The organism is Klebsiella sp. H-Nf2 (assembly GCF_002806645.1).
GTDB lineage: Bacteria > Pseudomonadota > Gammaproteobacteria > Enterobacterales > Enterobacteriaceae > Klebsiella > Klebsiella variicola.
In genome coordinates this window covers 57,672-107,411 of record NZ_PIBL01000014.1, presented here as the reverse complement: position 1 = coordinate 107,411, position 49,740 = coordinate 57,672, and the positions used below count along the sequence as shown (strand labels likewise).

Sequence of the window (49,740 nt, the reverse complement as noted above, 5' to 3'; positions counted from 1 at the left end):
CCGGGGTGAGGGCAATAGAGCGCACCCTATCCCCGCTGCCCGGCGCCTTAGCCCGATGCGCCGTTGTTTTGTCGGGTGGCGCTTCGCTTACCCGACCTACGGTCCGTGCGGCCTGCCGTTAATTTATTCACCAGTCTTGCTGAAACTGCCGGTGTTGCGGCCTCAACATCGCTGAGACGTTCCCGGCAGGCCGGGGCAGCCCGCATGGATGCGGGCTGAGGGCCGTGTTTTGCACGGACGCTGCCCCGGCCCGACCCGAAGCCTGCAGGGATAAGTCGAAGGCACCACGCAGTGGCGATGTTGCTGGCCGGAGCCCGGGGGTACAGGGGGCGGCGGCGACTGGCCGCCCCCTGTGCGCTCCCTGCGCCATGAGTGACATAACGCAGACGATTAACCGGGAGCGCAATGTGCGCTGAAGCCACAGATAACATAAGGGGCTCCCCGGCGGTGCTTTCCCTCACCCTGGCCCTCTCCCAGAGGGAGAGGGAACTGTCCAGCTGGCGTTTAGGCCCGGCAAGCGTACTGCCAGGTAACGTTATCCGTTGCTACTCCCCTACTTCGCCAGGCTGGCAAAGCGAGCAAAGACCGCATCAAAAATCGCCAGCCCTTGCGCCACCTGCTCAGCAGTAATGGTGCACGGCGGCACCACGTGAATGCGGTTCTCCACCACAAAGGCCAACAGCCCGGCCTCGGTTAAGGCCCCTTTGATCGCGGCCATGTCGGCGGCGGTCAGCGGCGTTTTTTGTTCACGGCTGCTCACCAGCTCCAGCGCCTGGAACAGGCCGCGACCACGCACCTCGCCGATAATGGCGTGCTTCTCCGCCAGCGCCTCGAGACCGGGGCGCAGCACCTCGTTGCCGATATAGGCCGCGTTCTCAACCACCTTCTCCTCTTTCATCGCGTCGATGGTGGCGACAATCGCCGCCATCGCCAGCGGATGGCCGGAGTAGGTCAGCCCCCCGGCAAAAAAGTGGTCGTCAAAATAGCGGGCAATCGGTTCGCTAATCAGTACCCCGCCCGCCGGCACGTAGCCCGCGTTAACCCCTTTGGCAAAGGTCACCAGATCCGGCACCACGCCATCCTGTTCGAAGGCGAACCAGCTGCCGGTACGGCCAAAGCCGGCCATCACCTCATCGAGGATCAGCACGATGCCAAACTCGTCGGCCAGGGCGCGCACACCCTGCATATAGCCTGCCGGCGGCACGAGGATCCCGGCGGTGCCGGGGATGGACTCCAGCAGGATCGCCGCGATGGCCGTCGGCCCCTCGCATTCAATGATCCGCCGCAGATGCGCCAGCGCGCGCTGGCACTCCTCTTCCTCAGTCGCGGCGTTGAACTCGCTGCGGTAAAGGTAGGGGTTGAAGAAGTGAACATGGCCGCGGGAGAACTCATTCGGCACCCGGCGCCAGTCGCCGGTAGCGGCGATCGCGCTGCCGGTGTTGCCATGGTAGGAACGATAGGCCGACAGCACCTTGTCGCGCCCGGTATAGAGCCGCGCCATGCGAATCGCGTTCTCATTGGCATCCGCCCCGGCGTTGGTGAAGAACACCTTGCTGAAGCCCGCCGGCGCCAGGTCGACGATGCGCTTCGCTGCTTCGCCGCGGGCAAGGTTGGCGGTGGCGGGCGCGATGGTGACCAGGGTCTCCAGCTGCGCCTTCATGGCCGCCAGTACCCGGGGGTGCTGATAACCAATGTTGACGTTCACCAGCTGGCTGCTGAAATCGAGCCAGGTATTCCCCTCGTAATCCCATAGCTCGCAGCCTTGCGCCCCGGCAATCACCAGCGGATGGAGATTGCCCTGCATCGACCATGAATGAAACACATAAGCGCGATCCAGCTGCCGAACTTCATCATTGCTTACCGCGACCTCGTTCTGTAGTGCCAGCTTCATACCCTGCCCTCTCTCATGTCGTTGTGATTGGCTTCATCATTGGCCGCGGCAGCGCAAAACGGATAGAGCCAGTGCGTGAAAAACGATGTGACACGGTGTCACATCCGCATCCGCCGTCTGGCCCTGTGCCTTGCCGTCCGGCGTTTTTATAGTGGAGGGACAACCGCACAGGAGAATGACATGGCAACGAGCAACGTAGTGTTTATCACCGGGGCGACCTCGGGTTTTGGCGAAGCGGCAGCGCAGGTGTTTGCCGACGCGGGCTGGTCGCTGGTGCTGAGCGGGCGCCGCTATCCGCGACTGAAGGCCTTGCAGGACAGACTCGCCGCTCAGGTGCCGGTGCATATTATTGAGCTTGACGTTCGTGACAGCGAGGCGGTGGCTGCCGCCGTGGCGTCGCTCCCCGCCCCCTTCGCCGATGTCACCACCCTGATCAACAACGCCGGGCTGGCGCTGTCGCCGCTGCCGGCGCAGGAGGTGGCGCTGGAGGACTGGAAAACGATGATCGACACCAACGTCACCGGTCTGGTGACGATGACCCACGCCCTGCTGCCGACGCTGATCCGCCATGGCGCCGGGGCGAGTATTATCAATATCGGCTCGATTGCCGGACAGTGGCCCTATCCCGGCAGCCATGTGTATGGCGCCAGCAAGGCGTTTGTGAAGCAGTTCAGCTATAACCTGCGCTGCGATCTGCTTGGCACCGGCGTGCGGGTCACCGATCTGGCGCCGGGGATTGCCGAGACCGAATTTACCCTGGTGCGTACCAAAGGCGACCAGGCGGCATCGGATAAGCTCTATCGCGGCACCACGCCGCTGAGCGCGCGCGATATCGCCGAGCAGATGTTTTATATCGCCACGTTACCGGCGCATATGAACATTAACCGGGTGGAGGTGATGCCGGTCCGTCAGGCGTGGCAGCCGTTCGCCATTGACCGGGATTAGGCGGGCGCGTGGTTTTTCCCCTGCCGGCGATACCGGCAGGGGATGCAAGCCGGACTAACGGCTGCTTTGCAGAAACTGCCTGACGCGTTCGGAGTCAGGCTGAGTGAAGAACTTCTCCGGCGGCGCCTTCTCAATCAGCAGCCCCTTCTCCAGAAACACCACCTCGTTGGACACCTGGCGGGCAAAATCCATCTCGTGCGTCACCACCACCATAGTGTAGCCCTCGGCGGCGAGGGCTTTCATTACCCCCAACACCTCATTAACCAGCTCCGGATCCAGCGCCGACGTCGGTTCATCGAAGAGAATAACTTCGGGCGACATCGCCAGTGAACGAGCGATCGCCACCCGCTGCTTCTGCCCGCCGGAGAGGGTGATCGGGTAAACATCGGCTTTGTGCGCCATGCCAACCTTCTCCAGTTGCTGCATGGCAATGGCCTTCGCCTCGTCTCGTTTCATGCCCTTAACGTGCAGCAGCGCCTCGCTGACGTTTTGCTGAACGGTCAGATGCGGCCACAGGTTAAAACTCTGAAAGACCATCCCCACCCGCTCGCGGATTTTGGCCAGCTGGCGGTGCGACATCGCCCGGCCGCGCTGCTCATCAATCCCCAGTCGCTGACCGCCGATATGAATTTCACCGCGGTCCGGCTGTTCCAGCCAGTTCATACAGCGCAGCAGTGTGGATTTTCCCGACCCGGACGAGCCGAGAATACTCACCACGGTCCCCTTCTCCACCGTCAGGTTAATATCCCGCAGGACTTCCACATTATCGAACTGTTTGGAGACGTTTTTGACGCTTACGGCAATAGACTCAGGCATGGCTCATTCCTCTTTTGGCTCCCCAGGCGGTCAGGCGCTTAATCAGCAGCTCCAGCAGAATGCTGATCGCCCAGTAAAGCCCAATGGCGACGATAAAGGCGTTAAACGGAATAAAATAGGTCGCCTGGACGCTGTTGGCGGCGGCGGTGATCTCCTGAACGGTAATAATGCTCAGGAAAGCGGTGTCCTTCAGGCAAATAATCAGCTGATTGCCGATCAGCGGTAAGGCGGAAGAGATGATATTGGGTAAAATAATCCGCCGAAAAATGGCATAGCGCGAAAAGCCCTGAGCAATCGCCGCTTCAATATATCCGCCGGAAAATACCCGCCGCTGGCTGCGCAATATTTCAAAAAAATAGGCGCCATGATAAATAATCAGGGCCAGTAAACCGGCGGTCCACGGCTCCATGCTAATACCGAGCTGCGGCAGCCCGTAATACAGAAGATAAGCGAGGATCAAAAAAGGGATCGCACGCATCAGGCTGACGAAAGCAATAATAATCCGGTTAATCACTTTCTTTTGATATTCGCTAAAATAACACAGCGCAATACCGATAATCAGCGCCGCCAGGGCGGCGGTAATAAACAGTTCGAGGGTCGCGAATAACCCGGCAATAAAGCTATCGCGAACCGACCAGATAACGCCCCACTGATTCATAATGCCTCCCGTTCCTAGCGCGCCAGACGCCTGGCTTTACGTTCCGCGATACCCTGCAGCTTCAACAAACAGCCGATGATCACCACATACAGCAGGCCGGCGGCGAGGATCGGCGACAGCGGCTCGTAGGTGACCGAGGAGATACGGTTGGTGACCCGGGTGAGATCCACCACGCCAATCACGGCGATGGCCGGGCTACCTTTGATCAAAAAGGACATCTCATTGACCAGCGCCGGCAGGCTCTCGATCCACATCTGCGGCAGCATGATGTAGCGGAAGTAGGTCCAGCGGCGCATTCCCACCGACTCCGCCGCCTCCCGCTGTTCGCGCGGAAAGGTGCGGAAAGCGTTGCGCCAGATCTCAGCGTTAAACGCCGAGGTGTTAAGCGTCAGCGCCACAATCGCGGCCACGTTCTTGTCGAGGTTAATGCCCATCGTGGGCAGCGAAAGAAACAGAAACAGCACCAGCGTCACCAGCGGCGTCGCGCGGGCCAGACTGATATAGACCACCAGCAGCTGGTCGATCACCGGCAGGCGCAGCATCCGCACCAGGGCGATCAGCAGGCCCGCCACCACCCCGAAGGCGATAGCGATGGCCGAAATCCAGAGGGTCGTCCATGCGCCTTCGATTAATAACTGCCAGGAAATTGCATCCATGAGGCCCTCCTTCTCAGCAACAGGCGGCGGTCGCCCGCCGCGGAATATTACAGTCCGGCGAGTTTGTGAAACTGTTCCGGGCTGGTGATCGCCTCGGTCGGCAGGTTGTCATAGGTTTCGCCAAACCATTTTTTCTGCAGCTCGGCGAGCTTGCCGGTCTCCTTCATGTGGTTCATAAACTTGGTCATATAGGCCAGCAGCTGCGGCGAATTTTTCGGGATCGGCCACGCCATATACCCCGGTCCGGAGACGGCCAGCCCTTTGGCGAAGACCTTCGGTTTGGCTTTCGCCAGGTCGTTTACCGAGATCACCACGTTAATCACGTAATCCAGTCGCTTATTCGCCAGGTCGGCGTAGGCTTCCGGATAGGAGGGATACTCCACCACCGGTCCCAGCTTGCCGCCGGTCTTCTCCAGCATCGCCTTCAGCTCCGGCAAACGCGCCAGCAGCGCGCTCCCGGCCTGTAACCCCACTTTTTTGCCGCTGAGATCGGCTATCGTATTTAACGAAGTATCGCCAGCGCGTTTGACGAAATAGTGCTGCGCGGAGGCCCACGGTGGGGTGAAATCAAAAACCTTCAGCCGCTCATCGGTAATCACCGCCCCGGTTAAGGCCATATCGTATTGCCCGGTGGAGACGGCCGCTAATAATCCGGTCCACGGTAATATGCTCTGGTCGACATGGAATTTGGCGTACTTACGTAATTCCTCAAGCATATCTTTGTTAAAGCCATCGGCCTGGCCATTATTCATAAAGTTAAACGGCGCATAATCATCTTCCGTCGCCACTTTCAGGGTGCCGGATTTTTCTATTTCCGGAAGATCGGCCGCGACGGCGTGATAAGAAAAAGCGACCGTTAATACAGCGCTCAGACACATTGATGCCAATGATTTTTTCATTATTTTCACCCCTGATGGATTGGCCAGACGGGTTCATTCCAGAACGCGAAAAGGTTTCTGCAAAATAGTGGCCGGAGACGTTCCGGTCCACGGCGGCTGAATACGTTTTTAATGTGGGAGCGTTTTTCAATTCCGTATAGAGCCAGATGGGCTACATCGCTGTGTCAGATGGCGGCAGGGTGGTATGGAATTTGCTGAGTGTAACGGGTGGTCGCTATGCGTTATTGCCAGAGGAGCTCCGTATGATCCGTCACCTGTTACACGTTGATTTTCAGCCTGGCCGCGGTTTGCAGGAGCAGGTGCGAGAGACGCTGGTGAATGCCATTCTCAGCGGGATCTTCGCCGCCGACACCCCGCTGCCCTCCTGTCGCCAGCTGGCCAGCCAGCTTCGCGTCTCGCGCAACACCACCGCGCTGGTGTTTGAAAGTCTGGTCAACGAGGGCTACCTGATTAGCCGCCCACGAAGCGGTTACTACCTGCATCCCGACTATCATGAAGCTTCACCTGCCGCCGTCGAGAGTGCACCGCAGCGCGAAGCCGCTGCACCACGCTGGGGCGACCGGCTGCAGATGACCCCCAGCCAGCAGGAGTCGATCCTCAAACCGGCGGGCTGGATGCACTACCGCTACCCGTTTATCTACGGCCAGCCCGATACCCGGCAGTTCCCGCTGGCCACCTGGCGCTCGGCGGCGAACTGGCTGCACGGCGGAGTGCGCGACCCGGCATGGGTCATCGACCATATTGACCAGGATGTGCCGATGCTGATCGAGCAGATCCGTACCCGGGTGCTGCCCAAGCGCGGCATTGTCGCCGCGCCGGATGAAATTCTCATCACCCTTGGCTCGCAAAATGCGCTCTACCTGCTGACCCGACTGCTGCTCTCTTCCACCACCCGCATTGGCGTCGAAAACCCCTGCTTTCGCGAAGCCATCAACACCTTTCTGCTCGCCGACGCCGAGGTGGTGCCGCACCCGGTGGATGAAGAGGGGATCGTGCTTAATGAGCGTTCCTGCGATTACTACTATGTCACTCCAGGTCATCAGGTGCCCACCGGAGTGACCATGAGCAGTGCGCGGCGTCGCCAGCTGCTGGAGCATGCCGCCCGCCATGACGCGATCATTATTGAAGATGATTATGACTCGGAGAGTAACTTTACCCTCAACCCGCTGCCGGCGCTGAAGGCCAGCGATCGCAGCGGCCGGGTGGTGTATGTCAGCAGCCTGTCAAAAGCGCTGTCGCCGGGGCTGCGGCTGGGGTTTATGGTCGCCGACCCGGACCTGATCGACGAGGCGCGCGCCCTGCGCCGGCTGGTCTATCGCCATCCGCCGACCAACATTCAGTACCAGATGGCCCACTTCCTTGCCCAGGGCCATTATGAAACCCATCTGCGGCGCTACCACTACGACTCCGCCCAGCGCTGGGAGCGCCTACATGCCGCCCTGCAGCGCTATCTGCCGTCGTGTCGCGCGCTGGCGGGGAGCGAACATGCTAACGCCTTCTGGCTGCAGACCCCGGCGCAGATCAACACCCAGCAGCTCACCTGGCGCGCCGCCCACGCCGGCGTGCTGATTGAGCCCGGGGCGCGCCATTTTCTCAGCGCCGCGCCGCCGGATAACTATTTTCGCATGGGATTCCACGCCATTAACCCTGACGCCATCGCCCAGGGGGTGGAAGTCCTGCGCGGCCAGCTGGAGCAGATGGGTTAGCGGTATTGTTCATACTCAACGGCGTCGCGCACGCTGAGCAGCGCCGGGCGCAGGCTGTCGAAAGGCACCGATCCGAGCGCGATGCGCAGCGCCTGCGGGATCGTGGCGGAGACGCAGAACGGCTCGGCGGTCGACACCGAAATACGGCGTTCCATCAGCGCATTCGCCAGTCGATCGGCCCGGCTCTCTTCACCCAGAGGCAGCCAGACGAAGTACGAATCGGGATGAGTCACGACGGGAAGCCCACAAAGCACCTCGCGGGCCACCTGCTGCCGCTGTCGCGCATCCTGTCGTTTCTGCGTTTCAAAGCGTGCCACCGTGCCATCTTCAATCCAGGCGCAGATCAGCGAACTTATCAGCGTCGGCGTATTCCACGTCGTGGCCCGGATGGCGCGCTCGATCTCCGGGCGATAGCGCGGCGGAGAAATCACCACGCCCACGCGCAGCCCGGTGGCGATATTTTTTGAAAATCCGGTGACATACACCGTTCTTTCCGGCGCATAGCTGACCACCGGCGGCGGCGGATGGCTCACCAGCCGGGCGTAGGCGGCATCTTCAATAATCAGCAGATCGTGCTGGCGCGCGAGATCGGCCAGCGCCTGCCGCTGCCCGGTGTTGAGCACCCAGCCCAGCGGATTGTGCAGCGTCGGCATGGTATACACCGCCCGCACCCGCCGCTGCTGGCACAGCGTATGAAGCGCCTGCAGGTCCGGTCCCTCCGGCCGACAGGGGATCGCCGCCAGCTCCAGATGATACAGCGCCGCCAGAACCTTGAAGCCCGAATAGGTCAGCGCATCCACCGCCACCACATCGCCCGGACGTAACAGCCCCATGACGGTCACTGCCAGCCCGTGCTGTGCGCCGTTGACGATCAGGACATTTTCCGCGTCCGGCGCAAAGTGCTGGCAGCTCAAATGGCGGGCGATAATTTCGCGCTCGGCGAGCCGTCCGGCATGAGGCTGATAGCGCAGATGCGAGTCAATATCGCCCGCCATCGCCAGCTGCCTGAGCGCCTCGCGCAGCGCATCGCCCTGCTCCGGCAGCGAAGGGTAGTTGAAATTGAGATCCACGACATCGGCGGCCACCACCTGCTGATCGACCCCATGCCCCGGCGGCAGCGAGAGGTCGCGCACGAAGGTGCCGCGGCCGGTTTCGCCGCTGACCAACCCCATCTCTTCCAGTTCACGGTAGACGCGCGTGGCGGTGGCCAGCGAGATGCGCTCCCCGGCGGCAAGGGTACGGTGCGTCGGCAGACGGGTGCCTGCGGGCAGCTGCCCGCTGCGGATCGCCTGGGCATATTGGTCGACAACGGCTTTATATCGGGCTTTCATCGTGAAATGTATCTATGACAATAATTTGATTGTATTAGATTGAGCACATTACCATCGCCACAGACGATGCTCAAGCGGGCACAGCACATCTGATAACGCGAGGTTAACGTGGTAGATTCAACAATGGATAAATCGGTGCCCGGTCCCTGGTCCGGATGGCTTCATGGTTTACTGGGGGTGATTATTTTTAGCGGTTCGCTGCCCGCGACGCGGCTGGCGGTGCAGGATATGGATCCGTTCTTATTGACCTTTCTGCGCGCCTCCATCGCCGGGCTGCTTGCCGTCGCGCTGCTGGTCGGCTTTCGCCAGAAACGCCCGCGCCTGGCGCAGCTTGTGCCCTTGATCATCGTCTCATCAGGGGTGGTGATCGGCTTTCCCCTGCTCACGGCGCTGGCCCTGCAGCACATTACCTCGGCGCATTCAATTGTGTTCATTGGCCTGCTGCCGCTGATGACCGCCCTCTTCGGCGTACTGCGCGGCGGCGAACGCCCGCGGCGGGCTTTCTGGATCTTTTCGCTGCTGGGCAGCCTGCTGGTGGTGGGATTCGCCCTGACGCAAAGTGCGGCGGCCTCACTCAGCGGCGATCTGCTGATGCTGGCGGCGGTTATCGCCTGCGGCCTCGGCTATGCGGAAGGGGCAAAGCTGACGCGGGAGCTCGGCGGCTGGCAGGTGATCTGCTGGGCGCTGGTGATAGCCCTGCCGTTGATGCTCCCCGCCTCGCTGATGGTTCAGCCCGCGTCCTGGCATGCCATATCGGCCTCCTCCTGGGCGGCGCTCGGCTATGTGTCGCTGTTCAGCATGCTGATCGGTTTCATCTTCTGGTACAAAGGGCTGGCCGCGGGCGGGATCGCCGCCGTCGGCCAGCTCCAGCTATTGCAGCCATTCTTCGGGCTTGGCCTGTCGGCGGCGCTGTTGCACGAAACCGTCAGCCCCTTGATGCTGGCGGTTACGCTGGGCGTGGTGCTGTGCGTGGTGGGCTCGCGCAAATTTGGCCGCCAGCGGGTTGTCACAGGGAGCGGGAGCCGTGATTGACCGCCCCGTCATCCGCCGTCCCGGGTCGCGGCGGCGTAACCGCCTTACCCGGGCGACAGCATGATAAACGGCTGGAGGACACGTCGCCGGGGAGGACGACCGTCTACACCGGCCGCGCGTACTGAAGCATCACCTGCAACAGCACGTTGGCGCCGGCGGCGACGTGCTCCGGCGAGGCATACTCAATTTCGTTATGGCTGATCCCGTCCTTGCAGGGGATAAAAATCATCCCGGTGGGCGCCAGATAGCTCATATACACTGCGTCATGCCCGGCGCCGGAGACGATCGGCCGCGCCGGATAGCCCAGCCGCTGCGCGGCATCGGCAATGGCCTGCCGGCATTCGGCATCGAACGGCGCCGCCGGATAGTGGCTTACCTGCTTCAGGGCCACCTGCAGACCGCTTTCCCGCTCAACCTCCGCGATAAAGGCCCGCAGCTGGCGATCCATCTCGTCCACCAGCGCATCGCTGAGATTGCGCATATCAATGGAGAAGGTGACCTCCCCGGGCACCACGTTGCGGCTGTTGGGCCACACCTGCACGCTACCGACGGTGCCGCGTCCCTCTTCGCTGCGCCCGGAAATGGCCACCACTTCCTGCATAATGCGCGTCGCCACCTGCAGGGCATCCTGACGCAGGCGCATCGGCGTAGGCCCGGCGTGCGAGGCCTGGCCGGTCACCACGCAGTCGTACCAGCGGATCCCCAGCACGCCCTGCACGATACCGATGGTTTTCGCTTCATCTTCGAGAATCGGCCCCTGCTCAATGTGCGCCTCAAAATAGGCGCCGATGGGATGCTCCCCTGGGATCTGCTCACCGATATAGCCGATCTGCGCCAGCGCCTCGCCGACGCTGACGCCCTCTTTATCCGTGACGGCCCACGTCTCTTCCAGCGGGAAGACGCCGGCAAAGACCCCGGAGCCCATCATCACCGGCACAAAGCGCGACCCCTCTTCGTTGGTCCAGAACACCACCTCAATCGGCGCGTCGGTGTCAATCTGCAGATCGTTGAGCGTGCGCACCACCTCCAGTGCCGCCAGCACGCCGTAGTTGCCGTCAAATTTGCCGCCGGTGGGCTGGGTGTCAATATGGCTGCCGGAGACGATGGGCGGCAGGCTGGGGTTGCGGCCTTCCCGGCGCATAAACACATTGCCGATTTTATCGATGGTGACGCTCATCCCGGCCTCCCGCGCCCAGCCTATTACCTTGTCCCGACCCTGACGGTCGAGGTCGGTGAGGGTCAGACGGCGGCAGCCGCCCTTCGGCGTGGCGCCGATCTGCGCGAGATCCATTAACGACGCCCACAGGCGGTCGCCATTGATGCGCCAGCCGGTGGTGTCGGTCGCGGGGGTAAAAAGTACATCACTGCTCATGGTGGTCTCCTGACATCAAGGTCGCCGCCAGCGTAACCGGCGGTGGGAATGCGCTATCAACGCCTGGTCTTCATCCTGTATGGTTTTTTGCCGCCGATCAGACGGCCAGGGCCTGGGCGTTAGCGTCAATCGCCAGCTCGCGCCAGCGGTGGCAACTCACCGCGTGGCGTTCCGCGACGGATTCCGTCGGCGGCAGACTCTGCTCACAGACCGGGCGACGGTGCGGGCAGCGCTCGGCAAAAGCGCAGCCGGGCGGCAAGCGCGCCAGATCCGGCGGCGCGCCGGGAATGCAGTGCAGGGCATCACCTTTCTTAAGCCCCTCTTTCGGCCGACTGCCCAGCAGCACCTGAGTATAAGGATGACGCGGGTGGCGCAGGATCTCGCTCATCGACGCTTCCTCGACGATCCGCCCGGCGTACATCACCGCCACCCGGTCGGCGATCTCCACCGCGGCGCCGATATCGTGGGTCACAAACACGATCGACAGCCCACGCTGCTTTTGCTGCTCGCGCAGCAGGATCAGGATCTGGATTTGCACCGTGGCGTCGAGGGCGGTGGTCGGCTCATCCGCCAGCAGCAGCTGCGGGTTACAGGAGAGCGCAAGGGCGATCATCGCCCGCTGGCGCATCCCGCCGGACATCTCGTGCGGGTAAGCATCCAGCCGCCGCTCGGGGCTGGGAATGCGCACCTGGCGCAGGGCCTCCAGCGCCCTATCCCGGGCCGCCTGGCGCGACAGCCCTTCATGGCGGCGCAGCCCTTCAATAATCTGTTGCCCGACGGTGTAGACCGGATCGAAGGCCAGCAGCGGCTCCTGAAAAATCATCGCGCAGCGTCCGCCGCGGTAACGCCGCAGCTGGCTGGCGCTCATCGTCAGCACCTCGTCGTCCCCCACCTGCAGGGTGCCGGAGAGCTCACTGCTCCCCGGCGGGTGCAGGCGCATCAGCGCCCGCAGGGTCACGCTCTTGCCGGAACCCGACTCGCCAATCAGCGCCATCACCTCCCCCTTTTGTACGTCAAAGGAGACCCCGTTGACCGCGTTGATGGTCTGTCCGTCGCGGCGAAAGACGACCCGCAGGTCGCGCACATGGACAAAGGCGTTATCCGACATGGCTGACCTCCTTAAGGGGAATGCTTTGATGCCATGGCGAGGCCGGCTGCGCCATCAGGCAGGCGCTCTGGTGCCCCTCCCCGACCGCCTCCAGCCGCGGTTTTACCTCGGCGCAGACCGCCTTCGCATGCGGGCAGCGGGTGTGAAAGCGGCAGCCGCTCGGCGGCGCGATGGGGCTGGGGGGATCGCCGCTCAGCGGTGAGGTCAGGGTGCGGTTTTCCGGGTCCATGGAGGGCATCGAGCTTAACAGCGCCCGGGTATAGGGGTGGGCGGAGGCGGTAAACAGCTGCTCCGCCGGGCCAATCTCCACCACTTCGCCAAGGTACATGACGAGGATCCGATCCGACAGCCAGCGCACCACGTGCAGATCGTGGCTGATGAACACGTAGGTCAGCTCGAGGGTGCGTTTCAGCTCCTGCAGCAGCTGCAGCACCTGGGCCTCCACCGATTTATCCAGCGCTGACACCGCCTCATCGAGGATCACCAGTCGCGGCTTCATCGCCAGCGCGCGGGCGATATTCACCCGCTGCCGCTGGCCGCCGGAGAGCGCATGCGGGTAGCGGTCGGCAAAGCGCGCCGGTTCAAGGCCAACGTGCGCCAGCAGATAGCGGGCATATTCGCTGGCCTCTCTGGCGCTGACGCCGTGGACGCGCTGGCCGAAGGCGATGCTCTCCTCCATGGTCAGGCGCGGATTGAGCGAAGCATAGCTATCCTGAAAGACCATCTGCACCTGGCGACGGTAGGCTTTCAGCGGCAGACGCGACGAGCCGACCCCCTGTCCGTCGAAGATCAGTTCGCCGCTGTCCTGGGTGAGCAACTGCATCAGCAGCCGGGCGGTGGTCGATTTGCCGCAGCCCGACTCGCCGACCACCCCCAGGGTTTCGCCTTTCATCACCGTGAAGCTGATATCGTCCACCGCCTGCACCACCTCCCGGCCTTTGCCGCCGCGAAAGTACTTCAGCAGGTGATTAACCTTCAGCAGCGGCTGCGCCGGCCCGCCAAGGTCGATATTGATAAAGGGTTGCATCGCTTACTCCTTGATCGCCATTGCCGCACGCAAGCGGTCCGCGAGGATATTGAACGAAATGGAGGTGATAAAAATCATCAGGCCCGGCAGGGCGGCCACCCACGGCTGGGTATAGATTGCCGTGCGCAGCGTATTGAGCATCAGCCCCCACTCGGGCTCCGGCGGCCGCACGCCGAGGCCGAGAAACGACAGGCCGGAGGCGAGGATCATGCACACCGAAATCAGCCCGGTGGAGAAGACGAAGATCGGCCCGAGCACGTTGCCCAACACCTGGACGCGGATAATGGTCAACGCGCTGGCGCCAGTGGCCCGGGCGGCGTCGATATAGTCCATATGTCGCACCTGGGCGGTCACGCTCTCGGCAATCCGCGCCACCTGCGGGACAAACACGAGGGTCAGCGACAACAGCGCATTGCCGATGCCCGCCCCCAGCGCTCCCGACAGCGCAATCGCCAGCAGGACGGAGGGAAAGGCATAGAACACATCCACGGTGCGCATAATCACGGTATTGGTTTTGCCGCCCGTATAGCCGGCGATAATCCCGATGGCCCCGCCGATAAAAAAGGCGAACACCACCGGGACAATTCCCATAAACAGCGACAGTCGGGTGCCAAGGATCAGCCGCGACAGCATGTCGCGTCCCAGCTCATCCGAGCCCAGCGGGAAGCCGTCGCTGCCGATGGGTTTCAGGCGCAGGAACATCGACGTTTGATAAGGATCTTTGACGATAAGCCACGGACCGAACAGCGCCAGGGCCAGCAGCAGGAGGATCACCACGCCCACCACCACCCCGCCGGGGTCGCGCAGTAAGCGGCGCAGCACGCCGCGCCAGTAACCTTGCCGGGAAGCGTGGGCCGCTGCGGCCGGGACCGCTTTCGTCGTTGCCGTATCCACCATGGTCAGCTCCTCTTAATACGCGGGTCGAGGGTGGTCTGCAGAATATCCACCAGCAGGTTGAGCAGCACGAAAAACAGCGCCAGCACCCAGATGGTGCCCTGCAGCAGGGGCAGGTCGCGCTGAAAAATGGCGGTATTGAGCAGCAATCCGGTTCCCGGCCAGGAGAAAACGGTCTCCACAAGGATCGATCCGCCCATCAGATAGCCCACCTGCAGCCCCATCACCGCCAGCGCGGTGGGCGCGGCATTTTTCATGACGTGGACAAAGATGCGCGACTCGTTGAGCCCGCGAGCGCGCAGGCCAACGATAAACTCCTGGCTGAGGATATCGGCCACCTGCGAGCGCACGGTGCGGGCGATAATCCCGGTGGGGATCACCGACAAGGTGAGGGCTGGCAGCAGCATGAACTGCAGGTGCGCCCAGTCCCATTGCCAGCCCACCTCGCCTATCGGCCCGCCGCCGGTGGCCGGCAGCAGCGCGAACTTAACGCTGCAGAGGATCACCAGCAGCATCCCCAGCCAGTAGTGCGGCACGCTGACGCCAAATACCGACAACACCGAGGCCAGACGGTCAATGACGCTGTTGCGAAAATAGCCGGCGACAAAGCCGAACAGGCTGCCGAGGACGAAGCCGATCGCCGTCGCCAGCAGCGCCAGGCGCAGGGAGTACGCCACCGCGGTCATCACTTCGTCTATCACCGGGCGGCCGGTGGCGACCGACATACCAAGGTCGCCATGCAGCGCCCGCCACAGCCAGTGGATAAACTGCAGGGGCAGCGGCTTATCAAAGCCGTAAGCCTGCATTAATGTCTGACGCAGCGCCTCCGAGGCGTCCGGCGGCATCACCGACACCAACGGGTCGCCCGGAGCGATCTGCACCAGCATGAAACAGATCACCGCCACCCCAAGCATGGTGGGGATAGCCAGCAGAATGCGGTATAGCAGCGTATTGATCATCGGTCGCCCCTTTCACGATTACTCTTTTTTGCTCACCAGGCTGAGGTCGATAAACCAGCTCTGCGGTTGCACCACCCCGGTCACCGCAGGGGAAATCGCGCGCGGCCCGACGTCGTGGGCGACAAACAGGAACGGCACCTGATCCACCAACGCGGCGTGCAGCTCACCGGCCGCTTTGTTCATCTCCGCCGGGGTAAAGGCGTGCTTGACGGCGGCAGCCAGCTTCTCTGTCTCCGGAGTGGAGAAGTAACCCCAGTTGGTCGCCACCGGCGGAAACGCTTTGGCGGTCGAGAAGCGGATCAGGCCAAAGTAAGGATCGTTAACCGCGGCGCTGACGTTGATCGCATCGATCCCTTTCGCCGAGGGATCCCGGGCACCCAGGCGCCAGTTGGTAAACAGGGTGTTCCATTCGACCACTTTGATATCCACATTGAAGAAGCAGCTCTTCAGGCTCTGCTGGATATACTCGTTCATCGGCAAGGGCTGCATCTGCCCGGAGCCGGAGGCCGAGGTGGCCACCGTGACGTGCAGCGGCTTGCTGGCGCTGTATCCGGCCTCGGTCATTAGCTGGCGGGCGGTGTCCGGGTCATATTTGATCTGGAAGGTGGGTTTGCCATGCCACGGGCTGTCAGCCTCGTAGACCCCGGTGGCCTCGGTCATGTAGCCGCCGAGGTAGCTCTTCAGCTCGGCGCGGTTCAGACACAGGTTGGCCGCTTTGCGCACGCGGATGTCCTGCCACGGCGATCCTTTTTCAAAGGAGAACTGCCAGGGCCACAGGTGCGGCTGGGTATTGGCGTAGAGGTGAAAACCCTGAGACTTGATCTGATCGATGGCGTCCGGCGCCGGGGCTTCAATCCAGTCCACCTGCTTCGACAGCAGCGCCGCGGTACGGGCGTTGGCCTCCGGCAAGGGGATCAGCACCACTTTATCCACCCGGGGAATGCGATCTTTGTTCCAGTAGTCGGGGTTTTTATCGAGGATCAGCTGCTGACGCGGCACCAGTTTCTCCAGTTTGAACGGGCCGCTGCCCACCGCGTGGGCGGCGAAGGCGGTCCACGCCTGTTTGCTGCGCGCGGCGCTATCTCCCGCGCTGGCCGGCACCGCATCATATTGCTTCTGCCACGCCGTCGGCGAGACGATAAACAGGTTGGTGATGTTGTACGGCAGCAGCGCGTCTGGTTCCGAGGTGGTCAGCGCCACAGTGTGGTCGTCAATTTTCTCTGCGCCGGTGAGAGTCGGCATGCGCGACAGGGTGTTGCCGATCTGGCCCGGGGCGTACTGCGGCGCCGCTTTATTCAGCACCTTATCCACGTTCCAGACGATGGCGTCGGCGTTCACCTCCGTCCCATCATGGAACCTGACGCCCGGACGCAGGGTGAAAATCCAGCGGCTGGTGTTCTGCGGATCGATGTGCCACTCGGTCGCCAGCCCCGGCACCAGACCGCTGGGCTTTTCACCTTGCGACAGATCCCACTCCACCAGCGCGTCGTACAGCGGGATGCCGGTAAAGCGGTTGCCCTCATAGCCTTGATCCGGCTGGCCAAGGGTTAACGGAATATCCGCGGCGGTCATGGCGATCCGCAGCGTGGAGGCGTTGGCAGGTAAGGCGGCGCCCGCCAGGGCCAGTGCGCCGCTCACCGCCACGGCGAGACGACCGGCACGCGAAAATAACGTCTTTTTGTGCATCACATGATCCCTGTTAAATAAAGTGTCACGGATTAACAGGCAAAATGCGTACCAGCTCTTACGCGGACGAAAATAGGCCAAAACCGACCGGTAAAATAAGAAGGACTTATATTATCACCATGATAATTATGGGAAAATAATTGCGCCTTATTCCGCCGCACCGCCAGCGGGAAATATGTTGCAGAATTGCACCAGCCGCTATATGGCAAATTTCAAATAATCACGCTGCGTCACTTTTTATTCATCCCCGTCCTCCGCCGCCGCGTATTATCCGTCGGGATCAATCCCTTCTATACTTCAGGGAACACATCGACCGGGAGAGACTATGCCTTTAGCCGATTTTCACCGCTCCGATCCTTTTACCCTCGGTATCGAACTGGAGCTGCAGGTGGTGAACCCGCCGGGTTACGACCTCAGCCAGGATGCCTCGACGCTGATTGCCGACGTTCAGCATCAGTTGACCGTGGGAGAAGCCAAACATGACATCACCGAGAGCATGCTGGAGATCGCCACCGGGGTGTGCCGCGACATCAGCCATGCCCAAACCCAGCTCAGCGCCATCCAGCAGGCGGTTCAGCGCGCGGCGCTGCGCCATCATCTGCAGATCTGCGGCGGCGGTTCGCACCCCTTTCATGCCTGGCAGCGCCAGCAAATCAGCGACAATCCGCGCTATGTCAAAACCGTCGAGCATTTTGGCTATCTGGCGCAGCAGGCCACGGTCTTTGGCCAGCATGTGCACGTCGGCTGCCAGAGCGGCGACGACGCCCTCTATCTGCTGCACGGCCTGTCGCGCTTTGTGCCGCACTTCATCGCCCTTAACGCCGCCTCGCCGTGGTTTGACAGTACCGACAGCCGCTTCGCCTGTTCACGCCTGAACCGCTTCTCCTCCTATCCCGACAACGGTCCGATGCCGTGGGTGGCAGACTGGCAGGGGTTTCGTCGCCTGTTCCGCCAGCTGAGCTACACCAGCATGATCGACAGCATGAAGGATCTGCACTGGGATATTCGCCCCAGCCCGCAGTTTGGTACCGTTGAGGTGCGGGTGATGGATACCCCCCTGACCCTCGCCCAGGCGATCCATATCGCCGGCTTTATTCAGACCCTGGCCTGCTGGTTGTTGACGGAGCGCCCTTTTAAGCACCAGCCTGACGATTATCTGCTGTACCCCTTTAACCGCTATCAGGCGTGCCGCTATGGGCTGGACGGGACCCTCACCGACGTGCACAGCGGAGAGCAGCGCAGCATCCGCCAGGAGATCCTGCAGCTCGCCGACCGGCTGGCCCCCTTCGCCCATCAGCTGAAGGCGACGGCGGCGCTGGAAGCGGTGGTCCGCCAGGCGAAATCGCCGCACAGCGAAGCGCAACAGATGCGCGACTTTATCGCCAACGGCGGTTCGCTTTCCGGCCTGGTGCAAAAACACTGTGAGATTTGGGCGGCATAAGGCAGCGAGGCGGGTATACTCGGCGCAGACCATAGAAAGGACTGCCCATGTTATTACGTTGCCTGCTCCCCCTGGCGCTGCTGCCCCTGGCCGCCGTCGCCAGCGCCGCCTGTACCCTCACCGACCCGACGCTGACCCTGCAGAGCTATCGGGTGGATGCGCAGAAAGAGCGCATTGCGATGTACTGGCAGGATCGGCACGGCAAAGCCTGGGGTTCCCTGCGTTCGCTGCTGGCGGGTATTGATGGCGATGGCCGGGTACAGATGGCGATGAACGGCGGCATTTACGATAAAGCCTACGCGCCGCTGGGGCTGTATATCGAAGACGGCAAACGGCTGACGCCGGTAAACCGTTCCGCCGGCGGCGGGAACTTCTTTATCCGCCCCGGCGGCGTGTTCCTGGTGGCGAACAACCGGGCGAAAATCGTGCCGCTGCCGGCGTACAAACCCTCTCCCGCCATCCGCTATGCGGTGCAGTCCGGCCCAATGCTGATTGAAAATGGCGCTATCAACTGGCGGCTGAAGCCCTCCGCCAGTTCGCGCAAGCTGCGTAACGGGGTGGGTATCGATAAGCAGGGCCGGGTGGTGTTTATGCTCAGCGAGCGCGAGACCAACTTCTATGATTTTGCCTGCTATGCGCAGTCAAAGCTCGGGATACGGCAGATGCTCTATCTCGACGGCACGCTGTCGAAGATGTACCGCAAAGGCGCCAGCGTGCCGTGGCAGTATCATCCGTTCGTGACCATGATAACGGTGGAGAGGAAGTAGCGGGCGCCCGGCACAAAAGCGGCGCCGTGCCCGCCGTCCTTACCCGTTCACCAGCGAAGGACTACCCTTTTCTGCCAAACGCAACGTGAACGGAAAATTCCCCCTCACCCTAACCCTCTCCCACAGGGAGAGGGGACCGCCCGGCAGACGCTGTTGCTCCGGCAGATAAGGCCAAACGCGACGTGAACGGAAAATCCCCCTCACCCTAACCCTCTCCCAAGGGAGAGGGGACCGCCCGGTAGTCGTTGCAGCCTGGGGTATCCCCGTTACCGACCGGTAGCGCCGCGCTTACCCCCGCCGATGTGCCCACTCACGCATACGCTGAAACAGCACATACAGCGACGGGATAAACAGGATGCCGATCATCGTTGCCACCAGCATACCGCTGAATACCGTGGTGCCGATGATCCGCCGGCTCTGCGCCCCGGCGCCGGTGGCGAGCATCATCGGCATGATGCCGATAATAAACGACACCGCGGTCATCATCACCGCGCGGAAGCGGCGGGTGGCTCCCTCGCGCGCGGCGTCAACAATCGACAGCCCCTCCTCGCGCCGGCTGCGGGCGAATTCAACAATCAGAATCGCGTTCTTCGCCGCCAGGGCAATCAGCAGCACCAGCCCTATCTGAACATACACATCGTTGGCATAGCCCGCGGTCCACAGCCAGAGCAGCGCTCCGCCGATGGCGAACAGCACCGAGAGCATGACGCTCGCCGGCAGCGTCCAGCTCTCATACTGCGCCACCAGGAACAGCCACGCCATCGCTACCGCCGCCAGCACGATCCACACCGCCTGATTGCCGGTCTGCTGCTCCTGCCAGGAGATCCCGCTCCAGGCGTAGTCATATCCCGGCGGCAGATGGGCCTGCAAAATCTGCTCCATGGCCGCCATCGCCGTGCGGCTGCTGACCCCCTCGGCCGCTGAACCGCTCACTGAAACGGACGGGAACTGATTGTACTGCTGAATAAACGGCGCCCCCACCGTCGGCGTAATGGTGACCAGATTGCTCAGCCGCACCCGCTCGCCGTCGCGGCTGCGGACGTACAGCTCGCTAATCTGCTCTGCCCGCTCGCGCCACTGCATCTCATTTTGCATCACCACATGATAGACACGATTGTTACGGCTGAAATCGCCGGCGCGCGTGCCGCCGAACGCCGTCTGCAGGCTGCTGAAAATCTGCGCCACCGGCACATCCAGCAGCGCCGCCCGGTCGCGGTCGACCGTCAGGGTCAGCTGCGGCACGTTGCTGCTCCAGGTGGTAAACACCCGGCTCAGCTGAGGATGCTGGTTCGCCAGCTGGAGGATCTCCCGCGTCACCTGCTCCAGCTCCGCCGACGACTGACCGGCCTGCGCCAGGATGCGCAGGTCAAACCCCGAGGCATTGCCCAGGCCCGGCAGGGTCGGCGGCGCGAAGGTCATGATCGTCGCCTCCGGCAGCGACAGCAGCTGGCGCTGGATATCCGCCATCACCGCATCCAGCGGCGGCCGCTGATGCCAGTCCTTGAGCATCACCGAGATAAACCCGCCGTTAGAGGCGCTGGTGCCGTTGAGAATGTTGAACCCGGACACCTGAATCACATCCTCCACCGCCGGGTTAGCCATCAGCAGCTTGCGCGCCTGGGCCATCACCGCTTCGGTACGCTCCAGCGACGCCGCCTCCGGCAGCTGCACGCTGGCAAACAGGTAACCCTGATCTTCCTGCGGCAGGAAGCCTTTCGGCATCGAGGTGAAGCTGAACGCCACCAGCGCGCCTGCCGCCACCGTCGCCGCCAGCGCCAGCCAGGGGCGGCGGTTCATCCAGCCCACCAGCCGGCCATAGCCGTCGCGGGTACCGTCGAGAAGACGGTTAAATGCCCGCCACACCGCCGCTGGCTGGGCGGGACGCGGGCGCAGCAGCAGTGCGCAGAGGGCCGGCGTCAGGGTTAGCGCCACCAGGCTCGACAGGGCCACCGCGGTGGAGAGCGTCACGGCAAACTGCCGGTACAGCTCGCCGACGATCCCCGGGAGCAGCGCCACCGGCACAAATACCGCCAGCAGCACCAGGGTCGTGGCGATCACCGGCCCGGCGATCTGCTGCAGCGCCTGGGCGGTGGCCTGCAGGCGATCCAGCCCTTCCGCCATTTTGGTTTCCACATTCTCCACCACCACAATGGCGTCATCCACCACCATCGTCAGGGCGAGAATGATCGCGAACAGGCTGAGGGTGTTGGCGCTGTAGCCCAGCAGATAGAGCACCGCAAAGGTGCCGATCAGTGACACCGGGATCGCCAGCACCACGATCAGCGTCGCTCTCCAGCTCTGCAGAAACAGCGACACCACCACGACCACCGCCAGCAGGGTCAGCGCCAGCGAGACGCCGATCTCTTTGATCGTCGCCGCCACAAAGCGGGTGGTATCGAACTTCACCTCCCAGGTGAGATCCGCCGGAAAGCGAGTGTGCAGGCGGTTAAGCTCCGCACGCACTGCGCTGGCGACCTGCAGGGCATTGGCGGTGGGCGTCGGGTAGATCCCCAGATAGGCCGACGCTTTACCGTTCAGCTGCGCGCCGGAGCTGTAGCTGCGGGCGCCCAGCTCAATGGTTGCCACGTCGGCAAGGCGAACCAGCTGCCCCTGCGCGCCGCGGCGGAGGATAATCTCGCCAAAGCTGGCCGCCTCGTTCAGACGCCCCAGCCCGTTGATGGTCAGCGTCTGCTGCTGGCCGTTGAATACCGGCGGGGTGCCCACCTGCCCCGCCGCGCCCTGCACATTCTGCTCGCGCAGCGCCTGGGCAACGTCATCCGTGGTGATGTTGAGCGCGTTCATGCGGTCCGGGCGCAGCCAAATGCGCATACTGTAATCCCGGGCGCCAAACATCTGCACCTCACCGACGCCGGGCAGGCGGGCCAGCGCCTCGCGCACCTGGGTGCTGGCGTAGTTACTGACAAACAGCGGCGACAGCGTGCCCAGCGGCGAGTAGAGGCTCACCCCCATCAGCAGGTTGCTGGCGCGCTTGCGGACCTGGACGCCATTCTGCTGTACCTCCGCCGGGAGCTGCGCCAGCGCCTGCGCCACCCGGTTTTGCACGTCGATCGCCGCCAGGTCGGCATCGGTGCCCGCCGCGAAGGTAATGCTCAGGCGGTACGTTCCCTCATCCGAGCTGGTGGACTCCATATACAGCATATGATCGACGCCGTTGAGCTGGGTCTCCAGCGGGGCGGCGATGGCTTCCGCCACATCTGACGCGCTGGCGCCCGGCCAGCTGGCGCTGACGTTCACCACCGGCGGGGTGATCGCCGGGTACTGCTCCACCGGGATCAGCTTCAGCGACACCGCGCCGACAAAGGTCAGCAGCAGCGCGATCACCATGGCAAATCGCGGACGACGGATAAAAAAGGTCAGCATCCCTTCTCCTTACTTAGTTCAGCACCTGTACCGTGGCGCCTTCGCGTAAACGCTGTGCGCCGTCGGTGATCACCTGCTCGCCCGCCTGCAGCCCTTTCTCAACCGCAAACTGCTGCCCCTGCTGCCCCGCGAGGGTCAGACGACGCTGCCCGGCGGTCTGGTCCGGCTTCAGCACCCAGCTGAAAAAGCCCTGCGGATCCTGCTGCACGGCGGCGGCCGGGATCATCACCCGCGACTGCAGTTCCTGCGGACGGAACAGGATCGTTACGCTGCCGCCCGGCAGCAGACGGTGCTGCGGATTGGCGAACTCCGCCCGCACTGCCACGCTGCCGGTGCGGGCGTCAATCCGGTTATCGATGGAGGTCAACACCCCATCGCGCCGTTTGCCATCCACGTCAATCTGCGCCAGCCACGCCTGCTTCAGGGCGTGGATGTCGGCATGCTGGCCGGTTTTGCTGAAAAATGCGGCTTCGTCGAGAGCGAACGACACCCGCACCGGATCCAGCTGCACGATGTCCACCAGCACGCCGCTGGATGGATTGATCAGCGTCCCGACGTGAAAGGCGCTGTGGCCCACGCGACCAGTCACCGGCGCTGCAATCCGGGTGTAGCTGAGCACAATCTGCTGGGCCTCGACGCGGGCTTTCGCCTGCTGCACAGCGGCGGCGGCGACGTCGCGCTGCATCCGGGCCGTGTCGACGTCGTTGCGGCTGATGGAGTGGTTGTTAATGAGCCGCTCGTAGCGAGTGAGCAGTTGCTGCGACTGACGTAATGAGGCTTCGGCGCTTTTCAGCTCGGCCTGCGCCAGAGCCAGTGCCGCGCGGGGCTGCGCGTCGTCGAGGGTAAACAGCAGGTCGCCCTCGGTAACATACTGGCCATCCTGGAAGTGGCGCTGAACAATCACCCCTTCGGTGCGCGCGCGAATGTCGACGGCGCGGATCGCCTCGACCCGCCCGGGGATAGCGCGTTCTTCAGCATGAGGCGCCAGTTCAACCGTGGCGACGCGGACCGGCACCGCCGGCGCAGCGGTCGCCGTCAGGGCGCCGCCGGCCAGACCGCAGGCCAGCAGAGCAAAGCGGAAGGTTTTAATCATAGGGGGATCCTTGCGAAAGTAACGCGCGCCTACAGCGAGGCGCGCGAGATCAATCAAGCCGTTTTGCGGAACCGGCGCGTCAGGCGCTTCTCAACTTCCACCACCAGGAACATGGCGACGCCGATGACCAGGGTGATAAACCAGTAGCGCAGCGGCAGCGCTTCCGTACCAAACATGCTCTGCATCAGCGGGACATAGATAATGACCAGCTGCATCAGCAGCAGGACACCGGTCACCAGCCAGATGCCTTTGTTGCGTAGCAGACCCATGCTCAAGGAGAAGCTGTCGCTGCTGCGGCAGTTGATCATGTAGACCCACTGCGCCGTCACCAGCATCTGCAGCAGCACGGTGCGGATAAACTCCGGACTGTGGCCGCGCGGCGCCAGCCAGGCCTCAAGGATAAAGGCGGCAATAGCAATCATAGACCCGACAAAAGCCACTCGCCACACGGCGAAGCCATCCATCACGTGCTGGCCGGTTTTACGCGGCGGGCGGTTCATCACGTTGCGCTCTGCGGCTTCAAAGGCAAGGCCGAAGGAGAGCGTCGCCGACGTCGCCATGTTCATCCACAGGATCAGCACCGGGGTCAGCGGAATAATGTTCCCCGCCAGCAGGGCGATGATGATCAGCAGCCCCTGCGCCAGGTTGGTCGGCATGATGAAGAGGATGGTCTTCTTCAGGTTGTCATAGACCCGACGGCCCTCTTTTACCGAGCTGGCGATGGTCGCGAAGTTATCATCGGTCAACACCATGTCAGCCGCCTCTTTGGTGACTTCGGTACCTTTGATACCCATGGCGATACCCACGTCGGCCTGGCGCAGCGCCGGCGCGTCGTTGACGCCGTCTCCGGTCATGCCGACCACTTCGCCGTTATCCTGCAGGGCTTTCACCAGGCGCAGCTTATGCTCCGGGCTGGTACGGGCAAAGATGTCGTACTCCACCGCCGCCTTCGCCAGCGCCGCATCGTCCATGTGCTCCAGCTGGTAGCCGGTCATGGCCTGGCTGCTGTTGGTGATCCCCAGCATCTGGCCGATGCTCATCGCCGTCTGCGGGTGGTCGCCAGTGATCATCTTCACGCGGATCCCGGCGGTCTGGCAGGCGTGGATGGCGTCAATGGCTTCCGGACGCGGGGGATCCATCATCCCGGCGATGCCGAGGAAAATCAGCCCCTCCTGCAGGTCCTCATGGTTAAGGGTGGTGGCATCAAGGCTGGCAGGCTTACAGGCCGCCGCCACCATGCGCAGTCCCTGACGGGCGAAGCGCGCCATCTCCTCTTCCCAGTAGTGCGCCTCGAACGGCACCGCGCCGTGGCGGCTCATCTGCTCGCGGCACATGGCGAAGATAACGTCCGGCGCACCGGTGATCAGCACCCGGGCCTCGCCATCGATGTGCTGCAGGGTCGACATATATTTGTACTGTGAGTCAAAGGGGATCTTGGCCACCAGACGGGCCTCCACCGCCGGGAGCTGCGCTTTCGCCGCCAGCACCTTCAGCGCCCCTTCGGTCGGCCCGCCGGTGATCCCCCACAGACCGCGCTCATCCTGGGTAAGCTGGCTGTCGTTACACAGGTCGATGGCGCGCAGCCAGGTCTCCAGCACGGTGCCGGGCTGAACCTGCACGGGCTCGTCGCTCCCCTCAAGGAAGATCCGCCCCTGCGGCTCATAGCTGTCGCCTTCCACCCGGTAGCAGCAGTCTGCAGTGATGATCGCTTTGACGGTCATTTCGTTCATCGTCAGGGTGCCGGTTTTATCCGAGCAGACCACGGTCATGGCGCCGAGAGTTTCCACGGTCGGCAGCTTACGAATAATCGCCCGCTTGCGCGCCATCGTCTGCACGCCCAGCGACAGAATAATCGAGATGATCGCCGGCAGCCCCTCCGGTACCGCGGCCACCGCCAGGCTAATCAGCGACAGCAGCAGCTCGCCCACCGGAATATCCCGCAGCGCGAGGCTAAAGATAAACAGCGCCACCATCATGGCGAGGATAATGACAAAAATCGCTTTGCCGAGCTTATCCATCTGCACCAGCAGCGGGGTACGGTGCTTCTCAATACCCGCCATCATCTGGTTGATATGGCCGAGTTCGGTCTGTGCGCCGGTGGCGGTCACCACGCCGACGCCGCCGCCAGCGCTGATGGTCGTCCCGGAGAAAACCATGTTCACCCGGTCGCCCAGCGGCAGTTCGCCCTCCAGCGCGTCGGTGATTTTATCCACCACCGTCGACTCGCCGGTGAGGATCGCCTCTTCCACCCGCAGGTTGTGCGTTTCAATCAGGCGCATGTCCGCCGGTACGCGGTCGCCGGCGCGCAGGATAACGATGTCCCCCGGAACCAGGTCGCGCGTCGGGATAGTCTCATGTTTGCCGTTACGCTGGACGCGGGCATCGCTGGAGAGCATGTTGCGGATCCCCTGCAGGGATTTTTCGGCGTTGCTCTCCTGGATATGGCCGATCAGGGCGTTAATCACCGTCACGCCGAGGATCACCAGAGTATCGACCCAGTGACCCATGATGGCGGTCAGCGCTGCGGCAGCCAGCAGCACGTAAATCAGTACGTCGTTAAAGTGGGCGAGAAAGCGCAGCCAGCCCGGTTTACCCTTCTTTTCCGGCAGGGCATTCGGACCAAAGGTATTCAGGCGCTCGGCGGCGTCTGCGGAATTTAACCCAGCGGCCTGGCTTTTTGTCTGCGCCAGCACTGCGTCAACGGTCTGCTGCCAGACCTGCCGTGGCGCGGTGTCGCCCGAGGGCGTCGTAAACTTTGGGTTATTCATCTTGGTCAAATTACATTTTCCTTATAAATTCCGTGAGTCGGAAAGCCTGAAATCATTCCTGGCCAATGAAGTAAAACGTGGCTAAAAAGCCGGTAAAAATGTGATCAAATATCCGCCTAAATTTTTCGAAAAATACAAAATGTGTGATAAGTTAATTCACAAGTTAAATATTACAGAATATTAATAAACCAAAACTAAACGAGGTTAAATATGTTTGGAATCTACCGCGGACGCCGTCTGGCGCTGTACATCCTGCTGGCCATCATTGTTGCCACGCTGGTGGGATATAGCACTTATAGTTTTGTAAAAGCGCTGGCATAATAATGACGTTAATTTACACCCAGCTGCAATTAACTTAATTACAAATTATTTCAGATTAATTAACATGAGAGCGAAAGGCAGGCAATAATATTTAAAACAGCCGTGTTATAGAGAGTAAAAAAACAAAGCATATTGCGTTAAGCATTATTTTACCGGACAATATGTTTTTTAACTGATGATTAACATGACATGAAACATCCGCTGGAAACGCTTCTCTCCGCCGCCGGGATCTTACTGCTGGCCCTGCTCTCCTGTCTGCTGTTGCCCGCGCCTTCGCTGGGCCTGACGCTGGCGCAAAAGCTGGTTGAGACATTCCATATGATGGATCTCAACCAGCTCTATACGGTGTTGTTTTGTCTGTGGTTCTTAGCGCTGGGCACCCTTGAATTTCTGGTGCTGCGCTGGGTGTGGCGTCGCTGGTTCTCCCTCGAACGGTAAACCAGGAGAGCGCGCCTCAGTGGGCGCGGCTGTGGTTTTCTTTACGGTAGGCGCCCGGCGGCTGATTGAAGGTCCGGGTGAAGACGCGGGTAAAGGTCTGTTGCGAATCAAAGCCATACTTCAGGCAGATATCGTAGACCCGCTGATCGGTGTCGCGCAGATCGCGGGCGGCCAGCAGCAGCTTCCTTTCACGAATATAGCGCCCGAGGCTCTCTCCCTTGTACTGTAAAAACAGCCGTTGCAGATGCCATTTCGAATACCCGGCATGGCGAGCGATATCATCAATACGCAGCGGTTGATGCAGGTTGTCATCAATCCACTCGACGATAGTGTCAATCACCTGAGCGGAAATCGTCATATGCTCTCTCCTCTGAAACTGCACTGGCGCTTAGCGCCACCAGGCGTTAAATGATTGCGTCTTATCGGCGACCCACAGCGGCTCGCCCTGCATAGGCGTCAGCAGACGCCAGGCCCTTCCTTCGCTGGCAGCCGCCAGCCGTTGATACGGTTCATCCCAGCTGTGTTTCGCCAGAACAAACCGTCCTGCATGACCAGGCAGCACCGCGCGGGCGCGCAGGTCGTCGGCAGCCTGAGCCGTTTCATCCGGCATCATGTGGATATATTTCCAGTCCTGGTCATACTGCCCGTTCTCCATGATCGCCAGATCAACCGGACCAAATTCATCACCAATCGCTTTGAAGTGCGGCCCGTAGCCGCTGTCGCCGCTGTAATAAATTTTTTGCTGCGGGGTGACGAACAGAAAACTGGCCCACAGCGTCTGGTTACGCTTCAGCCCACGGCCGGAAAAGTGCCGCGCCGGCAGAACGTGAACGGTGAATTCATCGCTGACCGGTATCGCCTGCTGCCAGTCCGCTTCGGTAATCAGCGCCCCGTCCATCCCCCAGTAGCGCAGATGCGATCCGACACCCAGCGGCGTAATGACCCGCTTAATTTTCGGCAGCAAGGCGCGGATGGTGGCGTAATCCAGATGGTCGTAGTGATCGTGGGAGATGATCAGTAGATCGATATCCGGCATCCCTTCTGCCCGCCACGGATAGTCGCCGGGAAAGGCTTTATTGATAAAGGAGAACGGCGCCGCGTAATCGCTGAACACCGGGTCGATCAGGATGCGTTTTCCCGCCAGCTGCAGGTACCAGGAGGAGTGGCCGAGCCAGACCATCACATCCTGCCCCAGGGGCAGCGTCGCCAGGTCGGTCTTCACCAGCGGCAGCGGCTGAGCGGGACGGGCGTTTTCCCGTTTGGTCATCAGGAAATCCCACCACGCCGCCAGCATATTTTTCTGCCCGGTGAACCCTGGCGTGGGCAATTGGTTATGGAACTGGCCGTCCCGGTAGTGGGGGGACGCTTCCACCTGGCTAAGCTGTGCTCCCTGCGGCGCCTTACCAAAACCGGCATTGAGGACAAACGGCAATGTCGTTGCTGCTGCGAGTAACATGATGGCGACCACGCTAAAAGTGACACGGTTCATATCCTGACCAGACAAAAGCCCCCATCCCGGAGGCTTTGTGATATAACTTGATTATGAGTGAGTACGCACTCATTATTAGGAAAGTGATGAAAGTCGTCAAGACGATTTTCAATTTTTGCGTTCCGCCGTTGCAGCGACCTGGTCAGACGTGCAAAGATCGGCGGTTTGTTTAAACCTGCGTGAGGAAAAAAGTAGTGGCTCGTCCAAAGAGTGAAGATAAAAAGCAAGCGTTACTGGAAGCTGCCACCACGGCTTTCGCCCAGTCCGGCATCGCCGCCTCAACGTCGGCCATTGCCCGCAGCGCCGGTGTGGCCGAGGGGACGCTGTTTCGCTATTTCGCCACCAAGGATGAGTTGCTCAACGAGCTGTACCTCGCCATTAAGCTGCGTCTGGTACGGATGATGATCGCCGGGCTGGATCCGGACGAAAAGCGCCCGAAAGAGAATGCGCGCAATATCTGGAACAGCTATATCGACTGGGGGGTGCGCAACCCGATGGAGCACAAGGCGATCCGCCGGATGGCGCTCAGCGAGCGCATCACCGACGAAACCCGTCGCCAGGTAAAAGAGAGCTTCCCGGAGCTCAACGAAATGTGCCAGCTGTCGGTGAAAGAGATTTTTCTCAGCGAGGCGTACCGCGCCTTTGGCGATGCCCTGTTTCTGTCGCTGGCGGAGACCACCATCGAATTCGCCAGCCACGATCCGCAGCGCGCCCGGGAGATTATCGCCCTCGGCTTTGAAGCCATGTGGAACGCCCTGCATGAGGTTGACGCCAAATGACCCCCGAGATGCTGCATCCCTGCGCTCATCGTATCGCCCTGACCTACCCGTTTACCGAGCACTGCTGGCCTTTTGGGCCAGAGTATGATGTGTTTAAGGTCGATGGCCGTATCTTTATGATCACCATGACCATTCGCGGCCGGGCGCTGGTCAACCTGAAGGCTGAGCCGCAGAAGTCGCTGCTGAATCAGGAAATTTATCGCAGTATCGAACCGGGCTACCATATGAACAAGAAACACTGGATCACGGTGGTGCCGGGAGAGGATATCAGCGAGGATCTGCTGGCCGAGCTGATTGACGATTCGTGGCATCAGGTGGTGAATAAGCTGAGCAAAAAGGCCCAGCAGCGGCTGCGTCCGCGCTGATTTTCAGCCAAACGCGATAAGTGTTATCGCATTTTTCACCCTTATCATTTTGCGATCTTCGCTGTACTCTTCCTCTCCTTAACGCACCGGTAAGGTGCTGTAAACTGTGAGGAAGAGTTATGGATATCGTATCGGTCGCTTTGAAGCGCTATTCCACCAAGGCCTTTGACGCCACGAAAAAGCTGACTGCCGGGGAAGCGGAACAGCTGAAAACGCTGCTGCAGTACAGCCCGTCTAGCACCAACTCCCAGCCGTGGCACTTTATCGTCGCCAGCACCGATGAAGGGAAAGCTCGCGTAGCCAAAGCCGCCAGCGGCACCTACGTGTTCAACGAACGTAAAATTCTCGACGCCTCGCACGTGGTGGTGTTCTGCGCGAAAACCGCGATGGACGACGCCTGGCTGCAGCGCGTGGTGGATCAGGAAGAGGCCGATGGCCGTTTCGCCACCCCGGACGCAAAAGCCGCTAACCACAAGGGTCGTACGTTCTTTGCCGATATGCACCGCAAAGAGCTGAAAGATGACGATCAGTGGATGGCGAAGCAGGTGTATCTCAACGTCGGCAATTTCCTGCTGGGCGTGGCGGCGATGGGCCTCGATGCCGTGCCGATCGAAGGGGTCGATTTTGCGATCCTCGATGAGGAATTTGACCTGAAAGCCCAGGGCTACACCAGCCTGGTGGTGGTCCCGGTCGGCCACCATAGCGTGGAAGATTTCAACGCCACCCTGCCGAAGTCGCGTCTGCCGCAGTCGACGACCATCACCGAGATTTAATCTCTCACCAGGCGCCTTTCACCGGGCGCCTCTGGTGCCACTTGTCAGTGCCGGGTGGCGGCTACGCCTGACCCGGCCTACATAACAATGTATATCATATAGTTACCTCTCACCGTAGGCCCGCGCAAGCGCAGCGCCGCCGGGCAGGGGCTGCGGGCGCGGAGCGGCTTTTATGCCGGGCGGCGGCTCACGCCTTGTCCGTTCTGGGGTTCGTGCGACCTGTTGGTGATTTACCCACTTGCGCGACTGAAACTGCCGGTTCCTCCATCTCCCTGTGGGAGAGGGCCGGGGTGAGGGCAGCAGAGCGCACCCATTCACTGTTCCCCGGAACCGTAGCCCGATGCGCCGTTGTTTTGTCGGGTGGCGCTTCGCTTACCCGACCTACGGCCCGTGCGACCTGTCGTTAATTTGAGCCGGTAAGTGAATCGCCACCGAGGGCGTTAGTAAAGTAAAATTTGTGGGTGCTTTATACCGCAGGCTAACGCGTATCGCGTTAAGGTATCCAGACTGGCGCGGGTGACATTGGCTTCCATTCTGGAGACCGTCGGCGCACTCACCCCCATCCTCTGCGCCACCTGGGCTCGGGTCAGCCCCGCCTGCTCGCGCCATTGCGCCAGCATAGTACGTAATCGCTGTTGACGTTCTTGCGCATCGAACGCAGCCTGAACCTCAGGCTGGCTAAGCAGTTCTGTTTTTAACGTATCCCAGTCAATGATCTTTTTACTCATTGCGCATCTCCTCTAATCGCTTCAGCGCCAGGCGAATTTCCGATGACGGGGTTTTTTGCGTTTTCTTGACAAAAACCCGTAGCAGAAAGAGCGTCTTGCCTTGCTGAAAAACGTAGATCCCTCGCCCCTGTACCGAACCTAACGCACGAATTTCAAATAACCCCTGCCCCAGCGGTTTACTGTCAGGTTCTCTCAGCGCGGTGGGATTTTAGCGTAACTTGTCTATTTGCCGGATCATCTTCGCCTGGACAATGGGCGGAAGCGCCTGCAGTTCCTTTTTAACGTCCACATGCACAACCAATCTGAACATCAGACTCCCTTCCTCTGGATGTTAGCATATAAGAAAAATTGCCTTAAAGGCTAATTTTTGAGATACCCGGCAAGCCTATGCTCATTTGCAGCCAATCGCAGAAAAATGCGCTGAAACTGGAATCAGGGACGAAAAAAGGCCGCGACTGAGCGCGGCCTGAGTGGTTAGCGTTCTCAACGCGAACTTATTTTTTCTCCACCTGCCCTTCGCCCGCGTGCCAGATGCGCTCGGCATAGCGGCCAATCACCGCCAGCGAGACGGCAAGGATCAGGAAAAACAGCACCTTGTGCATCCCGTTCCAGAAAAACTCAAAGAAGCGGGTATAGAGATTGATCGCCAGGAAGGTTAGCCCGAAGCCGCGCAGCATTCCGTCATCGGTTTTCAGGCTGATAAAAATGCAGACGCCGGCCGCCGCGGCAAACAGCAGCCCCCACGGCAAGAGTCGCGCCTGACTCACTTTGTACCAGCTGTCAGCGTCGTAATTGCCGAAAATCGACAGGATCCACAGCGCAATAAACAGGTACGTGAGGCCCATCGCCTTGCTGACGGTAAACAGCTGCCGCTGGCGAAGCAGGGATTGCGCGCCGTAGCAGAGCGCCAGCAGCGCGCCGCCGAACAGGACGAAGCGAATCGGGTAGTTCATGCCCAGCCAGTAGGCGCCCCACCCCGAGACATAGCCGGTTTCCGCGCCAAACCAGTTGCCCAGCGCCAGCAGAAAAAAGAGCCACACCAGCCCGGAGCGGGCAATATAGCCGATGGCGCCGTAAATCACGCATCCGGCCAGAAACAGCGGTGCGATATGGCCGCTGCCGTTATCCAGCCGTTCGCCAAGCTGCCATAGCGCCACGGCGGTAAAGACGACGCCCAGAAACAAAATCGCCTCGGTGCTGTAGTGCCACTGCGTCTCCCGCCGCTGGCGGCGAAAACCCCAGCCGTAACAGGCGACTGCCAGCAGCGCAGGCAGCAGGATCCGCGTCAGCGCCGAGTGGCTGAACAGGCTCAGCAGCCACGCCACCAGCTCGCTGTCGGCGAACAGGCTGCCCAGAGCAATCAGCACGCAGGCCAGCGCGGTCCAGAAGGCGTAGCGGCTCAGGCGCCGCCAGTCGAAGGGGGAGACGCGCAGCGTTTGCGCCAGCCGCTGGCTGTCCGCCGGGGTTAACTCCCCGCTGGCCTGCCAGGCGTTCAGCGCGCGCTGAATAATGCGCTGTTCTTTTCGGGTTACGTTCATAGGCATTCCTTGAGACTGATGACAAACCTGTTTTCGCTAATGTGCTCGCCTTTTTGCCGGGTGGCGGCGTACGCCTTACCCGGCCTACAAACCCAAATCACCGCGGGTCCTGGGGCTGCTGAAACTGCCGATGCTGGCCGGAGCCCGGGGGTACAGGGGGCGGCGGCGACTGGCCGCCCCCTGTGCGCTCCCTGCGCCATGAGAGATATAACGCAGAAGACTAACCGGGAGCGCAATGTGCGCTGAAGTCGCAGATAACATAAAAGACTTCCCTGCAGTGCTTTCCCTCACCCTGGCCCTCTCCCGGAGGGAGAGGGAACCGTCCAGCAGCCCGGCCGGGCAATACCCGAAGATGGCACATTCTCAACCATCTGAGTCCTTGTGATTAATGTTGATCCAGCCACGCCAGCGCCTGCTCGCCCGCCTCGTCCATCGGCAGATAGACCAGCAGGCGCGAACCGTTGCGCGGCGCCGAATACCAGTACATCTGCTGCAGACTGAATCGCCCGAGCTGCGGGTGGTTAAAATGTTTAATCTGGTTTTCCACACCGCGCACCTCGTAGCGCTGATGCCACAGCGTTTCAAACTCCGACGAGGCGGCGAAAAAGCGCGCCAGCTTGTTTTCCCACGCCGGCTCGCCACGGTGCTCGGCCATCGCGGCGCGAAAATAAGAGACGAAGGTCGGCAGCACATCGCGATTTTCGATCCGGCTGCGCCAGGTCTCATGGGTCAGATAGAGATAAATGCAGTTGCGATCTTCTTCCGGGAGGGTGGCGAAATCGATGCCCATCAGGCGGCAGAAGCTGTCGTTCCAGGCCACAATATCAAAGTTCGGTTTCTGAATACTGGCTGGCTGCGGCATCAGGCTGTCCAGCATCCGGCGGGTACCGGGGCTGATGCCTTCGCACACCGTCACCTGGGTCGCTTCCGGCGGGGTCAGCCCGGCCAGTACGAACAGGTGCCGGGTCTCCAGCGGACTGCACTGTAAAGCATTCGCGACCCCCACCAGCACCGCCTCCGACGGATTCACCTCCCGCCCCTGCTCCAGCCAGGTGTACCAGGTGACGCCGACGTCGGCGAGCATCGCCACCTCTTCCCGACGCAGGCCCGGCGTGCGCCGACGGCCCACGCGGGGCAACCCCAGGCGCTGCGGATCGAGGCTTTCACGGCGGGCGCGCAAAAATGCCCCCAGCTGTTTGCGTCGATCGTCCGGCACGGCGATCGTCAACTCCCGTTGCGGCATCGTGGTCATCACCCCTCCAGCATAGTAGTGCCAGTACCAGTATAGACAGGAACTGGTACCCGTTTAATTTATCGGTAATGCTACGTCGGTCTGCTGAATGACGCAATGGAGAATCCCATGAATACGTCTGCTGTTTCACCCGGCCGCGCCGGTCTGTTGCTGCTGCTGGGCGGCCAGATGCTGCCGCTTATTGATACCTCGATCACCAATGTGGCGCTGGATGCCATCACCCACACCCTGGCGGCCAGCGCCACGCAGCTGGAGCTTATCGTCGCGCTTTACGGCGTCGCATTTGCCGTCTGCCTGGCGATGGGCAGTAAGCTTGGCGATAACTACGGCCGCCGGCGCCTGTTTATGTGGGGCGTCGCCCTCTTTGGCATCGCTTCCCTGCTGTGCGGGATGGCGAACAGCATCGGCGCCCTGCTGGCGGCCCGCACCCTGCAGGGCGCCGGGGCGGCGCTGATTGTGCCGCAGATCCTCGCGACCCTGCACGTGACCCTCAAAGGCCCCGCCCACGCCCGGGCCATCAGCCTGTATGGCGGCATCGGCGGCATCGCCTTTATCGTCGGTCAGATGGGCGGCGGCTGGCTGGTGTCGGCGGATATCGCCGGACTGGGCTGGCGCAACGCCTTTTTTATCAATGTGCCGATCTGCCTGCTGGTGTTGGCCCTGAGCCGCCGCTATGTGCCGGAAACCCGTCGCGAGACGCCGTCGCGTATTGACTGGCTGGGCACGCTGTACCTCGCGCTGATCCTCTGCTGCCTGCTGTTCCCGATGGCCCTCGGTCCGGAGCTGCACTGGCCGCTGTGGCTGCAGCTGATGCTGGTGGCGGTCCTGCCGCTCATGTTCGCCATGCGTCAGAGCGCCCTGCGCCAGCAGCAGCGCGGCGACCATCCCCTGCTACCGCCGCGTCTGCTGCAGTTGACCAGCATCCGCTTCGGCATGGCCATCGCCCTGCTGTTTTTCAGCGCCTGGTCCGGCTTTATGTTCTGCATGGCGCTGACCATGCAGGAGGGGCTGGGGATGGCGCCGTGGCAGTCCGGCAATAGCTTTATCGCCCTCGGCGTGGCTTATTTTATTTCGGCGCTGTATGCCCCGCGGCTTATCGCCCGCCACAGCATGGGGCGGATCCTGTTGACCGGTCTGGCGGTGCAGATCGCCGGACTCCTGCTGCTGTGCGCCACCTTCTCCCGCTTCGGCATCGCCACCACCGCCCTGACGTTGGTCCCCGCCACGGCGCTGATCGGCTACGGCCAGGCGCTGATCGTCAACAGCTTTTACCGGATTGGCATGCGCGATATCAGCGCCAGCGATGCCGGGGCCGGGAGCGCCATCCTCAGCACCCTGCAGCAGGCGACCCTCGGTCTCGGACCGGCTATCCTCGGTTCGCTGTTCCTCGCGCTGGCCCGTCGCGGCGGCGGAAACTATCCGCAGGCGCTGATTGATTTTCTGCTGGTCGAGGTGGTCATGATGCTGTTGCTGGGGGCCATCGCGCTGTGGCTGCGCCATCATCTCAACCGACAGCCGGCGACGGTAGCGTCGTAATACCGGCGGCGGTGATTTGCATAATAGCTATCCAGCGGTCATCATACCCGCTGGATATTCAGGAGACGTTATGCAGGAATTAATATCGCAAATTGCCGCCTTAGGTATCGAAATAACCCCCACCCGCTCGCTGATGATTATCTTCGGCATTATCTTATTCACCGCCGTGGTCGTGCATCTGATATTGCACAAAGTGGTCCTGCGCGCGTTCGAAAAACGGGCGTTGGCCAGCAGCCACCTGTGGCTGCAAATCATCACGCAGAATAAACTCTTTCACCGACTGGCTTTTACCCTGCAGGGGATCATCGTCAACGTGCAGGCGGTGCTGTGGCTGCAAAAAGGCAGCGAGGCGGCGGAAATATTAACCACCGTGGCTCAGCTATGGGTGATGATATATGCCATGCTGTCCTTCTTCTCGCTGCTGGATGTCATTTTAAAGCTGGCGCAGAAATTTCCCGCCGCCTCACAGCTGCCGCTGAAGGGTATATTCCAGGGGATTAAGCTGGTGACGGCGATTATTATCGGCATCCTGATTATTTCGCTGCTGATAGGTCAGTCGCCGGCGATCCTGATTAGCGGGCTCGGCGCGATGGCCGCGGTGCTGATGCTGGTGTTTAAAGATCCGATCCTCGGCCTGGTGGCCGGTATTCAGCTCTCTGCCAACGATATGCTCAAGCTTGGCGACTGGCTGGAGATGCCGAAGTACGGCGCCGACGGCGCGGTGATCGATATCGGCCTCACCACGGTCAAGGTGCGCAACTGGGACAACACCATCACCACCATTCCGACCTGGTCGCTGGTCTCCGACTCGTTTAAAAACTGGAGCGGCATGTCAGCCTCCGGCGGCCGCCGCATCAAACGCAGCCTTAACATCGACACCACCAGCATTCATTTTCTTGATGAACAGGAGCAGCAGCGCCTGATCCGGGCGAAATTACTCAAACCCTATATGGATTCGCGCCACGAGGAGATTAGCGCCTGGAACCAGCAGTACGCCGGGGAGCAATCGGTTCTTAACGAGCGGCGGATGACCAATGTCGGCACCTTCCGCGCCTATCTGCAGGAGTATTTACGCCATCATCCACGCATCCGCCAGGATATGACTCTGATGGTGCGCCAGCTGGCGCCGGATGCCAACGGGTTGCCCATCGAGATCTACTGCTTCACCAACACCGTGGTGTGGGCGGAATATGAGGGGATCCAGGCGGATATTTTCGACCATGTCTTCGCCGTGGTGGAAGAGTTTGGCTTACGCATTCATCAAACGCCCACCGGCAACGACATTCGCGCGCTGGCGGGCGCCTTCTCCCGCTGATCCTCAGGCGCTGGCGCGGTCTATCACGCGCCAGTCCATCATCACCCGCTCGACGGCAGCGTCGGGATCGTCGATGCGTTTCATCAGCAAGGCCACCGCCGTGCGGCCGATCGCCCGGGAGGGCTGTTCGACGGTGGTCAGCTGCGGGGAGACCACTTCCGCCAGCTCGGTGCCGTCGAAGCCGATCACCGCGATATCCTCCGGCACCCGCAGTCCGGCCTGGTCAATCGCCCGCAACGCCCCGGCGGCGAGAGAGTCCGAAACGGCAAACACCGCGTCGGGCTGCTCGTCTTGCGACAGCAGCTGCTCCATCGCCCGTTTACCGGCCGCCGCGCTAAGATCCTGCGCGTAGGTCACCTGCTGATACGCCAGACCGTGCACGTGCAGCACGCTTTTATAGCCGCGCTCGCGCAGGCGAGCATAGCGATAGCTCAGGTCGTGATTAATGAGCGCAATGCGGCGGCGGCCGCTATCGGCCAGCCTGGACACCGCCCCCTGAGCCGCCTCGACGTCGTTAATCCCGACGCAGGAGATGCTGCCGGTGTCGGCATACTCCGCGCACTGCACCCAGGGCGCATCGCCAATCATGGTGGTCAGCTCCGGCAGGCTGGAGAGCGCGTTCATGGTAATAATGCCGTCGACCATTTTGCCGGAGAGCAGCTGCAGGCCCGAGGTCGAGCGGGCCAGATCCGACCCGGAGTTACACAGCAGAATGCGGTAGCCGTTCTTCTCCGCCTCTTCTTCTATCCCCTTCACCACCTCGGCGCAAAAGGGATTAGCGATATTGGAGACCATCACCAGGATCATATTGCTGCGGGCGGTTCGCAGCTGACGCGCCAGCAGGTTCGGCTGATAGTTGCTCTCTTTGATCGCCTGCAGCACGCGCTCACGGTTTTTGGCTTTTACCGTATCGCTGTTGTTCAACACCCGCGACACCGTGGCCACCGAGACGCCGGCCAGACGAGCAATTTTCTGAATAGACATAAACCCTGCACTTCCTGCGATAGAGGTGGATCCTGCAGGCTATCATAAATGACCTCTGGTCAGCCTGCCAGCCTGGCGCGAAAGCGCGGGAACGCGCGAGAAAACTATTAAAAATCAGGGCTTCTCTCCCACGCCGTTAACGCGCATCCTTTTGCCGTTCCACCCGGTTCGCGCTCTGGCGACAGCCCCCTGGCGCCCTATTTCTTCGTTTATGATTAAGGATGATATCTCCATGAGGCTCTCCACCGCGGTTCTCGCCCTCAGCTGTGCCCTGGCAACAATCACCGGCTGCACCTCGTCAAAATCGTCACCGGAACGCCACGCTTACGCGTTTGTCGCCCACCGCTCCGATTTTGTCGGCGGTAATTTCACCGTCAACCGCCAGGAAAATTACCGTTTAAACCTGCCGACCTTCACGGCAATGTACGCCCGCGGCCAGCAGGATAAAGCCGCTGGCATGAGCGAAAGCGACGCCCGCCGCACCGCCGAGGCCATCAAACAACAGGCGGCGCAGGGCACCCGCACCGAGCACGCCTTTACCGGCAACGCCAGCGACAAATGGGATAATGCGATGGAAAATAAAGATTCCGTCCTGTTCGGCAACGAGCTCTCCGGTGCCTATCTCGACGGCTATCTTGGGGTGAAATAATCCTGCGCCCCGCCTGCGCTCAGCGTTCGACGCTGACCCAGCGCTGTTCCTGATGGCTTTTGACGATCGCCTCGATGATGTACATCACATCGGCGCCGTCGTCGAACGCGGCGAAGCGCCGGGCCCCGGCCTCCGGCATCCTTCCGGCACGTACCGCCTGATAAAATTGCCCCATCATATTCTTGAAGGCATCGGGCCAGCCCTCAATATGGCCGCCGGGATAATGAGCGCTGGCGGCGGCCTCCGGCCGCAGCAGGCTCGGGTCGTCGCTGAGCAGGCTATCCGGCTGCTCGCGGTGGCCGATCCACAGCCGCTGGGGCACCTCCTGATCCCAGGCCAGAGAACAGAGGCTGCCGTTAATCTCCACCGCCAGACGGTTTTTCCGCCCGGCGCTCACCTGGGAGACCATAAAGCTGCCCTTGCTGCCATCGTCAAAACGCAACAGCACCGAGCCAAAGTCCTCAGTATCGACAGGCCGGGTTTCATATGCCTGCGCCTCGTGAACGCCGCTGAAGGTCGCTTTGCCATTGACTGGCGCTTTACGCGTCGGCCAGACGATAGACAGATCCGCCATCACCTCGACAATCCGCCGACCGGACATAAACTGCACGGTATCGCACCAGTGGGAGCCGATGTCGGCCACCGTCCGCGACGCGCCGCCCTGCGCCGAATCGACCCGCCAGTTGTAGTCGGTCTCCAGCAGCATCCAGTCCTGCAGATAGCTGCCGTGCGCCGCAAACACCCTTCCAACATCGCCATGGCGGATCATCGCCGCCGCCTGCTGGACCATGGCGAACTGGCGATAGACAAAGCTGACGCCATGCACCACGCCGGCCCGGGCGGCAAGCGCCACCAGCTCCCGCGCCTCCTCCGCCGTCATACACAGCGGCTTTTCGGAGAAGACGTGCAGCCCGGCGGCGAGGATCTGCCGGTTAATCTGGGCATGCAGATGGTTCGGGGTACAGTTATGCACCACCTGCAGCCCCGGATGGGCCAGCAGTGCCTCCACGCTGTCGTAGGCATGGGCAATGTTCAGCGCTCGCGCCTTGCGCTGCGCCGCCTCAAGGCGGCTGTCGCACAGCGCCACGACCTCGACATCTCCCAGACGCCGCAGCGCCTCCAGATGTGCCGGACCAATAAACCCTGCCCCGATAATCGCGACCTGAATCATATTATTCCCTCCCGCCGGCGGCAAAGTCATCGAAGGCCCGTCCGGCAACGGGAATGATATGGCGGCGGATAAACTCGCTGCCCTCGCGCGCGCCGGTCTCGGCGTCCTTCAGGCAGCACTCCCACTCCAGCACCGCCCAGCCGTCAAAATCATATTCGGTCAGCTTACTGAACACCCCTTTGAAGTCGATCTGCCCGTCGCCGGGAGAGCGGAAACGCCCGGCCCGCTGCTGCCAGGGCTGGTATCCGCCGTAGACGCCATTGCGCCCGTTGCGGCGAAATTCGGCGTCCTTGACGTGAAAGGCTTTAATACGCGAGTGATAGATATCGATATAGGTCAGATAGTCCATCTGCTGCAGATGCAGGTGGCTCGGGTCATAGAGCATATTGCAGCGCGGATGGTTATCCACCAGCGCGAGAAAACGCTCAAAGGTCACGCCATCGTGCAGATCTTCGCCGGGGTGGATCTCATAGCAGACATCGACGCCCTGTTCGTCGAAGTGGTCCAGCAGCGGGCGCCAGCGCCGGGCCAGCTCGGCAAAGGCCTCATCCAGAAGCGGCTGATTGTGCGGCGGCCACGGATAAAAAAAGGGCCATGCCAGCGCCCCGGAAAAGGTCGCATGCGCCTTCAGCCCCAGGCGGCTGGAGGCCACTGCCGCCTGGCGCACTTTCTCCACCGCCCAGCGCTGGCGCGCCTGCGGATCGCCATGCAGCGCCGCTGGGGCGAAGGCGTCAAACGCCGCGTCATACGCCGGATGCACCGCCACCAGTTGCCCTTCAAGATGAGTGGACAGCTCGCTGATGACCAGCCCATGCTCCGCCAGGGTGCCGCGGACCTCGTCGCAGTAGGTCTGGCTCGCCGCCGCTCGCTCGACATCAAAAATCGCCGGGTGGTTGCAGGGGATCTGCAATGCCCGGTATCCCAGGCCGGCGGCCCACTGCGCCACCCCCGCCAGGGTGTTAAACGGCGCCTGCGGGCCGATAAACTGCGCCAGAAAAATGCCCGGTCCCTTAATCGTTTTCATACCCCCCTCCTGTAAAATTAGTGCGGCTCTTTCTCGTTGTACTGGAAAGAGAAAAGGAAAATCAGGGCGATAACCGCGGCGGCCACCGCCGGGATCCACCAGAAGGTCACCCAGGCCTGCGGCACGCTCTGGCCAGCCACCAGATGGTTATACAGCGTGCCGGAGATCTGCGAGCCCAGCAGCATGCCGATCCCGTAGGTGAACATCACAATCATGCTCTGCGCCTGGCCTTTGACCTTCTCGCCCGCCACGCGGTCGGTGTAGATAAAGCCGACGACAAAGAAAAAGTCATAGCACACGCCGTGCAGCAAAATGCCCAGATAAAGCAGGAAACGCCCCTCTTCGCTGACCCCGAGGGCAAAAAAGGCGTAGCGGACAAACCACGCCACCATGCCGATGAGCAGCATGTATTTCACCCCGAGGCGGCGGAACAGCAACGGAATGATCAGCATAAAGACGATCTCTGACATCTGGCCAAACGACATCGCGGTGCTGACATCCTTGACGCCGGCATCCGCCAGATACGACGCGGTATAGGCGTAATAGGTGCCTAACGGCACGGAAATTAAGGTGGCGCAGAGAGAAAAAATCAGGAAGTGACGGGTTTTCAGCAGCGCGAAGGCGTCCGCACACAGCAGATCGCGAAACTGAACCGGCATGCCTTTGGCCGGCGCCGGGGTATGGGGCAGCGTCAGGCTGTAAATCGCCAGCGCGACCGAACAGAGTGCCGCCAGCGTGAAGATGCCGGTGGTATCAGAGATACCGGTCACCCCGATGCAGATCCCGGCGATAATCCAGCCGATGGTGCCGAACACGCGGACCACCGGGAAGGTTTTATCGACATTGGCCAGGCTGTGGAACGCAATATTGTTGGTCAGCGCCAGGGTCGGCATATAGCACAGCGTATAGCCGAACAGCAGGCCAATCAGCAGGGCGCCGTTCTGCGCCACCAGTGCCTGGGGGACAAACCACAGGATCGCCGCCCCGGCGAGGTGCATCACCGCCATCACCTTCTGCGAGGCGAAAAAGCGATCCACCAGCATTCCCAGCACAAAGGGGGACAGGATGGAGGCGATTGGCCCGGCGGAGAACGCATCGCCGATCAGCAATGACATCTCATAGCGGGTCATCACCAGTCCCAGGGTCACCGACCAGCTGCCCCAGATAAAGAACTGCATAAACATCATTAACGACAGCCGCGGCACCAGAAAACGGTGGCTCACGCGGGCACTTTCCTGACCTTCTGTTGTTGTGACCATGTTGCTCGCCCTTAAAAGTAATCGATTACAAAATCGCTCAACACAAAAAGTAATCGATTACAAAAAGAAGATCGCCAGGCAAATTCCCCACCTGCGAAGAGGATCACAATAAAAAGGCAGGCAGCCCCGCCGGACGGCGGGGCGTCTCGCTTACGCCGGGCGGCGCAGCAGTTTGAAGGCGATAAACAGGAACAGGATCCACACCGGCAGCAGGATCGCCGACAGGCGCATGCCGTCGATAGTGCACATCAGCACCAGAATCAACCCAAGGAAAGCAATGCAGAAGTAGTTGCTGGCGGGCGCCAGCAGCGCTTTGAACTTCGATTCACGCCCTTTGCGGCGCTGGGCGGCGCGGAACTTCAGGTGCGCCATACAGATCATGATCCAGTTCAGGAGCAGCGTCGCCACCACCAGGGCCATCAGCAGCCCCAGCGCTTCATGCGGCAGCAGGTAGTTCAGCACCACCACCAGCGAGGTAATGACGCCTGACAGCAGCAGCGAATTCACCGGCACGCCGCGCTTGCTGACACGGGCGAGGAACGTCGGCGCATTGCCCTGCACCGACAGGCCGAACAGCATCCGGCTGTTGGAGTACACGCCGCTGTTATAGACCGACAGCGAGGCCACCAGAATGACGAAGTTCAGCGCGGACGCCACCATGTTGCTGTCGAGATGATGGAAAATCATCACAAACGGGCTGCTGTCGGATTTGATCTCCACCCACGGGTAGAGCGCCAGCAGCACCACCAGCGAACCGATATAGAACAGCAGGATACGATAAACCACCTGGTTCACCGCTTTCGGGATGCTCTTTTCCGGGTTTTGCGCTTCGGCGGCGGTGATGCCGATAAGCTCCAGCCCGCCGAAGGAGAACATAATCACCGCCAGCGACAGAATAAGACCGTGCCAGCCGGTGGCGAGGAAGCCGCCGTGTTTCCACAGGTTGTCGAACCCGGCTTTGCTGCCGCCGTGGCCGCCAAACAACATCCACAGGCCAAAGGCAATCATGCCGATAATCGCCAGCACCTTAATCAGTGCGAACCAGAACTCCGCTTCGCCATACAGACGGACGTTGACCAGGTTGACGGCGTTAATAATGAGGAAGAAGGCCGCCGCCCAGATCCAGGTCGGGACGTCGGGCAGCCAGTACTGCATGTAGATCCCGGCGGCGGTCAGCTCTGCCATTCCCACCAGCACGAACATCACCCAGTAGTTCCAGCCGGACAGGAAACCGGCGAACGGGCCCCAGTATTTGTAGGCAAAGTGGGCAAAGGAGCCGGATACAGGCTCTTCCACCACCATTTCGCCCAGCTGGCGCATGATCAGAAAAGCGACAATCCCGGCCACGGCGTAGCCCAGTAAGACCGCCGGGCCGGCCATCTGGATAGCGGGACCAATGCCGAGAAACAGGCCGGTACCAATCGCGCCGCCAAGGGCGATAAGTTGAATATGTCGGTTCTGTAAACCGCGATGAAGCGTCGGGCCGCTCTCTTCTACGGCATCCGACGACGTTGACGCGTCTTTCACGTCGTTCCCCTGTGTGTTTTTGCGAAGGGGCACCTTTTATCACTTAGGGGGAATTGTCGCAAGTTGCATGGGGCTATGGCGCGGACAGGGGCGGCCAGATTAACCACCGCTCGCATGGACCCAGGCCAGGCAAGGCGTCACCGTCGCCCGGCCAGGGCTGCCTCCACCGACAAAACTTAATAGCGCACCATCACCGACTTCAGCTCCGTATAATCATCGATAAACGCGCTGCCGAATTCGCGCCCGATGCCCGAGCCCTTCATGCCGCCGAACGGTACCGCCGGGTCGAGGAAGGTATGCATATTGACCCACACGATGCCGGCGTCAATCGCCTCCGAGTAGCGCAGCGCCTGGCGAATATTATCGGACCAGACGCTGGCCGCCAGGCCATATGGCGACGCATTGATCCGCGCCAGCGCCTCTTCTTCACTGCGATAGCCGATGAAGCTGCACACCGGACCGAAGGTCTCTTCGCGCATCAGGGTGCTCTCTTCGCTGCGGACTTTGACCGCGGTCGGCTGCAGGAAATAGCCCTCGCCGGGCAGCGCTTCACCGCCGCAAACAATGGTATCCCCCTCGTCGCGCGCGATCTGGATCAGTTTGAGCACTTTCTCGTATTGCTGACGGTTGGCCAGCGGCCCCATCAGCGTCTGTTCATCCAGCGGCGAGCCGGGCGCGAAGGCGCTGAGTCTTTCTTTCAGCAGCGCCAGCACTGCATCCAGTTTGCCCTGCGGCAGATAAAAGCGCTCCGCGGCGGCGCAAATCTGCCCCTGATTCAGGTAGCCGGCTTCAATAATGCCGTTGACCATCGCCTCCGGCGTCAGGTCATCGAGGAACAGCGCGGCGTTTTTGCCCCCCAGCTCAAGGGTCACCCGTTTACCGGAAGCGCTGGCCGACTGCTGGACTTTTTCACCGGTGGCCACCGAGCCGGTGAAGCTCACCTTGGCGCAGGCCGGATGGGTAATCAGCCGCTGGGCAATCTCGCCGCCGGCGCCGTTGACCACGTTAATCACCCCATCCGGGATACCCACCGCTTTTGCCAGCTCCGCCACGCGCAGCAGCGTCAGCGGGGTATATTCGCTCGGTTTGAGGACGATGGTGCAGCCGCAGACCAGGGCCGCCGCCAGCTTCCAGATGGCAATCATGATGGAGAAGTTCCACGGCACGATGCCGACCACCACCCCCAGCGGCTGGCGGCGGGTGAAGGCGGTATATTTCTCACCGTTCATGGAGGGGAGCGACACATCCAGCGTTTCGCCGGTCACCTTCCCCGCCCAGCCGGCGAAGTAGCGCAAAAACGCCACCGATTGATCCAGCTCCAACATCCGCGCCAGCATGATGGTCTTGCCGGAGCAGAGACTTTCCAGCTGCGCCAGCGCTTCGCGATGCTCAGCCAGGGCATCCGCCAGCTTCAGCAGCAGCGTGCCGCGCGCCAGCGTCGGCATCTCGCGCCACTGACTGAACGCCTGGCGGGCACTCTCCATGGCGCGATCCGCCTGATCCACATCCGCTGCCGTCACCTCAGCAATTGCCTGACCGGTGGCCGGGTTAGTCACCGCGAACGGCGCGCCGTGGCCTGCCGCCCGCTCACCGGCGATAAACTGCCCGTGCGGCTGGCGTAAAAAGGCGGTCACTTCCGCCAGTAAGGTTATCTCGCTCATCGTCAGCACCCGTTTTTTCAGCAAAGTTGGCTTATCACAGCACGGTTGCTCTGCGCCGCCCATCGTTCTAAAGAACGTCATTCTTCCGGACGATATTCAACGCCCACATGGCGTGCTGTGATGAGGACCTTGAGCCAGGCAAGACCACAGGGTAACGCGATGAACATTAAAATCGATGCGCTGAACTACTACGGCGCGACGAAGAAATACCACCTCCATTTTCCGGCGCTACGGGAAGATATTGAAGCCGATGTGGTGATTATCGGCGGCGGCTTCTCCGGCATTAATACCGCACTGGAGCTGGCGGAACAGGGCATCACCAACGTGGTGGTACTGGAAGCACGCCATCTCGGCTACGGCGGCACCGGGCGCAACGGCGGCCAGGTGATGGCCGGTATCGGTCACGATATCGAAGCGGTAAAAAAGCACGTTGGCAAAGAGGGGCTGGAGACGCTGTTTAAAATTTCCAATCTCGGCGCGGGCATCATTCGCGAACGCATCCGCAAATACCAGATCGACGCCGATTTCGTCCCCGGCTACGGCTATCTTGCCTATAACCAGCGGCAGCTCAAAACGCTGCGCCAGTGGGAGAAAGAGTTTAAGGCCGCCACCCCGGATGAAGATATCGAGCTGTATACCGGCAAAGAGGTGCAGCAGGTGGTTGGCTCCGAGGTTTACTGCGGCGCGCTGAAACATATGGGCGGCGGACAGATCCACTCGTTGAATATGCTGCTCGGTTCGGCGCAGGCTGCCCATTCGCTGGGGGTGAAGATTTTTGAATCCTCGCCAGTGGTGGAGGTGAATTACGGCAAACAGGTGCGGGTACGCACCGCGATGGGCAGCGTCAAAGCCGCCAAACTACTGTGGGCCTGCGACAGCTTCCTCAACAATATGGAGCCGGAGATCTACAACAAGACGCTGGTGACCTACTCCTATCAGGTGTCAACGGAGCCCCTTTCCGATGAACTGATCGAGCGCATCAGCCCACTGCGCGGCGCCTTCAGCGATATTCGCCCGGTGATTAACTACTACCGTGTCACCCGGGAAAATCGCCTGCTGTTCGGCAGCGCGACTCGCTTCGTGGAATATACACCGAACGATTTCGCCGCCTGGAATCGCACGCTGCTGGCGGAGGTCTTCCCCTATCTGAAGGATGTGAAGATCGATTTCGCCTGGGGCGGGCCGATGGCCTGTAGCGCCAACCTGTTCCCGCAGATCGGCACCCTACGCGATCACAACAACGTCTTTTACGTCCAGGGGTACTCCGGCTTCGGCGTCACCCCGTCACACATCGTGTGCAAAATCCTCGCCGAAGGGATCAACGGCGGTTCCGACCGCTATCGCCTGCTGAGCAGCATCCCCCACGCGACCATCCACGGCCGTGACAGCCTGCGCTTGCTATTAGTCACTGCCGGAAAAATGATGCATCAAACCGCCGGTTTCTGGAAAGGCCGGAGTTAACCAGGAGAACGCTATGCACGCTTTTAAACTTAAACACCCGGTACCTGACCTGCAGCCGATCGGCAGCGTCAGCCTGCTCGGCGCGACGCCGACCGCGGGAGACCCGCAGGTGGCCGGGACGATGATCTACGGCGAGCCGCAGGACGCCTTTACCTGCGGACTGTTTTCGTCCACTGAGGGGAGCTTTACCATGACCTATCCGTTTACCGAGCACGCTACCGTGCTGGAAGGCGAAGTGGAGCTGACCGTCGCCGGCGGCGAGCCGCAGCGCTTTACGCCGGGCGACAGCTGGTTTGTCAAACAGGGTACCGAAGTGGAGTGGAAAATCCTGACGCCGCGCTTTGTGAAGCACTACCTGGCGAACGTCGAGACGCGCTAACAAACTGATAATGCCCGGCGGCGCTGCGCTTGCACGGGCCTGGAGGACGAATGCCGTCGGTAGGCCGGGTAAGGCGCTAGCCGCCACCCGGCAGAAATACGCGCAACGTGGCAAGACAGATGGCCCCGCTTTCCGGGGCCATCTTATTTACTCGCCGCCACATTCATGGACTGCGTCACAGAATCATGCGCCGCCCTCCATCTTCCGGACGATATTCATTGAGCAGGATGCCCGCCTAAATTATGACTATCCGGGAGTGGCGCTGGCTATTCCCTGCCCTCCCCCACTATTGTGCAGAGGTTGACTATGTTTAGTAACAGACTCGCCAGCCATCTTGAGCGCGGCGTCGTCGGCTTCCCGACCACTCTCGCCAGCTCCGTCGGGCTGATTATGGCCAGCCCGGTGATCCTGACGGTCACCAGCGGCTTCGGCATGGGTGGCGATACCTTCGCGCTGGCGGTGCTGCTGGCCTTTATTATGATGCAGGCGCAGGTCACCACCTTTGCCGAGGCGGCGACGCTCATTCCTACCACCGGTTCGGTGTACGACTATATCTCCTGCGGCATGGGCCGCTTCTTCGCCATCACCGGCGCGCTGTGCGCCTATCTGATCGTGCATATTTTCGCCGGGACGGCGGAGACGATCCTGGCGGGCATTATGGCGCTGGTGAACTTCGAATCGATCAACGCCCAGATGGCCGCCCACCAGAACACCTGGATGGTGGGTGTCGGCATGGTGGTGATTTTCGGCTTGCTCAACGCCATCGGCGTGGAAATCTTCGGCAAAGTCGAAGTGGTGCTGACCTTCGGCATGTGGACCACGCTGACCATTTTCGGCCTGTGCGGCATTTTTATGGCGCCGGTGACTCATCTTTCCGGCTGGTTCGGCACGCCGCTGAACATCAGCGATATCAACGGTCTGTTCGGCTATATCGGCATGGCGATGTTTATGTTCGTCGGTTGCGAACTGGTGACGCCGATGGCGCCGGAGATCAAACAGGCCCACCGCACTATTCCGCGGGCGATGGCGCTGGGCCTGCTGGGGGTCGCCAGCTGCATGTTTATCTACGGCGCGGCGATCAACCGCCAGGTGGAGAACACCGTGCTCGACGCGGCCAACAACGTCCATCTGCTGGATACGCCGATGGCGATCCCGGCCTTCGCCGAGCGAGTGATGGGCCACGCCGGCCAGTACTGGCTGGGGGTCGGGCTGCTGCTGGCCGGCTGCGCCACCATCAATACGCTGATGGCCGCCGTGCCGCGCATTATCTACGGCATGGCGCTGGACGGCGCGCTGCCCCGCTTCCTGACCTGGCTGCATCCGCGCTTTAAAACGCCGGTGATCGCCATTGCCATCGGGGTGGCGATCCCCTGCCTGCACGCCTGGTATCTGAACGGCGATCTGGACCGCATCGTGCCGCTGATCCTCGCCGCGGTCTGCGCCTGGGGCGTCGCCTATCTGCTGGTTACCCTGTCGGTGGTGATGCTGCGTATCCGCCGCCCGGACCTGCCGCGCGCCTACCGCTCGCCGTGGTTCCCGCTGCCGCAGATTATCTCCAGCGTCGGGATCATCATCGCTATCGTCAATATCACGCCGCCGGGGATGGACAGCCGCCAGGTGCTGGTGCCGTTCGGCATTATGCTCGGCCTGACCGCCGCCTACGCCCTGTTCTGGACGGTGTGTGTGCAGCGCGTCAATCCGTTCAAGCCGCTGGTAGTGGAAGAGGTGGTTGAGCGCGCCATCAGCAACTACGAAAAACAGACCCGCGGGGAGATGACGCCAGATGTCCTCCGTCCCCTGGTTTGAGACGCCGTTAATGAACGCGGTGCAGCGCGATCTGGCGGGCTGGCCGTGCGAAAAGCTGAGCGAACGCAGCGCATTGCTGCGGTTGAACGACGCCACCGCCATTACCTTCAGCGTGCGTCAGAAGCGGCTGTTTATGGCCAGCATTCACAGCTGCGAGTTTGTCGTCGAGGGGCCGGTGACCCGGCCCGTGCGCGGTAACATTCGCGCCCATCAATCCGGCTGGTGGAAACGCCAGCCGATCCGCTTTATCGGCGGCAAAGACAGCGAGGAACTCGCCGGCTATCTCAACGGTTTTCCTAATCTCCAGCAGACCTTAAGCGAGCTGGATTACCGCCGCTTTTCGCTGACCTTTGATAGTAGCGGCTGGCGCTGCAGCATTGAACCCTGGGCCGCCAGCGAGGTGGTCTGCAAGATGCCGCCGCTGCGCCGTTATCTGAAGCTGGAAGCGCAGCAGCGGATGCTGCTGCTCAGCGTGCTGGCGATGGTTAATCAGGCGATAAGCCAGTGGATGCATGAGTGAACCGAATGCCCGCGCGATCACGCGCCGATCAGGCTCTCAAGGGGGATGCCGAACTGCGTATGAGGATAGGCTTAACATTCATCATTTACGTCCTCTCAATCGTCTCAGCGTTTATCACGTCATATTCCTTATGCGTCTCGATAAACTTAACGAACATCCATCCCCCGCAGATAAGCAACGCTACGATTAACCGGTCATCATTTCCCTTAATGTTGAATACCACCCGCTTATTTAAGGTTTTCACTGAGATTATCTTCATGTGCAGAGACCAGTCCCATTTCGGGACTAAGTAAAGAAAAAGTCCCGTACCGGGACTTTAGGGATCAACGTATCAG

43 protein-coding genes and 1 pseudogene are annotated in these 49,740 nt (G+C 61.2%); 16 read left to right on the top strand and 28 right to left on the bottom strand.

Translation table 11 applies throughout. From position 1 onward, the window contains the following. Positions 1-553 precede the first annotated feature (553 nt). Positions 554-1,891, bottom strand: a complete 1,338-nt coding sequence (locus CWM58_RS24385) for an aspartate aminotransferase family protein (RefSeq protein ID WP_008805555.1) — start codon at positions 1,889-1,891, stop codon at positions 554-556. Between the two features lie 180 nt (positions 1,892-2,071). Between CWM58_RS24385 and CWM58_RS24380 the strand changes: the two genes are divergently transcribed. After that, positions 2,072-2,836, top strand: a complete 765-nt coding sequence (locus CWM58_RS24380) for an SDR family NAD(P)-dependent oxidoreductase (RefSeq protein ID WP_008805554.1) — start codon at positions 2,072-2,074, stop codon at positions 2,834-2,836. A gap of 54 nt (positions 2,837-2,890) precedes the next feature. Here CWM58_RS24380 and CWM58_RS24375 read toward each other — a convergent pair whose 3' ends face one another. Genes CWM58_RS24375 through CWM58_RS24360 form a run of 4 tightly spaced genes read right to left on the bottom strand, consistent with a single transcriptional unit; the run spans position 2,891 to position 5,865 of the window. Further along, positions 2,891-3,652 carry an amino acid ABC transporter ATP-binding protein gene (locus CWM58_RS24375; RefSeq protein WP_008805553.1) on the bottom strand — a complete coding sequence of 254 codons (762 nt, stop codon included), beginning with the start codon at positions 3,650-3,652 and terminating at the stop codon, positions 2,891-2,893. Next, entirely contained in the window at positions 3,645-4,310 is a 666-nt protein-coding gene (locus tag CWM58_RS24370) for an amino acid ABC transporter permease (protein ID WP_100681997.1), read from the bottom strand. Before CWM58_RS24370 ends, CWM58_RS24375 begins: the two co-directional genes overlap by 8 nt. Positions 4,311-4,324: 14 nt before the next feature. Continuing rightward, entirely contained in the window at positions 4,325-4,966 is a 642-nt protein-coding gene (locus tag CWM58_RS24365) for an amino acid ABC transporter permease (protein ID WP_004142522.1), read from the bottom strand. A 47-nt stretch (positions 4,967-5,013) separates the two neighbouring features. Further along, positions 5,014-5,865, bottom strand: coding sequence for a transporter substrate-binding domain-containing protein (locus tag CWM58_RS24360; protein ID WP_002893184.1), 852 nt, complete (start codon positions 5,863-5,865; stop codon positions 5,014-5,016). A 242-nt stretch (positions 5,866-6,107) separates the two neighbouring features. Between CWM58_RS24360 and CWM58_RS24355 the strand changes: the two genes are divergently transcribed. Next, positions 6,108-7,571, top strand: coding sequence for a PLP-dependent aminotransferase family protein (locus CWM58_RS24355; protein ID WP_100681996.1), 1,464 nt, complete (start codon positions 6,108-6,110; stop codon positions 7,569-7,571). Here CWM58_RS24355 and CWM58_RS24350 read toward each other — a convergent pair. Further along, positions 7,568-8,902 (bottom strand): PLP-dependent aminotransferase family protein, encoded by a 1,335-nt coding sequence (locus tag CWM58_RS24350; protein ID WP_100681995.1) that lies wholly within the window; start codon positions 8,900-8,902, stop codon positions 7,568-7,570. The two genes, CWM58_RS24355 and CWM58_RS24350, sit on opposite strands and share 4 nt — an antisense overlap. Positions 8,903-9,025: 123 nt before the next feature. On the opposite strand from CWM58_RS24350, the gene CWM58_RS24345 reads away from it, so the two are divergent. Then, a complete protein-coding gene (locus CWM58_RS24345) occupies positions 9,026-9,934 on the top strand; it encodes a DMT family transporter (RefSeq protein WP_100681994.1) in 909 nt (302 codons plus the stop codon). A gap of 103 nt (positions 9,935-10,037) precedes the next feature. Here CWM58_RS24345 and CWM58_RS24340 read toward each other — a convergent pair whose 3' ends face one another. From CWM58_RS24340 to CWM58_RS24315, 6 genes are all read right to left on the bottom strand, one after another. Then, entirely contained in the window at positions 10,038-11,306 is a 1,269-nt protein-coding gene (locus CWM58_RS24340; RefSeq protein WP_100681993.1) for a Zn-dependent hydrolase, read from the bottom strand. Positions 11,307-11,403: 97 nt separating this feature from the next. Beyond that, positions 11,404-12,414: an ABC transporter ATP-binding protein gene (locus CWM58_RS24335; RefSeq protein ID WP_008805548.1), complete on the bottom strand. Its 1,011-nt coding sequence runs from the start codon at positions 12,412-12,414 to the stop codon at positions 11,404-11,406. Then, a complete protein-coding gene (locus CWM58_RS24330) occupies positions 12,404-13,441 on the bottom strand; it encodes an ABC transporter ATP-binding protein (protein WP_004223507.1) in 1,038 nt (345 codons plus the stop codon). The genes CWM58_RS24335 and CWM58_RS24330 overlap by 11 nt, the downstream gene beginning before the upstream one ends. Positions 13,442-13,444: 3 nt before the next feature. Further along, a complete protein-coding gene (locus CWM58_RS24325; RefSeq protein WP_008805546.1) occupies positions 13,445-14,338 on the bottom strand; it encodes an ABC transporter permease in 894 nt (297 codons plus the stop codon). Between the two features lie 2 nt (positions 14,339-14,340). Beyond that, entirely contained in the window at positions 14,341-15,294 is a 954-nt protein-coding gene (locus CWM58_RS24320) for an ABC transporter permease (RefSeq protein WP_004178910.1), read from the bottom strand. 18 nt (positions 15,295-15,312) lie between these two features. Further along, positions 15,313-16,980 carry an ABC transporter substrate-binding protein gene (locus CWM58_RS24315; protein WP_012542518.1) on the bottom strand — a complete coding sequence of 556 codons (1,668 nt, stop codon included), beginning with the start codon at positions 16,978-16,980 and terminating at the stop codon, positions 15,313-15,315. 325 nt (positions 16,981-17,305) lie between these two features. On the opposite strand from CWM58_RS24315, the gene CWM58_RS24310 reads away from it, so the two are divergent. Both CWM58_RS24310 and CWM58_RS24305 read left to right on the top strand, forming a co-directional pair. Next, positions 17,306-18,421, top strand: coding sequence for a YbdK family carboxylate-amine ligase (locus CWM58_RS24310; protein ID WP_061155423.1), 1,116 nt, complete (start codon positions 17,306-17,308; stop codon positions 18,419-18,421). A gap of 47 nt (positions 18,422-18,468) precedes the next feature. After that, positions 18,469-19,188 carry a phosphodiester glycosidase family protein gene (locus CWM58_RS24305; protein WP_061155424.1) on the top strand — a complete coding sequence of 240 codons (720 nt, stop codon included), beginning with the start codon at positions 18,469-18,471 and terminating at the stop codon, positions 19,186-19,188. Between the two features lie 288 nt (positions 19,189-19,476). On the opposite strand, the gene CWM58_RS24300 is transcribed toward CWM58_RS24305, so the two are convergent. The 3 genes from CWM58_RS24300 to CWM58_RS24290 are packed head-to-tail and all read right to left on the bottom strand — an operon-like array spanning position 19,477 to position 26,439. Beyond that, positions 19,477-22,569 carry an efflux RND transporter permease subunit gene (locus CWM58_RS24300; RefSeq protein ID WP_023322194.1) on the bottom strand — a complete coding sequence of 1,031 codons (3,093 nt, stop codon included), beginning with the start codon at positions 22,567-22,569 and terminating at the stop codon, positions 19,477-19,479. A 13-nt stretch (positions 22,570-22,582) separates the two neighbouring features. After that, a complete protein-coding gene (locus CWM58_RS24295; RefSeq protein ID WP_100681992.1) occupies positions 22,583-23,662 on the bottom strand; it encodes an efflux RND transporter periplasmic adaptor subunit in 1,080 nt (359 codons plus the stop codon). A 53-nt stretch (positions 23,663-23,715) separates the two neighbouring features. After that, positions 23,716-26,439: a cation-transporting P-type ATPase gene (locus CWM58_RS24290; protein WP_165785846.1), complete on the bottom strand. Its 2,724-nt coding sequence runs from the start codon at positions 26,437-26,439 to the stop codon at positions 23,716-23,718. A gap of 501 nt (positions 26,440-26,940) precedes the next feature. On the opposite strand from CWM58_RS24290, the gene CWM58_RS24280 reads away from it, so the two are divergent. After that, positions 26,941-27,189: a DUF1158 domain-containing protein gene (locus tag CWM58_RS24280; protein ID WP_008805539.1), complete on the top strand. Its 249-nt coding sequence runs from the start codon at positions 26,941-26,943 to the stop codon at positions 27,187-27,189. A 16-nt stretch (positions 27,190-27,205) separates the two neighbouring features. Here the strand turns inward: CWM58_RS24280 and CWM58_RS24275 are convergent, their stop codons facing one another. Together CWM58_RS24275 and CWM58_RS24270 are read right to left on the bottom strand one after the other, a co-directional pair. Then, positions 27,206-27,547, bottom strand: coding sequence for a RamA family antibiotic efflux transcriptional regulator (locus tag CWM58_RS24275; protein WP_002893035.1), 342 nt, complete (start codon positions 27,545-27,547; stop codon positions 27,206-27,208). A gap of 30 nt (positions 27,548-27,577) precedes the next feature. Continuing rightward, positions 27,578-28,693, bottom strand: a complete 1,116-nt coding sequence (locus tag CWM58_RS24270; protein WP_162493283.1) for an MBL fold metallo-hydrolase — start codon at positions 28,691-28,693, stop codon at positions 27,578-27,580. Positions 28,694-28,872: 179 nt separating this feature from the next. Here CWM58_RS24270 and CWM58_RS24265 point away from each other — a divergent pair, with 179 nt between their 5' ends. The 3 genes from CWM58_RS24265 (at position 28,873) to nfsB (ending at position 30,595) form a co-directional block, all read left to right on the top strand. Further along, a complete protein-coding gene (locus tag CWM58_RS24265) occupies positions 28,873-29,457 on the top strand; it encodes a TetR/AcrR family transcriptional regulator (RefSeq protein WP_100681990.1) in 585 nt (194 codons plus the stop codon). After that, the gene (locus CWM58_RS24260) at positions 29,454-29,822 is read left to right on the top strand and encodes an MmcQ/YjbR family DNA-binding protein (RefSeq protein WP_008805536.1); all 369 of its coding nucleotides are present in this window, start codon (positions 29,454-29,456) and stop codon (positions 29,820-29,822) included. Before CWM58_RS24265 ends, CWM58_RS24260 begins: the two co-directional genes overlap by 4 nt. A 119-nt stretch (positions 29,823-29,941) precedes the next feature. Further along, positions 29,942-30,595, top strand: coding sequence for an oxygen-insensitive NAD(P)H nitroreductase (gene nfsB, locus CWM58_RS24255; protein WP_004178896.1), 654 nt, complete (start codon positions 29,942-29,944; stop codon positions 30,593-30,595). A 440-nt stretch (positions 30,596-31,035) separates the two neighbouring features. On the opposite strand, the gene CWM58_RS24245 is transcribed toward nfsB, so the two are convergent. The 4 genes and pseudogenes from CWM58_RS24245 to CWM58_RS24225 form a co-directional block, all read right to left on the bottom strand. Beyond that, entirely contained in the window at positions 31,036-31,323 is a 288-nt protein-coding gene (locus tag CWM58_RS24245) for a helix-turn-helix domain-containing protein (protein ID WP_023322192.1), read from the bottom strand. Continuing rightward, positions 31,316-31,633, bottom strand: a pseudogene (locus CWM58_RS24240) (type II toxin-antitoxin system RelE/ParE family toxin). The gene CWM58_RS24245 and the pseudogene CWM58_RS24240 overlap by 8 nt, the downstream one beginning before the upstream one ends. 184 nt (positions 31,634-31,817) lie before the next feature. Next, positions 31,818-32,861 (bottom strand): DUF2157 domain-containing protein, encoded by a 1,044-nt coding sequence (locus CWM58_RS24235; protein ID WP_100681988.1) that lies wholly within the window; start codon positions 32,859-32,861, stop codon positions 31,818-31,820. Positions 32,862-33,246: 385 nt separating this feature from the next. Next, a complete protein-coding gene (locus CWM58_RS24225) occupies positions 33,247-34,113 on the bottom strand; it encodes a helix-turn-helix transcriptional regulator (RefSeq protein WP_100681986.1) in 867 nt (288 codons plus the stop codon). Between the two features lie 108 nt (positions 34,114-34,221). On the opposite strand from CWM58_RS24225, the gene CWM58_RS24220 reads away from it, so the two are divergent. Together CWM58_RS24220 and CWM58_RS24215 are read left to right on the top strand one after the other, a co-directional pair. Continuing rightward, entirely contained in the window at positions 34,222-35,649 is a 1,428-nt protein-coding gene (locus tag CWM58_RS24220) for an MFS transporter (RefSeq protein ID WP_046882469.1), read from the top strand. A gap of 70 nt (positions 35,650-35,719) precedes the next feature. Beyond that, positions 35,720-36,964, top strand: coding sequence for a mechanosensitive ion channel family protein (locus tag CWM58_RS24215; RefSeq protein WP_004202471.1), 1,245 nt, complete (start codon positions 35,720-35,722; stop codon positions 36,962-36,964). 3 nt (positions 36,965-36,967) lie between these two features. Here CWM58_RS24215 and CWM58_RS24210 read toward each other — a convergent pair whose 3' ends face one another. Further along, entirely contained in the window at positions 36,968-37,948 is a 981-nt protein-coding gene (locus tag CWM58_RS24210; protein WP_100681985.1) for a LacI family DNA-binding transcriptional regulator, read from the bottom strand. A 232-nt stretch (positions 37,949-38,180) separates the two neighbouring features. Between CWM58_RS24210 and CWM58_RS24205 the strand changes: the two genes are divergently transcribed. Further along, entirely contained in the window at positions 38,181-38,597 is a 417-nt protein-coding gene (locus CWM58_RS24205; RefSeq protein ID WP_100681984.1) for an Exc2 family lipoprotein, read from the top strand. 19 nt (positions 38,598-38,616) lie between these two features. Here CWM58_RS24205 and CWM58_RS24200 read toward each other — a convergent pair whose 3' ends face one another. The 5 genes from CWM58_RS24200 to CWM58_RS24180 form a co-directional block, all read right to left on the bottom strand. Beyond that, on the bottom strand, positions 38,617-39,768 hold the full coding sequence (locus CWM58_RS24200) for a Gfo/Idh/MocA family protein (RefSeq protein WP_100681983.1): 1,152 nt from the start codon (positions 39,766-39,768) through the stop codon (positions 38,617-38,619). Position 39,769: 1 nt separating this feature from the next. Next, positions 39,770-40,792, bottom strand: coding sequence for a sugar phosphate isomerase/epimerase family protein (locus CWM58_RS24195; protein WP_100681982.1), 1,023 nt, complete (start codon positions 40,790-40,792; stop codon positions 39,770-39,772). Positions 40,793-40,809: 17 nt separating this feature from the next. Then, positions 40,810-42,015 carry an MFS transporter gene (locus CWM58_RS24190; RefSeq protein WP_162678332.1) on the bottom strand — a complete coding sequence of 402 codons (1,206 nt, stop codon included), beginning with the start codon at positions 42,013-42,015 and terminating at the stop codon, positions 40,810-40,812. A 186-nt stretch (positions 42,016-42,201) separates the two neighbouring features. Then, positions 42,202-43,578 carry a phenylalanine transporter gene (gene pheP / locus CWM58_RS24185; RefSeq protein ID WP_016160431.1) on the bottom strand — a complete coding sequence of 459 codons (1,377 nt, stop codon included), beginning with the start codon at positions 43,576-43,578 and terminating at the stop codon, positions 42,202-42,204. 176 nt (positions 43,579-43,754) lie between these two features. Continuing rightward, positions 43,755-45,239: an aldehyde dehydrogenase family protein gene (locus tag CWM58_RS24180; protein WP_100681999.1), complete on the bottom strand. Its 1,485-nt coding sequence runs from the start codon at positions 45,237-45,239 to the stop codon at positions 43,755-43,757. Between the two features lie 159 nt (positions 45,240-45,398). Between CWM58_RS24180 and CWM58_RS24175 the strand changes: the two genes are divergently transcribed. The 4 genes from CWM58_RS24175 (at position 45,399) to CWM58_RS24160 (ending at position 49,405) form a co-directional block, all read left to right on the top strand. Continuing rightward, complete coding sequence (locus tag CWM58_RS24175; RefSeq protein ID WP_100681980.1) at positions 45,399-46,700, top strand: NAD(P)/FAD-dependent oxidoreductase; 1,302 nt, start codon at positions 45,399-45,401, stop codon at positions 46,698-46,700. 13 nt (positions 46,701-46,713) lie between these two features. Next, positions 46,714-47,079, top strand: a complete 366-nt coding sequence (locus tag CWM58_RS24170) for a cupin domain-containing protein (protein WP_100681979.1) — start codon at positions 46,714-46,716, stop codon at positions 47,077-47,079. 306 nt (positions 47,080-47,385) lie between these two features. Further along, positions 47,386-48,885, top strand: a complete 1,500-nt coding sequence (locus CWM58_RS24165) for an APC family permease (protein WP_100681978.1) — start codon at positions 47,386-47,388, stop codon at positions 48,883-48,885. Next, positions 48,863-49,405 (top strand): DUF3156 family protein, encoded by a 543-nt coding sequence (locus CWM58_RS24160; protein WP_100681977.1) that lies wholly within the window; start codon positions 48,863-48,865, stop codon positions 49,403-49,405. The genes CWM58_RS24165 and CWM58_RS24160 overlap by 23 nt, the downstream gene beginning before the upstream one ends. An 85-nt stretch (positions 49,406-49,490) precedes the next feature. Here the strand turns inward: CWM58_RS24160 and CWM58_RS24155 are convergent, their stop codons facing one another. Continuing rightward, entirely contained in the window at positions 49,491-49,664 is a 174-nt protein-coding gene (locus CWM58_RS24155; protein WP_100681976.1) for a type II toxin-antitoxin system HigB family toxin, read from the bottom strand. Positions 49,665-49,740 lie beyond the last annotated feature (76 nt).

Bases quoted from the DNA above. Each gene is read 5' to 3' on its own strand.
- CWM58_RS24325 (WP_008805546.1), bottom strand. From the start codon at position 14,338: ATGGTGGATACGGCAACGACGAAAGCGGTCCCGGCCGCAGCGGCCCAC.
- CWM58_RS24180 (WP_100681999.1), bottom strand. From the start codon at position 45,239: ATGAGCGAGATAACCTTACTGGCGGAAGTGACCGCCTTTTTACGCCAG.
- CWM58_RS24295 (WP_100681992.1), bottom strand. From the start codon at position 23,662: ATGATTAAAACCTTCCGCTTTGCTCTGCTGGCCTGCGGTCTGGCCGGC.
- CWM58_RS24200 (WP_100681983.1), bottom strand. From the start codon at position 39,768: ATGATTCAGGTCGCGATTATCGGGGCAGGGTTTATTGGTCCGGCACAT.
- CWM58_RS24165 (WP_100681978.1), top strand. From the start codon at position 47,386: ATGTTTAGTAACAGACTCGCCAGCCATCTTGAGCGCGGCGTCGTCGGC.
- CWM58_RS24175 (WP_100681980.1), top strand. From the start codon at position 45,399: ATGAACATTAAAATCGATGCGCTGAACTACTACGGCGCGACGAAGAAA.
- CWM58_RS24305 (WP_061155424.1), top strand. From the start codon at position 18,469: ATGTTATTACGTTGCCTGCTCCCCCTGGCGCTGCTGCCCCTGGCCGCC.
- CWM58_RS24160 (WP_100681977.1), top strand. From the start codon at position 48,863: ATGTCCTCCGTCCCCTGGTTTGAGACGCCGTTAATGAACGCGGTGCAG.
- CWM58_RS24210 (WP_100681985.1), bottom strand. From the start codon at position 37,948: ATGTCTATTCAGAAAATTGCTCGTCTGGCCGGCGTCTCGGTGGCCACG.
- CWM58_RS24315 (WP_012542518.1), bottom strand. From the start codon at position 16,980: ATGCACAAAAAGACGTTATTTTCGCGTGCCGGTCGTCTCGCCGTGGCG.
- CWM58_RS24170 (WP_100681979.1), top strand. From the start codon at position 46,714: ATGCACGCTTTTAAACTTAAACACCCGGTACCTGACCTGCAGCCGATC.
- nfsB (WP_004178896.1), top strand. From the start codon at position 29,942: ATGGATATCGTATCGGTCGCTTTGAAGCGCTATTCCACCAAGGCCTTT.
- CWM58_RS24380 (WP_008805554.1), top strand. From the start codon at position 2,072: ATGGCAACGAGCAACGTAGTGTTTATCACCGGGGCGACCTCGGGTTTT.
- CWM58_RS24300 (WP_023322194.1), bottom strand. From the start codon at position 22,569: ATGCTGACCTTTTTTATCCGTCGTCCGCGATTTGCCATGGTGATCGCG.
- CWM58_RS24330 (WP_004223507.1), bottom strand. From the start codon at position 13,441: ATGCAACCCTTTATCAATATCGACCTTGGCGGGCCGGCGCAGCCGCTG.
- CWM58_RS24220 (WP_046882469.1), top strand. From the start codon at position 34,222: ATGAATACGTCTGCTGTTTCACCCGGCCGCGCCGGTCTGTTGCTGCTG.
- CWM58_RS24235 (WP_100681988.1), bottom strand. From the start codon at position 32,861: ATGAACGTAACCCGAAAAGAACAGCGCATTATTCAGCGCGCGCTGAAC.
- CWM58_RS24260 (WP_008805536.1), top strand. From the start codon at position 29,454: ATGACCCCCGAGATGCTGCATCCCTGCGCTCATCGTATCGCCCTGACC.
- CWM58_RS24195 (WP_100681982.1), bottom strand. From the start codon at position 40,792: ATGAAAACGATTAAGGGACCGGGCATTTTTCTGGCGCAGTTTATCGGC.
- CWM58_RS24370 (WP_100681997.1), bottom strand. From the start codon at position 4,310: ATGAATCAGTGGGGCGTTATCTGGTCGGTTCGCGATAGCTTTATTGCC.
- CWM58_RS24245 (WP_023322192.1), bottom strand. From the start codon at position 31,323: ATGAGTAAAAAGATCATTGACTGGGATACGTTAAAAACAGAACTGCTT.
- CWM58_RS24215 (WP_004202471.1), top strand. From the start codon at position 35,720: ATGCAGGAATTAATATCGCAAATTGCCGCCTTAGGTATCGAAATAACC.
- CWM58_RS24335 (WP_008805548.1), bottom strand. From the start codon at position 12,414: ATGTCGGATAACGCCTTTGTCCATGTGCGCGACCTGCGGGTCGTCTTT.
- CWM58_RS24385 (WP_008805555.1), bottom strand. From the start codon at position 1,891: ATGAAGCTGGCACTACAGAACGAGGTCGCGGTAAGCAATGATGAAGTT.
- CWM58_RS24320 (WP_004178910.1), bottom strand. From the start codon at position 15,294: ATGATCAATACGCTGCTATACCGCATTCTGCTGGCTATCCCCACCATG.
- CWM58_RS24340 (WP_100681993.1), bottom strand. From the start codon at position 11,306: ATGAGCAGTGATGTACTTTTTACCCCCGCGACCGACACCACCGGCTGG.
- CWM58_RS24375 (WP_008805553.1), bottom strand. From the start codon at position 3,652: ATGCCTGAGTCTATTGCCGTAAGCGTCAAAAACGTCTCCAAACAGTTC.
- CWM58_RS24355 (WP_100681996.1), top strand. From the start codon at position 6,108: ATGATCCGTCACCTGTTACACGTTGATTTTCAGCCTGGCCGCGGTTTG.
- CWM58_RS24275 (WP_002893035.1), bottom strand. From the start codon at position 27,547: ATGACGATTTCCGCTCAGGTGATTGACACTATCGTCGAGTGGATTGAT.
- CWM58_RS24310 (WP_061155423.1), top strand. From the start codon at position 17,306: ATGCCTTTAGCCGATTTTCACCGCTCCGATCCTTTTACCCTCGGTATC.
- CWM58_RS24350 (WP_100681995.1), bottom strand. From the start codon at position 8,902: ATGAAAGCCCGATATAAAGCCGTTGTCGACCAATATGCCCAGGCGATC.
- CWM58_RS24155 (WP_100681976.1), bottom strand. From the start codon at position 49,664: ATGAAGATAATCTCAGTGAAAACCTTAAATAAGCGGGTGGTATTCAAC.
- CWM58_RS24345 (WP_100681994.1), top strand. From the start codon at position 9,026: ATGGATAAATCGGTGCCCGGTCCCTGGTCCGGATGGCTTCATGGTTTA.
- CWM58_RS24225 (WP_100681986.1), bottom strand. From the start codon at position 34,113: ATGACCACGATGCCGCAACGGGAGTTGACGATCGCCGTGCCGGACGAT.
- CWM58_RS24205 (WP_100681984.1), top strand. From the start codon at position 38,181: ATGAGGCTCTCCACCGCGGTTCTCGCCCTCAGCTGTGCCCTGGCAACA.
- CWM58_RS24365 (WP_004142522.1), bottom strand. From the start codon at position 4,966: ATGGATGCAATTTCCTGGCAGTTATTAATCGAAGGCGCATGGACGACC.
- CWM58_RS24280 (WP_008805539.1), top strand. From the start codon at position 26,941: ATGAAACATCCGCTGGAAACGCTTCTCTCCGCCGCCGGGATCTTACTG.
- CWM58_RS24360 (WP_002893184.1), bottom strand. From the start codon at position 5,865: ATGAAAAAATCATTGGCATCAATGTGTCTGAGCGCTGTATTAACGGTC.